Origin of the sequence: Actinoplanes siamensis (assembly GCF_016862395.1) — a bacterium.
Taxonomy (GTDB): domain Bacteria; phylum Actinomycetota; class Actinomycetes; order Mycobacteriales; family Micromonosporaceae; genus Actinoplanes; species Actinoplanes siamensis.
This window is the reverse complement of the sequence record NZ_BOMW01000029.1, coordinates 1-57,671: the sequence shown is the minus strand read 5'-3', so window position 1 is coordinate 57,671 and position 57,671 is coordinate 1. Positions and strand designations below refer to the sequence as shown.

45 protein-coding genes, 1 pseudogene and 1 riboswitch (1 of these 47 running past the window's edge) are annotated in these 57,671 nt (G+C 73.1%); of the genes and pseudogenes, 18 read left to right on the top strand and 28 right to left on the bottom strand.

Features of this window, described 5'->3' with window-relative positions; genetic code table 11:
* The 12 genes from murC to Asi03nite_RS16275 form a co-directional block, all read right to left on the bottom strand.
* Positions 1-1,240, bottom strand: the 5' portion of a protein-coding gene (gene murC, locus Asi03nite_RS16330; RefSeq protein WP_203680763.1) for a UDP-N-acetylmuramate--L-alanine ligase. It extends 164 nt beyond the left edge of the window; the window shows 1,240 of its 1,404 coding nt (coding positions 1-1,240); the start codon lies at positions 1,238-1,240; its stop codon lies beyond the left edge, outside the window.
* Positions 1,241-1,313: 73 nt separating this feature from the next.
* Positions 1,314-2,420 (bottom strand): undecaprenyldiphospho-muramoylpentapeptide beta-N-acetylglucosaminyltransferase, encoded by a 1,107-nt coding sequence (murG, locus tag Asi03nite_RS16325; RefSeq protein ID WP_203680668.1) that lies wholly within the window; start codon positions 2,418-2,420, stop codon positions 1,314-1,316.
* Positions 2,421-2,443: 23 nt separating this feature from the next.
* Complete coding sequence (locus tag Asi03nite_RS16320) at positions 2,444-3,850, bottom strand: FtsW/RodA/SpoVE family cell cycle protein (RefSeq protein WP_203680667.1); 1,407 nt, start codon at positions 3,848-3,850, stop codon at positions 2,444-2,446.
* 105 nt (positions 3,851-3,955) lie between these two features.
* Positions 3,956-4,633 (bottom strand): collagen-like protein, encoded by a 678-nt coding sequence (locus Asi03nite_RS38530; RefSeq protein WP_203680666.1) that lies wholly within the window; start codon positions 4,631-4,633, stop codon positions 3,956-3,958.
* 205 nt (positions 4,634-4,838) lie between these two features.
* A complete protein-coding gene (gene mraY / locus Asi03nite_RS16310) occupies positions 4,839-5,954 on the bottom strand; it encodes a phospho-N-acetylmuramoyl-pentapeptide-transferase (RefSeq protein WP_203680664.1) in 1,116 nt (371 codons plus the stop codon).
* Positions 5,951-7,342 carry a UDP-N-acetylmuramoyl-tripeptide--D-alanyl-D-alanine ligase gene (locus tag Asi03nite_RS16305; protein WP_203680662.1) on the bottom strand — a complete coding sequence of 464 codons (1,392 nt, stop codon included), beginning with the start codon at positions 7,340-7,342 and terminating at the stop codon, positions 5,951-5,953. Before Asi03nite_RS16305 ends, mraY begins: the two co-directional genes overlap by 4 nt.
* Positions 7,339-8,844: a UDP-N-acetylmuramoyl-L-alanyl-D-glutamate--2,6-diaminopimelate ligase gene (locus tag Asi03nite_RS16300; RefSeq protein ID WP_203680660.1), complete on the bottom strand. Its 1,506-nt coding sequence runs from the start codon at positions 8,842-8,844 to the stop codon at positions 7,339-7,341. The genes Asi03nite_RS16305 and Asi03nite_RS16300 overlap by 4 nt, the downstream gene beginning before the upstream one ends.
* Before the next feature lie 57 nt (positions 8,845-8,901).
* The gene (locus tag Asi03nite_RS16295) at positions 8,902-11,388 is read right to left on the bottom strand and encodes a peptidoglycan D,D-transpeptidase FtsI family protein (protein ID WP_203680658.1); all 2,487 of its coding nucleotides are present in this window, start codon (positions 11,386-11,388) and stop codon (positions 8,902-8,904) included.
* Positions 11,389-11,391: 3 nt separating this feature from the next.
* The gene (ftsL, locus tag Asi03nite_RS16290) at positions 11,392-11,934 is read right to left on the bottom strand and encodes a cell division protein FtsL (protein WP_203680656.1); all 543 of its coding nucleotides are present in this window, start codon (positions 11,932-11,934) and stop codon (positions 11,392-11,394) included.
* 224 nt (positions 11,935-12,158) lie between these two features.
* Positions 12,159-13,244, bottom strand: coding sequence for a 16S rRNA (cytosine(1402)-N(4))-methyltransferase RsmH (gene rsmH, locus Asi03nite_RS16285; protein WP_203680654.1), 1,086 nt, complete (start codon positions 13,242-13,244; stop codon positions 12,159-12,161).
* Positions 13,245-13,484: 240 nt separating this feature from the next.
* The gene (gene mraZ, locus Asi03nite_RS16280; protein WP_043523825.1) at positions 13,485-13,916 is read right to left on the bottom strand and encodes a division/cell wall cluster transcriptional repressor MraZ; all 432 of its coding nucleotides are present in this window, start codon (positions 13,914-13,916) and stop codon (positions 13,485-13,487) included.
* 593 nt (positions 13,917-14,509) lie between these two features.
* The gene (locus Asi03nite_RS16275; RefSeq protein ID WP_239102724.1) at positions 14,510-15,373 is read right to left on the bottom strand and encodes a C40 family peptidase; all 864 of its coding nucleotides are present in this window, start codon (positions 15,371-15,373) and stop codon (positions 14,510-14,512) included.
* A 6-nt stretch (positions 15,374-15,379) separates the two neighbouring features.
* Positions 15,380-15,508, bottom strand: a riboswitch (cyclic di-AMP (ydaO/yuaA leader).
* A 468-nt stretch (positions 15,509-15,976) separates the two neighbouring features.
* Here Asi03nite_RS16275 and Asi03nite_RS16270 point away from each other — a divergent pair.
* From Asi03nite_RS16270 to Asi03nite_RS16260, 3 genes are all read left to right on the top strand, one after another.
* Positions 15,977-17,197 carry a Mur ligase family protein gene (locus Asi03nite_RS16270; RefSeq protein WP_203680760.1) on the top strand — a complete coding sequence of 407 codons (1,221 nt, stop codon included), beginning with the start codon at positions 15,977-15,979 and terminating at the stop codon, positions 17,195-17,197.
* Between the two features lie 34 nt (positions 17,198-17,231).
* Complete coding sequence (locus tag Asi03nite_RS16265) at positions 17,232-17,945, top strand: type 1 glutamine amidotransferase (protein ID WP_203680653.1); 714 nt, start codon at positions 17,232-17,234, stop codon at positions 17,943-17,945.
* Between the two features lie 82 nt (positions 17,946-18,027).
* A complete protein-coding gene (locus Asi03nite_RS16260) occupies positions 18,028-18,774 on the top strand; it encodes a TVP38/TMEM64 family protein (protein ID WP_203680652.1) in 747 nt (248 codons plus the stop codon).
* A gap of 286 nt (positions 18,775-19,060) precedes the next feature.
* Here Asi03nite_RS16260 and Asi03nite_RS38525 read toward each other — a convergent pair whose 3' ends face one another.
* On the bottom strand, positions 19,061-19,186 hold the full coding sequence (locus Asi03nite_RS38525) for a hypothetical protein (RefSeq protein WP_275409417.1): 126 nt from the start codon (positions 19,184-19,186) through the stop codon (positions 19,061-19,063).
* A gap of 131 nt (positions 19,187-19,317) precedes the next feature.
* Positions 19,318-22,116, bottom strand: coding sequence for a leucine--tRNA ligase (gene leuS / locus Asi03nite_RS16255; RefSeq protein WP_203680651.1), 2,799 nt, complete (start codon positions 22,114-22,116; stop codon positions 19,318-19,320).
* A gap of 414 nt (positions 22,117-22,530) precedes the next feature.
* On the opposite strand from leuS, the gene Asi03nite_RS16250 reads away from it, so the two are divergent.
* From Asi03nite_RS16250 to Asi03nite_RS16240, 3 genes are read left to right on the top strand one after another with little or no spacing between them, the layout of a single operon-like run.
* The gene (locus Asi03nite_RS16250; protein ID WP_203680650.1) at positions 22,531-23,568 is read left to right on the top strand and encodes an AAA family ATPase; all 1,038 of its coding nucleotides are present in this window, start codon (positions 22,531-22,533) and stop codon (positions 23,566-23,568) included.
* A 2-nt stretch (positions 23,569-23,570) separates the two neighbouring features.
* Positions 23,571-24,869, top strand: coding sequence for a DUF58 domain-containing protein (locus Asi03nite_RS16245; protein WP_203680759.1), 1,299 nt, complete (start codon positions 23,571-23,573; stop codon positions 24,867-24,869).
* Complete coding sequence (locus Asi03nite_RS16240) at positions 24,866-27,316, top strand: transglutaminase TgpA family protein (RefSeq protein ID WP_203680649.1); 2,451 nt, start codon at positions 24,866-24,868, stop codon at positions 27,314-27,316. Before Asi03nite_RS16245 ends, Asi03nite_RS16240 begins: the two co-directional genes overlap by 4 nt.
* A gap of 405 nt (positions 27,317-27,721) precedes the next feature.
* Here Asi03nite_RS16240 and Asi03nite_RS16235 read toward each other — a convergent pair whose 3' ends face one another.
* The 8 genes and pseudogenes from Asi03nite_RS16235 to Asi03nite_RS16200 form a co-directional block, all read right to left on the bottom strand.
* Complete coding sequence (locus Asi03nite_RS16235) at positions 27,722-28,114, bottom strand: SCO2097 family morphological protein (protein WP_203680647.1); 393 nt, start codon at positions 28,112-28,114, stop codon at positions 27,722-27,724.
* 373 nt (positions 28,115-28,487) lie between these two features.
* Positions 28,488-29,669, bottom strand: coding sequence for an alkaline phosphatase family protein (locus tag Asi03nite_RS16230; protein ID WP_203680645.1), 1,182 nt, complete (start codon positions 29,667-29,669; stop codon positions 28,488-28,490).
* Positions 29,666-30,412 carry a class I SAM-dependent methyltransferase gene (locus Asi03nite_RS16225; RefSeq protein ID WP_203680643.1) on the bottom strand — a complete coding sequence of 249 codons (747 nt, stop codon included), beginning with the start codon at positions 30,410-30,412 and terminating at the stop codon, positions 29,666-29,668. Before Asi03nite_RS16225 ends, Asi03nite_RS16230 begins: the two co-directional genes overlap by 4 nt.
* 135 nt (positions 30,413-30,547) lie before the next feature.
* Positions 30,548-33,871: an error-prone DNA polymerase gene (locus Asi03nite_RS16220; protein WP_203680641.1), complete on the bottom strand. Its 3,324-nt coding sequence runs from the start codon at positions 33,869-33,871 to the stop codon at positions 30,548-30,550.
* 12 nt (positions 33,872-33,883) lie between these two features.
* On the bottom strand, positions 33,884-35,758 hold the full coding sequence (locus Asi03nite_RS16215; RefSeq protein WP_203680638.1) for a Y-family DNA polymerase: 1,875 nt from the start codon (positions 35,756-35,758) through the stop codon (positions 33,884-33,886).
* Between the two features lie 288 nt (positions 35,759-36,046).
* Positions 36,047-36,625 (bottom strand): annotated as a pseudogene (imuA', locus tag Asi03nite_RS38920) (DnaE2-dependent mutagenesis accessory factor ImuA'); the annotation flags it as partial.
* 518 nt (positions 36,626-37,143) lie between these two features.
* Positions 37,144-37,545 (bottom strand): SAV_6107 family HEPN domain-containing protein, encoded by a 402-nt coding sequence (locus Asi03nite_RS16205; protein WP_203680758.1) that lies wholly within the window; start codon positions 37,543-37,545, stop codon positions 37,144-37,146.
* Positions 37,546-38,160: 615 nt separating this feature from the next.
* Positions 38,161-39,126, bottom strand: a complete 966-nt coding sequence (locus Asi03nite_RS16200; protein ID WP_203680636.1) for a helix-turn-helix transcriptional regulator — start codon at positions 39,124-39,126, stop codon at positions 38,161-38,163.
* A 70-nt stretch (positions 39,127-39,196) separates the two neighbouring features.
* Between Asi03nite_RS16200 and Asi03nite_RS16195 the strand changes: the two genes are divergently transcribed.
* The 7 genes from Asi03nite_RS16195 (at position 39,197) to Asi03nite_RS16165 (ending at position 46,027) form a co-directional block, all read left to right on the top strand.
* Complete coding sequence (locus Asi03nite_RS16195) at positions 39,197-40,402, top strand: MFS transporter (RefSeq protein ID WP_203680634.1); 1,206 nt, start codon at positions 39,197-39,199, stop codon at positions 40,400-40,402.
* Between the two features lie 63 nt (positions 40,403-40,465).
* Positions 40,466-41,278 carry an SDR family NAD(P)-dependent oxidoreductase gene (locus Asi03nite_RS16190; RefSeq protein WP_203680632.1) on the top strand — a complete coding sequence of 271 codons (813 nt, stop codon included), beginning with the start codon at positions 40,466-40,468 and terminating at the stop codon, positions 41,276-41,278.
* 5 nt (positions 41,279-41,283) lie between these two features.
* Positions 41,284-41,952: a monooxygenase gene (locus Asi03nite_RS16185; RefSeq protein WP_203680630.1), complete on the top strand. Its 669-nt coding sequence runs from the start codon at positions 41,284-41,286 to the stop codon at positions 41,950-41,952.
* A 3-nt stretch (positions 41,953-41,955) separates the two neighbouring features.
* Positions 41,956-42,534, top strand: a complete 579-nt coding sequence (locus Asi03nite_RS16180; RefSeq protein WP_203680628.1) for a GNAT family N-acetyltransferase — start codon at positions 41,956-41,958, stop codon at positions 42,532-42,534.
* 2 nt (positions 42,535-42,536) lie between these two features.
* Entirely contained in the window at positions 42,537-43,292 is a 756-nt protein-coding gene (locus Asi03nite_RS16175; protein WP_203680626.1) for a carotenoid biosynthesis protein, read from the top strand.
* A complete protein-coding gene (locus tag Asi03nite_RS16170) occupies positions 43,289-44,362 on the top strand; it encodes a glycosyltransferase family 2 protein (protein ID WP_203680624.1) in 1,074 nt (357 codons plus the stop codon). The genes Asi03nite_RS16175 and Asi03nite_RS16170 overlap by 4 nt, the downstream gene beginning before the upstream one ends.
* Positions 44,363-44,569: 207 nt before the next feature.
* Positions 44,570-46,027 carry a phytoene desaturase family protein gene (locus tag Asi03nite_RS16165; protein ID WP_203680622.1) on the top strand — a complete coding sequence of 486 codons (1,458 nt, stop codon included), beginning with the start codon at positions 44,570-44,572 and terminating at the stop codon, positions 46,025-46,027.
* Between the two features lie 19 nt (positions 46,028-46,046).
* Here Asi03nite_RS16165 and Asi03nite_RS16160 read toward each other — a convergent pair whose 3' ends face one another.
* From Asi03nite_RS16160 to Asi03nite_RS16150, 3 genes are all read right to left on the bottom strand, one after another.
* Positions 46,047-47,774 (bottom strand): substrate-binding domain-containing protein, encoded by a 1,728-nt coding sequence (locus Asi03nite_RS16160; RefSeq protein ID WP_203680620.1) that lies wholly within the window; start codon positions 47,772-47,774, stop codon positions 46,047-46,049.
* A gap of 181 nt (positions 47,775-47,955) precedes the next feature.
* On the bottom strand, positions 47,956-48,714 hold the full coding sequence (locus tag Asi03nite_RS16155; protein ID WP_239102723.1) for a class I SAM-dependent methyltransferase: 759 nt from the start codon (positions 48,712-48,714) through the stop codon (positions 47,956-47,958).
* A gap of 54 nt (positions 48,715-48,768) precedes the next feature.
* On the bottom strand, positions 48,769-49,692 hold the full coding sequence (locus Asi03nite_RS16150) for a LysR family transcriptional regulator (RefSeq protein WP_203680756.1): 924 nt from the start codon (positions 49,690-49,692) through the stop codon (positions 48,769-48,771).
* A 143-nt stretch (positions 49,693-49,835) separates the two neighbouring features.
* Between Asi03nite_RS16150 and Asi03nite_RS16145 the strand changes: the two genes are divergently transcribed.
* The 4 genes from Asi03nite_RS16145 to Asi03nite_RS16130 are packed head-to-tail and all read left to right on the top strand — an operon-like array spanning position 49,836 to position 53,605.
* Entirely contained in the window at positions 49,836-50,504 is a 669-nt protein-coding gene (locus Asi03nite_RS16145; protein ID WP_275409424.1) for a succinate dehydrogenase cytochrome b subunit, read from the top strand.
* Position 50,505: 1 nt separating this feature from the next.
* On the top strand, positions 50,506-52,452 hold the full coding sequence (locus Asi03nite_RS16140) for a fumarate reductase/succinate dehydrogenase flavoprotein subunit (RefSeq protein WP_203680615.1): 1,947 nt from the start codon (positions 50,506-50,508) through the stop codon (positions 52,450-52,452).
* Positions 52,452-53,195: a succinate dehydrogenase/fumarate reductase iron-sulfur subunit gene (locus tag Asi03nite_RS16135; protein WP_203680613.1), complete on the top strand. Its 744-nt coding sequence runs from the start codon at positions 52,452-52,454 to the stop codon at positions 53,193-53,195. Before Asi03nite_RS16140 ends, Asi03nite_RS16135 begins: the two co-directional genes overlap by 1 nt.
* A 14-nt stretch (positions 53,196-53,209) precedes the next feature.
* The gene (locus Asi03nite_RS16130) at positions 53,210-53,605 is read left to right on the top strand and encodes an aromatic-ring hydroxylase C-terminal domain-containing protein (RefSeq protein WP_203680611.1); all 396 of its coding nucleotides are present in this window, start codon (positions 53,210-53,212) and stop codon (positions 53,603-53,605) included.
* Between the two features lie 162 nt (positions 53,606-53,767).
* Here the strand turns inward: Asi03nite_RS16130 and Asi03nite_RS16125 are convergent, their stop codons facing one another.
* The 3 genes from Asi03nite_RS16125 to Asi03nite_RS16115 all read right to left on the bottom strand — a co-directional run bounded on the left by Asi03nite_RS16125 (position 53,768) and on the right by Asi03nite_RS16115 (position 56,662).
* A complete protein-coding gene (locus tag Asi03nite_RS16125) occupies positions 53,768-55,165 on the bottom strand; it encodes an MFS transporter (protein WP_203680609.1) in 1,398 nt (465 codons plus the stop codon).
* Between the two features lie 60 nt (positions 55,166-55,225).
* Positions 55,226-55,804, bottom strand: a complete 579-nt coding sequence (locus Asi03nite_RS16120; protein WP_203680607.1) for a hypothetical protein — start codon at positions 55,802-55,804, stop codon at positions 55,226-55,228.
* 144 nt (positions 55,805-55,948) lie between these two features.
* Entirely contained in the window at positions 55,949-56,662 is a 714-nt protein-coding gene (locus tag Asi03nite_RS16115) for a TetR/AcrR family transcriptional regulator (protein WP_203680605.1), read from the bottom strand.
* A gap of 81 nt (positions 56,663-56,743) precedes the next feature.
* Here Asi03nite_RS16115 and Asi03nite_RS16110 point away from each other — a divergent pair, with 81 nt between their 5' ends.
* On the top strand, positions 56,744-57,460 hold the full coding sequence (locus Asi03nite_RS16110) for a DUF2306 domain-containing protein (RefSeq protein WP_203680603.1): 717 nt from the start codon (positions 56,744-56,746) through the stop codon (positions 57,458-57,460).
* Positions 57,461-57,671 lie beyond the last annotated feature (211 nt).

Sequence of the window (57,671 nt, the reverse complement as noted above, 5' to 3'; positions counted from 1 at the left end):
TGTGCTCGGCCGGCAGGTCGACCGCGGCGGTCAGGGCGAGCCCGCCCTCGCCCGGCCCGCGGGTCTCCCCCGGGCCGAACACCTCCATGATGATCGCCTCGTCGGCCAGCGCCAGCCCCTCGGCCAGCTCGGACTGCAGGTCGCGGGTGCGGTACACCCGGTACGGCTGGAAGACCACCAGCAACCGCCCGTCACCGGCCACCTCGCGCAGCGTGCGCAGCGCGGCCAGCACCGAGGTCGGGTGGTACGCGTACTCGTCGTAGACGCGGACGCCGGCCGCGATGCCCTTGCGCTCGAAGCGGCGGCGGACTCCGGGGAACGACTCCAGCGCCTCGACGATCTTGTCCAGCGACAGGCCCAGCTTGAGCGCGGTGAGCACTGTCGCGGCGCTGTTCAGGCCCATGTGCTTGCCGGGCAGCGCGAGCTTGAGCTCACCGAGCGGCTCGCCGTGCAGCGTGGCCTGGTAACGCACCCCGCTCACGGTCGACACCACGTCGGTGATCCGCAGGTCGGCGTCCTCGGCCTCGCCGTACGTGTAGACGGTCCGGCCCTTGGCCCGCAGCCCGGCGATCAGCTCACCGGTGCCCGGCCCGTCCGCGCAGGTCACCACGAAGCCGTCGGCCAGCTCGCCGAACTGAAGGAAGCCCGCCTTGAGGGTCTCCAGATCACCCCAGTTGTTGAGGTGGTCGCCCTCGATGTTCGTGATGATCGCCACGTGCGGGCGGTAGATCAGGAACGAGCGGTCGTGCTCGTCCGCCTCGGCCACGAAGTGCGGCCCGCTGCCGTGGTGACCGTTGGAGCCGGCCGCGGAGAGCTCGCCACCGATCACGAAGGACGGGTCCTGCCCGGCGTGCTGCAGGATCACCGTCATGATCGAGGTGGTGGTGGTCTTGCCGTGGGTGCCGGCCACCGCGATGGTCTGCCGGCCGGTCATCGCCGCGGCGAGCGCCTCGGACCGGTGCAGCACCCGCAGCCCGCGCCGACGCGCCTCGACCATCTCCACGTGATCCTCGGGGATCGCTGTGGAGTAGACCACCGTGTCCACCCCATCGAGGTTGGCGGCCTCGTGGGCCATGTGCACCGTCCCGCCGAGTGCGCGCAGCGCCGCCAGGGCCGGCCACTCGCGCAGCTCGCTGCCGGAGACCGGAACACCCCGCGTGAGCAGGAGCCGGGCCAGGCCGGCCATGCCGACCCCGCCGATCCCGATCAGATGCACGCTGCCCAGATCCTCGGCGGTCATCTCACCGGCCGGCGTCAACTCCGCCGTGTTCACCACAGAACTCCCTCAAGCTCGATCACCGTACGGCGGACCATCACCGGCCCACCGCCTCCAGAACGAAGCGCAGCAGCTGCTCGTCACCGTCGCGCCGCCCGTACCCCGCCGCGGCCTGTCCCATCGCGGCCAGCCGCTGCCGGTCGCGGGCCAGCGGAATGATGTTCCGCTCGATCCACTCCGGAGTCAGCTCGCTGTTGTCCACCAGCATGCCGCCGCCCGCCTCGACCACCGGGATCGCGTTGCGCCGCTGCTCCTGGTTGCTGAACGGGTACGGCACGTAGACGGCCGGCATGCCGAGCGCTGTCGTCTCGGCCACCGTGATCGCCCCGCCGCGGCACAGCATCAGGTCCGCGGCAGCGTATCCGAGCTGCATGTCGGAGAGGTAGGGCACGACGACATACGGCACGGGCAGGTCGTTCGGCACGTCGAACGGGTCGTTGCGCCCGCCCTGAACGTGCAGCACCTGAATGCCGGCATGCGCCAGCCGCTTGGCCGCCGCGGCCACCGCCAGGTTGATCGTCCGCGCGCCGGACGAGCCGCCGGAGACGAACAGCACCGGCAGGTCCGGGCGCAGCCCGAAGTGGTAGAGCGCCTGCGGGCGCAGCGTCGGCCGGTCCAGGTGCGTGATCCCGGTCCGTAGCGGGACGCCGACCAGGCGCGCGTTGCGCAGCGACTCGGCCTGCTCCAGCTGGTGCGGGAAGCCCACGGCGATCCGCCGGGTGAACTTCATGCCCATCCGGTTGGCCACCCCGGGCGGCACGTTCACCTCGTGGATCACGATCGGCAGCTCGCGCCGCCAGGCGGCCAGGTAGGCCGGGACCGAGACGTAGCCGCCGAAGCCGACCACGACCTCGGCCTGCACCTCGTCGATGATCTCGCCGGCCGCGGCGGCGGACCGGTACATCCGGTCCGGGGTGCGCAGCAGGTCCAGATTGAGCGAGCGGGGCAGCTGGAACGCCGGGATCACCCGCAGGTCGTAGCCGGCCGCCGGGATGAGCTGGTTCTCCATGCCCTTGGGGCTGCCCAGGGTGGTGATCCGGACCTGCGGGAAGTGGCGGCGCAACACGTCGGCGAAAGCCAGCAGCGGATAGATGTGTCCACCGGTGCCTCCTCCGGCGAGCACCACCGACCGCAGCGGAACCATCACCGTCTCCCTTCCCAGCCCAACTACGAGCGTCCCCCGGTGCCGGCGGGCGTCCGGCCGCCCGGACCCGGTTTCTGGGCAGGCGGACGCGTTTGTCCCGACCGCCGCGGCGCGGGGAGCGGCGGCAGCGGGGCCCACACTAGTCGTACCCACCGAGGGGTCGGACGGGCGTTCAGGGCCCGCGCGGCATCCGGTTCCGCCCGCGCGAAGGAGGCCAGCATGCCGATCGCCGCCATGGCCACGATGAGGGCACTGCCACCTGCGGAGATGAACGGTAGCGGAAGACCGGTGATGGGCAGCAGGCCGACCACCCCGCCCATGTTGATCACGGCCTGGGCGACCAGCCAGGTGGTGATGGCGGCGGCCGCGAGCCCGCGGAACGGGTCCGCCGAGCGGCGGGCGATCCGGAACCCGGTGAAGGCGAGCACCGAGAAGAGCGCCAGCACCACGGCGCAACCGACCACGCCGAGCTCCTCGGCGACGATGGCGTAGATGAAGTCGTTCTCGGCCTCCGGCACCCAGCCCCACTTCAGCGCGCCCTTACCCAGGCCCACGCCGAACCAGCCGCCCTCGAAGATCGCCGAGCGACCCTGGATCAGCTGATAGCAGGCGTCGCTCAGGTCGCACTTGTCGAGCGGGGTGAGGAAGGCGGTGAGCCGCTGCACTCGGTAGTTCGTCGCGGCCTCGGCCGAACCGGAGCCGGCGCCCCGGGACGCCGCGGCGATCAGCAGGCCGATGCCGGTCAGGCCGAGCACGCCCAGCGCGGTGAAGACCCGCATCCGGACGCCGGCGGCCCAGAGCAGGCCGACGGTCAGCGCCAGGAGCACCAGCATGGTGCCGACGTCGTTGTAGCCGACCAGGACGAAGAGCAGGCCGATCACCGGGAACAACGGCATCGCCAGCTCCCGCCAGTGGCCCAGGGCCGGGCCCTTGCGGGCGATCACGTCGGCGCCCCACAGCACCAGGCCCAGCTTGGCGATCTCGGAGGGCTGGATGCTGACGCCACCGGTGGCCAGCGAGAGCAGGCTGACCGAGATCGGGCCGACCTGTTCGCTCTCCTGCGCCCCGATGTCCTTGACCAGGACGACCAGGTTCTGGAAGGCGAGCAGCACGACCGCCACGCCCAGCACGTACTTGCCCAGGGCGCGCAGGCTGATCGCGGGCAGCCGCTGGCAGATCCAGAAGGCGATCAGGCCCAGCAGCGCGTACACCGCCTGGCTGGAGATCGCGGAGAAGGCGTTGCCGTTCGCCGCGTACGCCTTCACGCTGGTCGCCGAGAAGACCATGGTCAGCCCGATCAGCAGGAGCAGGCCGGCGCTGGCGATCAGCAGGTAGTACGACGAGAGGGGGCGGGCCAGCAGCCCGTGCACGGCGGGCAGGAACTGCCGGCTCAGTGACGGGCGGGCCTGTTCGGTACGGTCGTCCGCCATCCCCCCATCATCGTCGTGCCGTCACACCAGGACGTACACCGTCGATGGCGTGTCGCCGGAGGGTTTGTCGCGTGCGCCACGCGGGCGTGGCGCACGCGGGAGCACCTAGGGCAGGAGGAAGGGCGACGGGACGAGACAGACGACCGTCCCCTGACCGTCCGCGGTCAGGGTCTGGTTGAACCTCAACGTCCAGTTGCTGGGAGCCGGGCCGGGCCCCTGTCCGACCACATAGGCCCCGCCGGTCACGTCCGCCGGTGCCAGGCTGTAGCCCGCGCCGATGGGCGTGGCCCACGGGGCACAGGTGAGTGAGTATTCGGCGCTTCCGGCGGTCATGGTGCCGGCGCCCCACAGCACGCTCGCCGTCGGCCCAGGCGAGCCGTTGGCTCCGGGGGCACCGGACGGCCCCGGGGAGCCGGCCGGGCCGACGGCGCCCGGCAGGCCCTGCGGACCTGGCGAGCCGGCCGGGCCGGGCGACCCCTGCGGACCTGGCGAACCGGCCGGGCCCTTCGCTCCGGTGGCGCCCTTCGGCCCCGGGTCGCCCTTCGGCCCGGCCTGGTTCAGGGAGAACAGGGTCTCCCCGGAGCGGCACTTCGACGCGCCGCCGACCAGCCAGCGGACCGCGCCGGTCTTCTTGTTGACGCACACCTTGTAGGCGGCCGGCGCCGCGGGCGCCGCGACGCCGGCGCGCGCGGGTTCGGACCGGCCGGCGCCGAGGGCCAGCGAGGCGCTGGTCAGGACCAGCCCCAGGGCGCCGATCGAGGTGTACAGGACACGTGTCCTCATGACGATTCCATCCTCTGCGGATTCCGAGTCTTGGGCCCGTGGTCGCCGTCGTCGGGGCAGGACAGCCACGTCGACGCGGCGTGATCGGGTCGTCACCAGCCTAGGGAGGGAGCCTTCGTGTTCAGGGGGATATCGAGGCATTGCCCAGAGCCGAAAAGGGGGTCGCGGCCGGTCGGCCGCAACCCCCTTCCCCGGTACTGCGCGGTCAGCCCATGACCGCCAGATGGTCGGAGTAGAACAGGCCCAGGCCGATCGCCGCGCAGATGCCCGCGATGATCCAGAACCGGACCACGATGTTGACCTCGCTCCAGCCGGCCAGTTCGAAGTGGTGGTGCAGCGGCGACATCCGGAAGACCCGCTTGCCGGTGGTCCGGAACGAGATGACCTGGATCACCAGGGACATCGTGATGATGACGAACAGGCCGCCGATGATCACCGAGAGCAGCGTGGTCCGGGTGGCCACCGCCAGGCCGCCGATCAGGCCGCCCAGGCCGAGCGCGCCGGCGTCGCCCATGAAGATCCGGGCCGGGCTGGTGTTCCACCACAGGAAGCCGACCAGGGCGGCGGCCGCGGCCGCCGCGATCAGCGCGATCTCCAAGGGGTCCCGGACCTGGTAGCAGTGCGCCTCGGTGAGCTGGTTGGTGAGCCGGTAGTCGTCGTCACCGCACCAGTGCCGGTACTGCCAGAAGCCGATCAGCGAGTACGCCCCGAGGACCAGGATGGACGCACCGGTGGCCAGGCCGTCCAGGCCGTCGGTGAGGTTCACGCCGTTCGACATCGCCATGATCACGAAGACGAACACCATCACCGCGCCGACCTTGCCGACGTCCAGCCAGCTCACGTCCCGGATGAACGAGATGTGCTCGCTGGCCACGGTCTGGCCGTTGGTGCTCGGCACGTAGAGCGCGGCGATACCGAAGGCGGTGCCCACGATCAGCTGGCCGAGCAGCTTGCCCTTGGCGCTGAGACCGTCCGAGTTGCGCTTGCGGACCTTCAGGAAGTCGTCCAGGAAGCCGACCGCGCCGCAGAACACCAGCAGACCGAGCAGGACCAGCGCGGTCATGGTCGGCCGTTCCTGGGCGATCTGCCGGTCCGGGAGCGTGGTCAGGGCCAGGTGCCCGGCGACATACGCGAAGACCGTGGCGAGGATGAACGCCACGCCGCCCATCGTCGGGGTGCCCCGCTTGCCCAGGTGGGTCTGCGGGCCGATGGTCCGGATCGGCTGCCCGGCCTTGAGCGCCGAGAAGACCCTGATGGCGATGGGGGTGCCGAAGAGCGAGATGAGAAAGGCGACCGCGGCCGCGACGATGACTGCCCTCACGTGGGCTGAACCTCCTCGGAACGCCGCAGCCAGTCGGCGACGTCCCATGTGCGGTACCGGGAACCCTTGACCAGCACGACGTCGTCGGCGCGCAGGTCCTGTTGCAGAATCTCGATCGCGGCGGCCTGGTCGGCCGCGAAGTGGGCGGCGCCCCGCCAGCCGTCCACCTGCGCCGATCCGGAGAGGATCGGCCGGGCGTTCTCGTCCACCGCGATCAACCGGTCCACGCCCAGCTCGGCGGCCAGCCGGCCGACCTCGGCGTGCCCGGGCACCTCGTGCTCCCCCAGCTCGGCCATGTAACCGAGCACGGCGGTGGTCCGCTTGCCGGCGCCCATCGCGGCGAGCGCGTGCAGCGCCGCCGCGGTGGAGGACGGATTGGCGTTGTACGAGTCGTCGATGACGGTCACGCCGTCCGCACGCGCGAACACGTCCATCCGCCGCCCGGAGACGATCCCCACCTCCCCGAGCGCGGTGACCAGCTCCTCGAACGCCATGCCCGCGGTCAGGGCGACCGCGGCGGCGCTCAGCGAGTTGGCCACCTGATGCCGCCCGGCCACCCCTAGCCGGACGTTCCCCTGGTCGGACCCATGGGTGAGCACGTACGAGGCCCGCCCCGCCGCGTCCAGCACGATCCCGGACGCCCGCAGGTCCGCCCCCTCGGCCTCACCCACCAGCAGCACCCGCGCCGTGGTCCGCGAGGCCATCGCGGACACCAGCGCGTCGTCCGCGTTGAGCACCGCGACGCCGCTCTCCGGCAGCGCCTCGACCAGTTCGCCCTTGGCCAGCGCGGTGCCCTCGACCGACCCGAACTCGCCGAGGTGCGCCGCCCCCACGTTCAGGACCACGCCGATCGACGGCCGCGCGATGCCTGTCAGGTACCGGATGTGGCCCACCCCGCGGGCGCCCATCTCCAGCACCAGGAACCGGGTCTTCTCGTCGGCCTGCAGCACCGTGTACGGAAAACCCAGCTCGTTGTTGAGCGACCCGGCCGGCGCCACGGTCGGCCCCAGCCGGGACAGCAGCTGCCCGAGGTAGTCCTTGGTGGTGGTCTTGCCGGACGAGCCGGTCAGCCCCACCACGGTCAGCTCCGGCAGCCGGCCCAGCACCTCGTGCGCCAGCTTGGCCAGCGCCGCCAGCTGGTCCTCGACCACCACGCCGGGCACACCGGCGTCGCGGGTGCCGAGCACCCCGGCCGCGCCGCCGGCGACCACCGCGGCCGCGTAGTCGTGCCCGTCCGCCTTCTCGCCGGCGAACGCCACGAACAGCCCGCCCGGGCCGACCTTGCGGGAGTCGTACTCGACCCCGCCGGTGACGGTCGGCGAGCCGTCGCTGTTGACCAGCCGGCCCCCGGTGATCCCGGCGATCTCGCCGAGCGTCAGGGCGATCATGCGCGGCCCCCCAGCGCTGCGGCCAGCTCGATCCGGTCGTCGAACGGCAGCACCTGGCCGTTCACCTCCTGACCCTGTTCGTTCCCCTTGCCCAGGACGGCGATCACGTCGCCCGCGCCGGCCAGGCGCACCGCCTCGTCGATCGCCGCGCGGCGACCGGCCACCTCGACGACCTTGGCGCCGCCGGCCGCCTCCTCGGCGCCCCGGCGCACCCCCTCCCGTACGAAAGCGGGGTCCTCGGTCCTGGGGTTGTCATCCGTGATGATCACCAGGTCGGCGCCCTGCGCCGCGGCCTCGCCCATCAGCGGCCGCTTGCCCTTGTCCCGGTCGCCGCCGGCGCCGAGCACGCAGATCAGCCGGCCGCCGCGGGCGGTCGCCAGCTCGCGCAGCGCGGCCAGGGCGGCCACGATCGCGTTCGGCTTGTGCGCGTAGTCGACCACGCCGAGCACGTCGCCCTCGGCCGGCACCTGCTCCAGCCGTCCGGGCACGCCACGGCACTGAAGGATCCCGCGGCCGGCCACCTCGGGGTCGATCCCGACCGCGACCAGCAGCGCGAGCGCGAGCAGCGCGTTCGCCACGTTGTGCAGGCCGGGCAGCGCGACGCCGGTCGCCACTGTCGCGCCGCCGGGGCCGTGCGCGGTGAACAGCTGGCCGAACGCGGACGGGCGGATGTCCGAGGCCCACCAGGTGGCGGCGGAGTCGCCGGAAGCCGAATAGGTGAGCATCCCGGGGCGCAGGAGCGACATGACCGCCGGATCGTCGTGGTTGAGCACGCCGATCTCGCTGCGCCCGTCGAACAGCCGCGCCTTCGCCGCGAAGTACTCCTCCGACGTCGGGTGGAAGTCCAGGTGGTCCTGGCCGAAGTTGGTGTAGCCGGAGGCGGCGAAGCGGATCCCGTCCGCCCGGCCCATCACCAGGGCGTGGCTGGAGACCTCCATGACCACAGCGGTCACCCCGCGCTCCACCCCGGAGGCCAGGATCGCCTGCAGGTCGGGGGCCTCGGGCGTGGTGCGCACGCTCTTGACCACGAGGTCGCCGAGCCTGGTCTCCACCGTGCCGACCAGGCCGGTCACCCGGCCGGCCGCCCGCAGGCCGGCCTCCACCAGGTACGACGTCGAGGTCTTCCCGGCTGTCCCGGTGATGCCGATCATGGTGAGCCGCCGGGACGGCTCGCCGTAGATCGCCGCGGCGGCCGCGCCGAGCACCGCTCTCGGATCGCCGGCGACCAGCGCCGGCAATCCGGCGGCGCGGGCGGCCGCCAGCCCCGCCGGATCGGTCAGCACCGCCACCGCGCCGGAGCGGGCGGCATCGGCGATGAACTCGGCGCCGTGCCGCTTCGAGCCGGGCAGCGCCGCGTATAGGTCTCCTGGGCGCACTGCGCCACTACTGTGCGTGACCCCGGTGACATCGATGTCACCACCGTGCGGCGTTGCCGGAAGCAGCTCAGCGAGCCGCGTCAACGGCAACGGCACAACAGTCTCGGGTCGGGGAATGCCGGACACGGCGTCAGACCCTACCCGGTAGGCCACACGTTCTCGTCAACGCCATGCGCCCCGGCTTCATCCATGGATCTTGAAAGTCGGCGGTTTGGTGGTGGACGGTGGCACAAAGTAATGAAGCAGGGTGAACGACATCATCTTCGCGAAGGCCGGCGCGGCCACCTCGCCACCGGTGCCCCTGGCCACGTCCATGGCCACCGCGATCACGTACCGCGGGTTGTCGGCCGGTGCCATGCCCACGAACGAGCTGGCGTTGTGGCTGGTGTACTGCCCGTCCACGACCATCGCGCCGGTGCCGGTCTTGCCGGCCACCCGGTAACTCGGGACCTGCGCCTTGGTGCCGGTGCCCTCGTTGTCCTCGACCACCGCCTCCATCAGCGTACGCAGCTGCCCGGCGACCTTGGCGTCCAGCACCCGGTGGGTCCGCGGGGCGGGGGCCGGGGTCTCCTTGCCGTCGGTCCCGGAGATCGTCGACTTGATCAGATGCGGCTGGACGTAGACGCCGTCGTTGGCGATCGCGCCGTAGCCGGCGGCCATCTGCACCAGGGTCGCCGAGACGCTGTGGCCGATCGGGACCGAGCCGTACGCCGACCCGCTCCACTCGTCCGGCTCGAGCAGCAGACCGGGCGCCTCGCCGGGCATGCCCTCGCCGGTCGCCCGGCCCAGCCCGAACTTCTGCTGGTACTCGTAGATCTTGTCCTTGCCCAGTTGGTCGCCGATCCGGATGGTGCCCACGTTCGACGAGTAGGCAAGCACCCCGGCGACGGTCAGCTTGCTGCCCTTGGGTTGCGGGTGGCCGTCCTTGAACGGCGTGCCGCCCTTGTCGATCGCCGGCGCCACCTCGACCGTCGAGTCCGGGGTGATCAGGCCCTCCTGCAGGGCCGCGCCGATCACGAACGCCTTGTGGCTGGAGCCCGGGTCGGTGACCACCGCGGTCGGCACGTCCATCCGGTCCGCCGGCTCCGAGTCCTCCGGCTTCGCCGCGTTGTAGGACGGGTAGCTGGCCTGGGCGATCACCTCGCCGGTCCGGACGTCCAGGATCACCGCGCCGGCCACCGTGGCCTTGTTCCGCTTCGCCTCGGCGTCCAGCACCCGCTGCGCCTCGAACTGCACCCAGCGGTCGATGGTCAGCTTCAGCGAGCTGCCCGGCTTGGCCGCGGTCTCCTGCTCATAGCCACCGGTGATCGGCACGTTCAGGGTGCCCGCGCCGGTCTCGAAGACCCGCTTGCCGTCGGTGCCGTGCAGCAGGTCGTCGTAGCGCGCCTCCAGGCCCACCAGGCCGTGCTGGTCGTCGCCGGTGAAGCCGATCAGGTTCGAGGCCAGGTCCTTGCCGGGCACGTCGCGCCGCTCGTCGATGTGCGTGTAGATGCCGGGCAGGTCGAGGTCCTCGATCTGCCCGGCCACCGAGATGTCCACGCCGCGGGCCAGGTAACGGAACTTCAGCCAGGTGCCCAGCGGCAGCTGCTTGCGCTGCATGTTGGCGGCGAGCCCGGAGGCCGGGATGCCGAGCAGCCGGGACAGCTTCGCGGCGGTGCCCGGGATGTCCTTCTGGAGCTTCTTGTTCTCCGGGTCGGCGTAGACGTACCGTGCCTCGACACTGTTCGCCAGGATCTTGCCGTCGCGGTCCATGATGCTGCCCCGCGGCGCCGGCAGCTCGACCGTGCTGAGCCGCTTCTCGCGCAACTTGACCAGGCTCTGCACCTCGGTCGGCGAGGTGGCCACCTGCAGCACCACCAGCCGGATGCCGATCATGACGAAGAGCGAGAGCGCCAGGACCGTGCCGAGGCGCAGGCGGCGGGTGCTGTTCGCGAGCTTCGGCGGTTCGGCGGGCACCGGCCGCGGCCGCCGGGCCGGCTCCCGGCCGGGGGCGCGGCGGGCGCGATCCGTCCCGGTCCGCCGTGGTCCGGCTTCCGGCCTGCTGGTACGCCGTGCGGTCGCGGTCCGCTGCGGTTCGGCAGCCGATGTGGTGGTACGCCGTACCGTCGCGCCGCGCGGCCGTTCGGCTGGCGATCCGGTGGTACGCCGGGCCGGCGCGCGCGCCGGTTCGGCTTGCGATCCTGGGGCACGGCGGGCCGGCGCGCCGCGCGGCGGCTCGGGTTCCTGCCGAGTGGTGCCGCGTGTGGTCGGGGCCCGGTCGCGGGGGGCCGCGGGGCGGTCGGCCGCACGCCGTGCCCGGGAATCGCGGTCCGTCGCCGCCTTCTCGGACTTATCCGGATTTTTCGTGTTCCGCTGGCTTTTTTCCGGGCGCTCGGTCGGCTGGTCCGTGCGGGCGCCGCGCTGCCGCGCCCGCGGAGCGCCCTCGCCGCCGTCGACGACCTGCAACGCCGGGCGGAACGGATCGGTGGTGCGCCCGGTCCGCGGCGTGCGTCCCCGTTCGGCCACCGTGCGGCCGCGCGGGGTGTACGCCCGCGCCTCCCCGATGCTGGAGAAACCGCGCCGCTCGGGGCGCTCCGGCTCGTCTTGTCCCTCGGCGGGGACGGCACGTGACGAACCGCGCCGGGGCGGAGTGCCCCGGCGCGGTGTCTCGTCGTCGGCTCGCGGCGACACGGCTTACTGCCCCGTTCCCACAGCGTTCTGGTCGGCGCCGTCCTGGCCCGCGGGCGCGGTCGCGTCGCCGGCGGTCAGCGGGTCCTGAGCGGTCACCGAGGTCTGGCCCTTGCCCGGCGTCGGCGTTCGGATGATCTTGCCATCCGGCAGCCGGATCATCGCCGGGTTCTCGGCCGGCACCAGGCCCAGCCGGCGCGCGGCCGCGGCCAGGCTGCCCGGACTGGACACCTCGTTGAGCTGCTGCTGCAGCTCCTGCTGCTGCTCGTCCAGGGTGGCCTGGTTCTCCCGCAGCGCGTCGAGGCGGAACGACTGCTCCATGGTCTTGGTGTTGATCAGCAGGATGCCGACCACCCCGACCAGCACCAGCCCGATCACCCCGGCGGCGAACGTCGGCCGCGGCGCCCGCAACGGCAGCGGCGGCGCCACCCGCAGGCGCGGCAGAACCGGCCCGGACGCCTCCGCGGTGTCCAGCCGCCTCGCCGCGGTGCCCTCGATCTCGATCACCGGCTCGGCGGCCGCGCCGGTCGCGCCCGCGGAACCCGCCACCCGGCCGGCCCCGCGCCCGGTCCCCCGGCCGACGTCGGCACGGCGTCCCTCCTCGCTCCCGATCCCGGACCGGCGCGTGTCGGCGCGCCCGGTGGTCCGGCGCTCCCCCCGGGCACCGGTCCCCCCGGTGCCGGCATCGCGGCTCGCCCCGCGTCCACGCTCACCGGCAGTGGACCGCGGTTGCACCGGACGGCCCCCCGACCGCGGCGCGTCGGTTCGCTCGCTCATGCTTCCCCCTCCCCCTCCTGGTTCGGCCCCGGGCGTCGTCGCCCTCGTCCCCCGCCGTTCGCCGCCATCCGGGGCCGTTCGCGGCCGGCCCGCAGCGGCTGGTTACCCCTGCTTTCCCACTCGTCGATCCGTTCCACCGCGCGCAGCTTCACCGAAGCCGCGCGCGGGTTCTCCGCCACCTCCGCGTCGCTGGGCGGTTCCGACCCCCGGGTCAGCAGCCGCAGCGTCGGACCGGTCCCGGGCAGCTCGACCGGCAGGTCGATCGGCCCGGTGCTGCGCGCCCTCGCGGTGAGCGCGCGCTTGACGATCCTGTCCTCCAAAGATTGATAACTCATCACCACAAGTCGCCCGCCGGGCGACAACGCGTCCAAAGCCGCCGGAATCGCGGACTCGAGCACGTCCAGCTCGCCGTTGACCTCAATGCGTAGCGCCTGGAACGACCTTTTCGCGGGATTTCCACCCGTTCGTCGCGCGGCGGCCGGGATGGCGTCCTTGATGAGCTCCGCCAGCCGCGCGGTGGACACGATGCGCGTCTTCGCCCGCTCCCGCACGATCGACGAGACGATCCGCGGGGCGAACTTCTCCTCGCCGTACTGCCGGAGGATGCGCACCAGCTCACCGGGCTCGTACGAGTTGACGACCTCCTCCGCGGTGATCCCGCGGGACTGGTCCATCCGCATGTCGAGCGGGGCGTCCTGCGCATAGGCGAAACCACGGTCGGCCTCGTCCAGCTGCAGCGACGACACCCCGAGGTCGAACAGCCCGCTGTGGATCGCCGGGACGTCCAGATCGGACAGGACCCGGGGCAGCTCGTGATAGACCGCGTGCACCAGGTGCACCCGGTCGGCGAAGCGGGCCAGCCGGTGCCGCGAGTGGGCGAGCGCCTCGGTGTCCCGGTCCAGCCCGATCAGCATCACTCCCGGGAACCGCTCCAGCACCGCCTCGGCGTGACCGCCCAGGCCCAGCGTGAAGTCGACGTGCACCGCGCCGGGCCGGTCCAGAGCCGGGCCGAGCAGCTCGAGGCAGCGCTCCAGCAGCACCGGGACGTGCGTGCCGCGCGGCTCCCCCATGTCGACCCCCATTGACCCCACCCGCTCGCGTTCCACTCGGTTGTTCCTAGGTGAAGCTGTCTGTTCCGGCCCGGACGCCCCATCCGTACCGCCAGATCCCCATCCGCTCTGTCCCGTGCCGGTGAAGCCCGGCCCCGGACACGCGCCTGGCGCCGGGGAAGAGGCGCCAGGAGCGGGAGCGGCTGGAGATCTCGCAGTACGGCAGCAGTGGCGTCCGGACCGCACTCCCAGCGGCCCACCGAGTGCCACGCCCTACAGTCCGCCGGGCAGCACCCCCTCCTCGATGTCGGCGAACTCTTCCTCGCTCGCCGAGAGGTAGTCGTCCCAGGACTGCTTGTCCCAGATCTCGACCCGCGTGCTGGCCCCGATCACCACGAGATCCCGGCCGAGACTCGCGTACTCCCGCAGGTGTGCGGGGATGGTGACCCGGCCCTGTTTGTCGGGGACCTCGTCGTGCGCGCTGGCGAAGAACACCCGGCTGTAAGCCCGGGCGGCCTTGTTGGTCACCGGCGCCTCGCGCAACTGACCGGCGATCCGCTGGAACTCCGGCATCGGGAACACGTAAAGACAGCGCTCCTGCCCCTTCGTGATCACGACACCTCCCGCCAGCTCGTCGCGGAACTTCGCCGGGAGGATCAGCCGGCCCTTCTCGTCCAGCCGGGGGGTGTGCGTGCCGAGAAACATCGGCCCCCACCCCCTTGCCGGGACGGCTGCTCCTTCGTGGAGAGAGCGGGCCGCCTGTCTCGGGCCGGCAGGCTCCGGTTGGGTTCCTCGGTCCTGCCACTGGGCCCCACTCTACTCCACTTCCCTCCACCTGCAACCCGAAAGCGAGCCTTCGCGAGCTGTTTTCGCGGACGTAATCCCAGTTCACAGGGGGTGCCTCGAAGTGGAGGGGCCGAGCATGATCCACCAGGTCCGGTTTCCGACATCGGACGTACGGGCGTCGATAAGTCGGGGTGAAACCGACATTCAACCCCTCGGGTGGAGGGTGGTGGCGCGCCCGGTGGAGCAAAGTGGAGGCCCGCCGGGAGGACTGTGGAGAGCATCACCCGTGTCCCGCGCCGCACCCCGCCCGGCACCGGTCTCCCACCGGCGCCGGACCCGGCACCACACGCCGCCCAGGACCGCAGGCATCCCACTCGGCACCGCGGCACGCGCAGCACGACAGATGCCGGAACGCCAGTGGGGCGCGACCCGGATCGGGTCGCGCCCTACTGGCGGTGCTTCCTTACTCACTGGCCGCTGTCCTCGAGGGAGCGGCCCAGGCGCCACTGCCGTCAGGCGACCAGGCGCCGCACGACGTAGTTGCTGCCGTACATCTTGTGCTTGCCCACCCGGGCCCCGGTGTGCGGCGAGTCGTACATGTAGCCGCCGCCCGCGTAGATGCCCACGTGGTAGCCGTACGACCCGGACCGGTAGATGATCAGGTCGCCGGCCTTGACCTTGGACTTGCTGACAGAGGTGCCGTAGCGCTGCTGCCCGTCCGCCTTGTGCGGCAGGCTCTTGCCGGCGGCGGTCTTGTAGACGTACATCGTGAAGCCGGAGCAGTCGAAGCGCTTGGGCCCCGCGGCGGCGAACTTGTACAGCGCGCCCTTGTGCTTGACCGCCTCGGCCAGAACCTTGGCGCCACTGGCCTTCACCGCGATCCGGATCCGGTTGGTGGTGGTCTGCTTGTAGCCGCTGCCGGTGAATAGGGTCCGGACGTAGGTGGTGCCCTTGGGCGCGGACTGGAGGGTGACCGATCCGTTGCGGACGGTCTCGGTGTCCCAGGTCTGCCACTTGCCGCCACGCAGCCCCTGCAGGCGGATGGTGCCCTTGGCGACCTTGCCGGTGCGCGGGTCGATGACCTTGGCGGTGACCTTGAGGGTGGAGCCCCAGGGCAGGTTCTTGGTGTTGGCCTTGGTGATGATCCGGGGGCTCTTCGGCGCCGCGCTGGCCTTCGGCGCGGCGGCGGCCTTCGCCTCGACAGGGGCCTTCGCCGTGGCGGCGGAGGCGGGCGACGCGCCCAGGAGCTGGCCGGCGCCGAGCGCGAGGCCCAGGGACAGCGCGGCGGTGCCGCCGGCGACGCGACGGGCCTGGATCGAACGGTGACGGCCCTGGATCGAACGGTGACGGCCGCGGTTAGAGCTGTGCTGCTGCACGGTAAGGAGATCCCTCCGGCACGCCTGCGAGGTTAGCTGTCGGGTTCGGGCGGGAAGGCTGCCCGGCCACCGGAGTGGCTTCACCCCTAGGTCCGACCGCTGGCGCCGTCGGTGGTCGCACGGCGCGGTTCGGACCGGGAATTGGGTTCCCCGTCCCTGCCCCCTGGTGCCTTGTCAGCTGTGCTGGTGCTTCACGTGGTCGCGTCGTCCGGTCCGGGGCAGGGCTCGGCGTGAACCGGTTCGTCGCGACCGGCGAGCGGTTGCCGCCGGCGAATCTTTGGTACCTGACTTTCCTGATGATCGTCAGACGTGGACTGATCACCGTGAGTAGTTGGCACATGAGGTACTGTCCAGTTTGTTACCGCCGGAAGACAAATGCCCTCACGCTGCGCGCACGGCCAACCACGCAGCGTCGATCACACCGCGTGAACCAGAACACAGAAAATCTGCGGCGGTAACCCGTCCGAGTTCCGGGAACGTCGGTCAGCGGCACAAACGCGGTAATCCGTTCGGACGACCCACCGTGGCCCGGTGATCCGGGCCTTCCGGCAACTCGACGTAATCCCCGGGTCCGGTACCCTCGCTGGCGTGACGGACGGGAAGATGCCCTTGCGGGCCATAGTCGCGACCACCGCGTCGAAAACCGCGGCGGCGCTCTCCAGGGCCGCGGGACGCGGCGACGGCTCGGTGATCGGCGGCTGGATCGGCCTCAAGATCGATCCGGACCTCCTGGCCCACCTCTCGTCCGGCCGCGCCGTGGCGCTGGTCTCGGGCACGAACGGCAAGACCACGACCACGCGGCTCACCGCGGCCGCGGTCGGGGTGCTGGGCCGGGTCGCCACCAACTCGTACGGCGCGAACATGCCCACCGGGCACACCTCGGCGCTGGCCAAGGAGGGGCACACCCCGTTCGCCGTGCTGGAGGTGGACGAGCACTACCTGGCCCAGGTGATCAACTCCACCCGTCCCAAGGTGGTGGCGCTGCTCAACCTCTCCCGTGACCAGCTCGACCGGGCGAAGGAGGTGGCGATGATGGCGCAGCTGTGGAGGACCGCGCTGGCCGGCCATCCGGAGATCCGGGTGGTCGCCAACGCGGACGACCCGATGGTGGTGTGGGCGGCCGGCGCCAGCCCGCAGACCACCTGGTTCAGCGCGGGGCAGCGCTGGCACGACGACTCGTTCGTCTGCCCGGAGAGCGGCCACCCGATCGAACGGGCCAACGGCGACTGGTGGTGCACCGGCTGCCCGCTGCGCCGTCCTGCCCCGCAGTGGGTGGTCGAGGAGGACGGCGTCATCGACCCGCGCGGCGACTGGCACCTGGTCAAGCTGCAGCTCCCCGGCAAGGTCAACCTGGGTAACGCGGCCACCGCGCTGGCGGTCGCCGGCGAGTTCGGGGTTCGTCCGATCGAGGCGCTGCCCCGGCTCTCCCGGGTGACCTCCATCGCCGGGCGGTACGCGCAGGTCGACCGGGACGGGCGCAACATCCGGCTGCTGCTCGCCAAGAACCCGGCGAGCTGGCTGGAGGCGTTCGACATGGCCGATCAGGCGCCCACGCTGCTCTCCATCAACGCCCGCGACCCCGACGGCCTGGACACCTCCTGGCTCTGGGACGTCGACTTCTCCCCGCTGCGCGGCCGGCCGGTGCTGATCACCGGCGACCGGGCGTACGACCTGGCCGTTCGTCTCCAGGTGAACCAGGTGCCGTTCCAGCACGTACAAACCTTCGACGACGCGCTGGCGCAGGTGCCGCCGGGCCGTCTCGAGGTGATCGCCAACTACACGGCTTTCCAGGACATCCGCGCGGAACTGGACCGCGTCAACTGACTCGTTCCGCGACGGAAAACGGAGTTCTTCGATCATGAACGACAGCACGCTGCGGATCGTGTGGATCTACCCCGATCTGCTGTCCACCTACGGTGACCGGGGCAACATGCTGATCCTGGCGCACCGGGCGGCCGCGCGTGGCATCCCGGTGGAGACCTACGAGGTCCGCTCGGACATGCAGATGCCCACCACCGCCGACATCTACCTGATCGGCGGCGGCGAGGACGGCCCGCAGGCGCTGGCCGCCCAGCGGCTGATCAACGACGGCGGGGTGCACCGGGCGGTCGCCCAGGGCGCCTCGGTCCTGGCCATCTGCGCGGGTTACCAGCTGTTCGGTCATTCGTTCTTCGCCAAGGGGACCAAATGCGCCGGGCTCGGCCTGCTCGACATCACCTCGGACCGGGGTGAGACCCGGGCGGTCGGCGAGCTCCGCGGGGACATCGACCCGCGGCTCGGACTGCCCCCGCTGACCGGTTTCGAGAACCACGGCGGCCGCACCCACCTGGGCGCACACGCCGCGCCGCTGGCCCGGGTGACCGGTGGCATCGGCAACGACGGCCAGACCGAGGGAGCCTGGTACGGGAAGATCATCGGGACGTATTCACACGGTCCGGCGTTGTCCCGCAACCCAGAGCTAGCCGATCTGCTACTCCGGTGGTCCACCGGCGCGGATAGGCTTGCGCCCCTCGACGACACCTGGGCCGACCGGCTCCGGGGCGAGCGGCTGGCCGCCGGGCTCCCCGCCTGAGGGGTCGGCGACCGACGAGACACGCGGGACAGCGCCGAACGACCTTGTCCCGGACCGACGAGAGTTGGGGCGGTACGCCTGCATGACCGACAATCCTGAACACTCCACGGGCATCCTCGCCGGGGACTCTCAGGCTGCGCCGATCAGCCGGCCCGCCGCCGCGGCCGACACGCCGATGACCAGGAAGCGGCGGTTCCTCCGGTTCGGCTCGCTGACGCTGGTCATCGGCGGCCTGGCCGCGGCAGCCGCGCTCCTGCCGCTGCGTGAGATCGGCGACGCGGTCGTCGCGCTGGGTCCGGGCGCCGCCGTCGCGGTCGCCGTCCTCGGCGGCCTGCTGCTCTCGGTCCTGGTCCCCCGCACCGCCGTGACCGTCGCCTGCGGCGCTCTGCTCGGCGCCGCCACCGGCGCGATCGCCGCCCTGGGCGCGGCTCTGATCGCCGCCACCGCGACGTACTATCTGGGCCGCTGGGCCGGCCGGGGTGCCCTGCAGGCGAAGGCCGGCGGCCGGCTGGCCCGCCTGGACGGCTGGCTCAACCGCCGAGGCCTGGCCGCGGTGCTGCTGGTCCGCTTCCTCCCGCTGGCACCGTTCGGCCTGGTCGGCTACGCCTACGGCACCACCAGCGTGTGCCGTAAGCGCTACCTGCTGGGCACCGCGATCGCCGCCGTCCCGTCCACGGTCACCTACGCCGTCATCGGCGCCGCGGTGGTCGCCCCGGGCAGCATGAGCCCGATCACCGTCGCGCCCGCGATCATCAGCTTCATCCTCTCCACCGCGATCGTGCTCCGCTGGCGGCACACGTCCCGGCGCCCCGTCGCCGCCACCGCCTGACCGCCGAGCGCCCGCGCCTGGCGATCCTCCGGCAAACCGCGCCCCGCCACGCCCGCGTCCCTGACCGTCGCACCCGGCCGCGCCCGCCTCCCCGCCCACCCGCACCCCACAGCTCCGCGTGGCGGCCGGCGCCGGGAACGCGGCCCGGTGATCGCCACCCGGCCGCCTGGCCGACCGCGCGGAACCCCCCCGTCCCGACCGCCGCGGAGCTGCCGCTGGACGAGATCGTCCGGGCCCACGAGCTGGTCGGGGACCCGGCGAGCAACCCGCGCCGCGGCGGGTGGGGTCAGGCCGCGATCACCTCCTCGGCGCTGACCAGTTCGCCGATCGGGGCGAAGAACGCGGCGATGTCGGGCAGGTGGGCGCCCTTGGCCCGGGACGCGGCGAAGTCCCACGGCGTCTCCCGGAGCACGATGTCGAGCCATTCGCCGCCGGGCCGCCGCGACGGACCCGCTCCGCGAGCGCGCCCGGGGCAGCCGGTCGACGGTGGCACGCCGCCCCGCGCGCCCGGAACGCCCGACGCGCGAGGCGGGTGCGTGGCCGTCAGACGACGACGCTGACCAGCCGGCCCTTGACCACGATGACCTTCTTCGGCTCGCGCCCGGCCAGCGCCTCGGCGACCGCGGCCAGGGCCTGCGCCCGTACGTCGGCCTCGGGGGTGTCCGGAGCGACCTCGACCCGGCCGCGGACCTTGCCGTTCACCTGCACCGGGTAGGTGATCGAGTCGGCCACCAGCTGCGCCGGGTCGGCCTTGGGGAAGTCCGCGTAGGCCAGCGTGCCCTCGTGGCCCAGCCTGCTCCACAGCTCCTCGGCCAGGTGCGGCGCGAACGGCGACAGCATCAGCACCAGCGGCTCGATCGCCTCACGGGAGACCGAGGGCAGCGGGGTCAGCGTGTTGGTCAGCTCGATCAGCTTGGCGATCGCGGTGTTGAACCGCAGCTCGTCCATGTCCTCGCGGACGCCCGCGATGACCCTGTGCAGCACCTTGCGGGTCTTCGGGTCCAGCTCGCCGTCCATCGGCCGGACCGCGCCGGTCTCCTCGTCCACCACCAGGCGCCAGACGCGCTGCAGGAAGCGCTGCGAGCCGACCACGGCACGGGTCTCCCAGGGCCGGGAGACGTCCAACGGGCCCATCGCCATCTCGTACACCCGGAACGTGTCGGCGCCGTACTGCTCGCACATCTCGTCCGGGGTGACCACGTTCTTCAGCGACTTGCCCATCTTGCCGTACTCCCGGGTGACCTGCTGGTCGCCGTAGTACCACTTGCCGTCCCGCTCGACGACCTCCTCGGCCGGGACGATCACGCCGCGGGCGTCGCGGAACGCGTACGCCTGGATGTAGCCCTGGTTGAACAGCTTGCGGAACGGCTCGAAGGACGAGACGTGGCCCAGGTCAAACAGCACCTTGTGCCAGAAGCGGGCGTACAGCAGGTGCAGCACGGCGTGCTCGACGCCGCCGACGTACAGGTCGACGCCACCGGGGTCGCGCTCCGAGCGCGGGCCCATCCAGTACGCCTCGTTGGCCGGGTCGACCAGCGCCTTGTCGTTGTGCGGGTCCAGGTAGCGCAGCTCGTACCAGCAGGAGCCGGCCCACTGCGGCATGGTGTTGGTCTCCCGGGTGTACGTCTTCGGGCCGTCACCCAGATCCAGCTCGACCTGCACCCAGTCCTTCTTGCGGGACAGCGGGGTCTCCGGCTCGGAGTCCGCGTCGTCCGGGTCGAAGGTGCGCGGCGAGAAATCGTCCACATCCGGCAGTTCGACCGGCAGCATCGACTCGGGCAGCGCGACCGGCAGGCCGGTCTCGTCGTAGACGATCGGGAACGGCTCGCCCCAGTAGCGCTGCCGGCTGAACAGCCAGTCGCGCAGCCGGTAGGTGGTGGCCCCGGCACCCTTGCCGTGCTCCTCCAGCCAGGCGATCATCGCGGCCTTGGCCTCGTCCTTGGCCAGCCCGTTCAGGAAACCCGAGTTGATCGCCCTGCCGTCGCCCACCCAGGCGCCCTCGAAGCCTTCGGGCGCTTCGACGGTACGGATCACCGGCAGCTCGAAGACCGTGGCGAACGCGAAGTCGCGCTCGTCGTGCGCGGGCACCGCCATGATGGCGCCGGTGCCGTAGCCGGCCAGCACGTAGTCGGCGACGAAGACCGGGACCTCCGCGCCGTTCACCGGGTTGACCGCGTACGCCCCGGTGAAGACGCCGGTCTTCACCTTGCCGTCGGCGGTGCGCTCCTCCTCGGTCTTGGCGGCCGCGGCCGCCCGGTAGGCGGCGACCGCCTCGGCCGGGGTCGCGGCGCCACCTGTCCACTTCTCGTGGGTGCCGGCCGGCCAGGCGCCGGGCACGATCCGGGCGACCAGCTCGTGCTCCGGCGCCAGCACCATGTAGGTGGCGCCGAACAGGGTGTCCGGGCGGGTGGTGAAGACCCGGATGTGCTCGTCCCCGATCGGGAAGTCGACGTGCGCGCCCCGCGAGCGGCCGATCCAGTTGCGCTGCATCAGCTTGACCGGCTCCGGCCAGTCCAGCGAGTCCAGGTCGTCGACCAGGCGGTCACCGTACGCGGTGATCCGCATCATCCACTGCTTCAGGCTGCGCTGGAAGACCGGGAAGTTGCCCCGCTCGGAGCGGCCGTCCGGAGTGACCTCCTCGTTGGCCAGCACGGTGCCCAGGCCGGGGCACCAGTTGACCGGCGCCTCGCTGACGTAGGCCAGGCGGTGGTCGTCGATCACCTTGCGCCGCTGCGCCGGGGACATCGAGGCCCACTCCGGGCCGCGCGCGCCGGACTCGTACTCCGCGATCAGCTCGTCGATCGGCCGGGCCTTGCCGGCCTCCGGGTCGAACCAGGAGTTGAAGACCTGCAGGAAGATCCACTGGGTCCAGCGGTAGTACTCCGGGTCGGTGGTGGAGAACGAACGGCGCTCGTCGTACGCCAGGCCCAGCCGGCGCAGCTGCTGCCGGTACCGCTCGACGTTGGCCGCGGTGGTCACCGCCGGGTGCGTGCCGGTCTGCACCGCGTACTGCTCGGCCGGCAGGCCGAACGCGTCGAAGCCCATCGGGTGCAGCACGTTGAAGCCGGCCATCCGCTGGTAGCGGGTGTAGCTGTCGGTCCCGATGTAGCCCAGCGGGTGCCCGACGTGCAGGCCCGCGCCGGACGGGTACGGGAACATGTCCTGCACGTGCAGCTTCGGGGCGCCGGCCCGGGGGTGGGTGGGGTCGGCCAGCTCGCCGACCGGGTTGGGCGCGTGGAACGTCCCGTTCTCCGCCCAGTACCGCTGCCAGCGCAGCTCGATCTCGCCGGCCAGCGCGGCGGTGTAGCGGAACGGGTTCTCGGTCTCGCTCATCTTCACCATCTCGTCTACGTCAAAAGGGCTGGGGTTCGCGCGCTCCGGGCACAAAAAAGCCCCTCACGCAGGAGGGGGCGCCGCACTGTACCGAAGTGTCGGTTCAGCGCGGCCGGCCAAGGAGCAGAACAGACCGAGCCATGCGCGCCATGGTACCCGTCCGCCGTCACGCTCGGCGACCGGTATGCCGTCCAGCGCGGAACCGGACGGAGACCGATCACCGTCGGTAGATGACCCATGTTCGTCGCGTTTTCCGGAAAGCCTCTGCCGTTCCGGCCTTTCGGAGCGGTGTGCGGACGGGGATAACCTGTCAGGACGGGCGGCGAGCGCCGGAGGCCCACGGACCGCTGGGCGCCCGCAACCTTGGGGTGCCCTGACAGCGGGTGACCTGCTGGAGGGTACGTATCACTTGGAGGAAAGCCCGTGACTACGCCGACCTGGGGCGAGCCGACAGGACCGCTGACCAGTGCCGAGTTCCGCGCCGCCGCACAAGCCATCATGGCCAACATCGAGCAGGTCATCGAGGGCAAGAGCGCGACGGTGCGACTGGCCCTCGCGGTGCTGCTGGCCGAGGGGCACCTGCTCATCGAGGACGTGCCGGGCGTCGGCAAGACCAAACTCGCCAAGGCGCTGGCCCGCTCGATCGACTGCTCGGTGCGCCGCATCCAGTTCACCCCCGACCTGCTCCCCAGTGACGTCACCGGAGTCAGCGTCTACAACCAGGAGACCCGGGACTTCGAGTTCAAGCCGGGCGCCGTCTTCGCCAACCTGGTGGTCGGCGACGAGATCAACCGCGCCTCGCCGAAGACCCAGTCGGCCCTTCTGGAGTGTATGGAGGAGCGGCAGGTCACCGTCGACGGCACGACCTACGAGCTGCAGGCCCCGTTCATGGTGGTGGCCACGCAGAACCCGATCGAGATGGAGGGGACCTACCCGCTGCCGGAGGCGCAGCGGGACCGGTTCACCGCCCGGATCGCGATGGGCTACCCGGACCCGCGGGCCGAGCTGGCCATGCTGAGCGGCCACGGCGACCACGACCCGCTCAACGACCTGCACGCGGTGGCCGACGCCGCGCTGGTCCGCCGGCTGATCGAGACGGCCCGCGCGGTGCACGCCGCCGACGCCGTCCAGCAGTACGCGATCGCCCTGGTCACCGCGACCCGGGAGGCGCCGGAGATCCGTCTCGGCGCGTCCCCGCGGTCCACCCTGCAGCTGCTGCGCACCGCCAAGGCGGTGGCCGCGCTGGAGGGCCGCGACTACGTGCTCCCGGACGACCTGCAGGCGCTGGCCGTGCCGGTGCTCGCGCACCGCCTCATCCCGACGCCGGACGCGCAGCTCAACCGGCGTACCACGGACACCATCGTCTCGGAGATCGTGCACCGGCTGCCGATCCCGCACGCGACCCGCAACCCCTACGACACCCGGGACGGCCGCGCGCCGTACGAGTCCCGGGGGCGATGACCATGCGGGAGGCGCTGCGGGGTCTCACCACGCGCGGCCGCTCGTTCCTGGCCGCCGCTATCGCCGCCGGCATCTCGGCGCTCGTCCTCGGTGAGCGCGACCTGCTGCGGGTGGCGGTGCTGCTGGCCGCGCTGCCACTGCTGGCCGCGGCCTACGTCGGGCGCAGCCGCTACAAGCTGGCCTGCACCCGTTCGCTGGAACCGGGCCGGGCGCCGGTCGGCTCCAGCGCGCGGGTGATCCTGCGCCTGCAGAACCTGTCCCGCCTGCCCACCGGCACCATGCTGCTGGAGGACCGCCTGCCGTACGCGCTGGGCAGCCGCCCCCGGGTCGTCCTGGAGCGGCTCGGCGCGCAGCAGGCCAGCTCGGTGGCGTACACGGTGCGCGCCGACGTGCGCGGGCGGTACCCGATCGGCCCGCTGGTGATCCGGCTGACCGACCCGTTCGGGCTGTGCGAGCTGACCCGCTCGTTCCCCAGCGTCGACCAGCTCATCGTGATCCCACAGGTCACCCCGCTCCCCCAGGTGCGGCTGGCCGGGGAGTACGCGGGGTCCGGGGACAGCCGGGCCCGCTCGGTGGCGGTGCACGGCGAGGACGACGCGGCCACCCGGGAGTACCGCCGGGGCGACGACTTGCGCCGGGTGCACTGGCGGTCGACGGCCCGCACCGGCGAGCTGATGGTCCGCCGCGAGGAACAGCCCTGGGAGAGCCGGGCCACGGTGGTCCTGGACACGCGGGCCCAGGCGCACCGCGGCGAGGGCCCGACGGCCAGCTTCGAGTGGGCGGTGGCGGCGACCGCCAGCATCGCGGTGCACCTGCGCGAGGCCGGTTACAAGGTGCGCCTGGTGACCGGCACCGGGGTGGACATCGACGGGTCGGAGAGCGGCGGCGAGGGCCTGATCCTGGACGCGCTGGCCGACGTGAGGCCGGCCTCCGGCTCCGACGTGGCCGGCCTGGTCGAGCTGGTCCGCCGGCGTTCCGACGGCGGCCTGGTGATCGGCCTGTTCGGCACCCTCACCACGGCCGAGGCCCAGCTGCTCGGCCAGCTCCGCGGCAACGGCGCGACCTGCGTCGGGTTCGCCGTGGACAGCTCCACCTGGGTCTCGATGACCGACGGCGACCGGCAGGAGTCGGACCGCGAGCACGCCGCCGCGTCGCTGGCGCTGGTGCGCAGCGGCTGGCGGTCGGTGCGGGTGCCGCACGGCGAGACGCTGCCGGCGCTCTGGCCCACGATGGGCCGCGGGTCGCAGGGCTTCGCCTACCGCGCGGCGATGGCCGAGACGGTCAGCGGGGTGAACCGATGACCGGCCGCCGTCGTCTCGGACTGGTCGCGGCCGCCGCCACGCTGCTCGCGTCCGCGCCGCTGGCCACCATCTTCGACAGCTGGACCTGGCTGCTGCAGGTGCTGCTCACCGTGGTGATGATCGCGGGCGCCGCGGTGCTCACCCGGACGCTGCGGTTCCCCAGCTGGGCGCAGGCGCTGGGCATGGTGGCGGCCCTGGTCGTGACGCTCACCTGGATCTTCCCGAGCGGGCACGAGCTGCTGGTGCCGACCCCGGCCACGCTGGCCCACTTCGGCGAGCTGATCCAGCAGGCCGGCAACGACACCCGGTCGTACGCGGTGCCCGTCCCGGACCGCGACGGCCTGCTCTTCATCGCGGTCCTCGGCATCGGCGTGGTCGCGATCGTGGTCGACCTGCTGACCGCTGTGTTCCGCCGGCCGGCCCTGTCCGGCCTGCCCATGCTGGCCATCTACTCCATCCCGGTCGCGATCTACCTGGACAGCGTGCCGGTGACCCCGTTCGTCGTCGGCGCCTGCGGCTACCTGTGGCTGCTGGTCGCCGACAACGTGGACCGGGTGCGCCGGTTCGGCCGCCGGTTCACCGGCGACGGGCGCGACGTCGACGTCTGGGAGCCGTCCCCGCTGGCCGCGGCCGGCCGCCGGCTCGGTGTGGCAGGCGTGCTGGTGGCGGTGCTGCTGCCGCTGGTCGTGCCGACCGTCACCGGCGGCCTGCTGTCCCAGCTGACCCAGAGCGGCAGCGGCGTCGGCAGCGGGCTGGGCAAGGGCGGCAACGGGAAGATCAACCTGTTCGCGTCGCTCAGCGGCCAGCTCGCCCAGAACACCACCGTCAACCTGCTGAAGGTGACGACGACCGAGAAGGACCCGTTCTACCTGCGGTTCGGCGTCGCCGATCAGCTCACCGCCGAGGGCTTCGGGAACCAGCCGCCGGCCGGGAACACGCTCGACGCGGGCAGTCTGCCGGACCCGCGCCGGGAGAGCTCGACCGCCGGGAGCACGTTCCAGCAGTATCACGCGGAGATCGAGGTCACCGACGCGCTGCGGCAGAGCCTGGCCCCGCTGTACGCGAACCCGGTAGGCATCCGGGATCTGACCGGCAACTGGGCGTACGACCCGAACCAGCAGGTGCTCTACTCCAACCGGACGACCACCAGCAAGCAGAAGTACTCGGTGGACTACCTGCGCCCCCAGTACACGCCGGCCGAGCTGCGGACCGCGCCGGAACTGGACCGGGACGACCCGATCCGCCGGGCCTTCACCGTCGTTCCGGACAACGACTACGTCGATCGGCAGGTCGCCCGGATCACCCAGGGGGTGGCCACCGATTACGACAAGGTCCGGGCGATCTACGACTCGTTCTCCCGCAAGTACGGGTTCTCGTACAGCCAGCAGACCCAGTCGACCGGGAACTTCTCCGAGATCGAGGCGTTCCTGAAGAACAAGGTCGGCTACTGCCAGCAGTACGCGGCGGCGATGGCCTGGATGGTACGGGCGGCCGGGATCCCGGCCCGGGTGGCGTTCGGCTTCACCCGGGGCACCATGGAGGACGGCTCCACGTATGTGATCACCAACCGCAACGCGCACGCCTGGACCGAGGTCTACCTGAAGGGCTTCGGCTGGGTTCCGTTCGACGCGACGCCGTCCGCCGGGGTGGCCGGCGCGGCCCGCTCGGACTGGGCGCCGGACGTCGACCGGACCGCGGAGCCGAGCGCCGCGCCCACGACCGCCCCGCTGCCCGGCTCCAGCGCCTCGGCGGCCGCCGGCCAGAACCAGCGGCCCGACCGGGCGAACGACGGCGGCGCCGCGGCCACCACCGTCGGCGCCGGCACCGACCAGGACAACTGGACCGGACTGCTGATCTTCGGGGTGATCGCGACGCTGATCGCTCTGCTGCTGGTCCCGGCGCTGCGCCGGGTCCTGCTGCGGCGTCAGCGGCACACCGCGACGGCCGGGGTGGCGGAGCCGTCCGAGCCCGGCCCGGCCGGCGCGGTCACCGGCCTCATGGTGACCGGTGAGACCGCCCGGGCCCGCGAGGACGCCCACGCGGCCTGGGACGAGCTGATCGACACGATGGTCGACTACCAGATCACTGTCGACCCGACCGAGACGCCGCGGCTCACCGCCCAGCGCCTGATCCGGGAGACGGTCCTGTCCGCCGAGCCGGCCGCGGCGGTGGAGCTGCTGGGCACCGCCGAGGAGCGGGCGCGGTACGCCCGGGAGCCGATGCGGGGCGTGGAGCTGACGTCGGCGTTGCGGCAGGTCCGCGGCGGGCTGTCCCACTCGGCGACGGTGCGGGCCCGGGTGCGGGCGGTCCTGTTCCCGCCGTCGATCCTGCTGGGGTGGCGGCTGGCGCTGTCCGAGGCCGGCACCCGCACGATGGAGGCGGCGGGCCGGTTGCGGGAGAACCTGGCCCGCTTCAACCCGCGCCGTCTCCTGACCCGGACCCGCTGACCGCGACGGGCGGGGGCACCGTCCACGGACGGCGCCCCCGCCCCCAGCTCACCGTCACCGGCATGTCGCAGGAAACGCCACGACGAGGAAGACCGGCGGGGCGCGAAGCCCGCGGTCCGGAACTCACGGCAGCCGCGGTGGAACCCTCGGCAGGGACGCTCGCGGCGCAACACTCGCAACGCCGGAACTCACGACAAGAAGCTCGCCGCCCGAGACTCGCGGCGCGACACTCGCAACGCCGGAACTCACGACAAGAAGCTCGCCGCCCGAGGCTCGCGGCGCGACACTCGCAACCCCGGAACTCGCGGCGGGAGGATTGCGGCCCGAGGATTGCGGTGGAGAGTCCGCTGCGGAAATGACGACGGCGGCCCTATGGCCGCCGTTCGTCGGTGTCGGCTGAGGCCGTCAGCGATGCCCCTCCGGCCGCTGCCTCCAGCGGTCCTCCAACCGGTCCAGCAGGCCGCCGTTGCCCTTGCGACCCTGGCGGGTACGCCGTGAGGCGGTCCCGCCGACGGACTTCAGGTCGGGGGCCTGGCCACGCTTGCGTGACTGCATCGCGAAGGCGGCCGAGCCCAGCATCACGACGAAGCCGGCGACGCCGAGCAGTGTGTTCCTGGCGACCGTCCCGTACACGACGAGAGCCAGGCCAAGCACGATCACGAACGCGGCGATGATGAGCCGGCGCCGTGCGTGGAAACGCGGGTCGCTGGCCCGCACAGCCGAGGCGAATTTGGGGTCCTCGGCAAGCGACCGCTCGATCTGATCGAACAGCCGCTGCTCGTGCTCCGAGAGCGGCACGGCTTTCCTCCCCGGGCGCATGTCCGGCCCGCGTGGGGCCGGGGCAACCGTCGGCTGCCTTATCACGCAAGTCTACGAGGGGGTGGGCGGGTCGGAAAGCGGGACGACGGCCGAGTGCGGGTGATTTTCCCTGCCCGTAAGATCGATTCGCCCGAAAAGCCCGGCTTACCAGGACCGTTACGCCACGTGAAACACCGGCGACATCGAGTGAAATGGATGACGGGCGATCAGCGAGCACGCGGCGGGCGGATCACCGGGTGATCGGCGAGCGGCGAGCGGCGAGCGGCGAGCGGATCATCAGGTGATCGGCGGGCGAGCGGCGGGCGGGTCATCAGGTGATCGGCGGGCGAGCGGCGAGCGGATCATCCGGCGATCACCTGGCGATCAGCAACGGCACGGTCATCTCGGCCGCCGTCGCCGAGCCGTGGTACGCCACCAACTGCCCCGCCTTCGCCGGCTCCCACCCGGACGCCACCGCCACCGCCCGGCCCCAGCAGAGCACCACGACGTCCCCGATCCGGTCGGCGTGCCCGGCCGGCACCGGCCCGAACCACCCCTGATCGATCGCCTCCTCGCGGGTCAGCACTGTCGCCTCGGCGCCGAACACCCCGCGCCAGTTGGCCACCACGTCGTCGCGCGCGCCGTCCTCGGCGTACAGATACCGGACCCGCGGCTCGCCGGTCACCCCGGTCAGGCCGTCGCGCAGCTCCGGGATCGCGGCGATGTCCCGCCGGCCCTCGATCGGCACGTTGAGCTGGCCGTGGTCGGCGACCACGAGCAGCGCGGACCGCGGCGGCAGCCCGTGCAGCACCCGGTCGAGCAGCTTGTCCACCTCGCGGGCGGCCTGACGCCAGGTCGGCGAGCCGATCCCGTCCTCGTGGCCGAAGTGGTCGAGGTCGGGATGGTATCCGTAGACCAGCGCCGGCCCGTCCGCCTCGCGCAGCGCGGCCAGCACCCCGTCGGCGACCGCCGTGCCGTCGGCGGCGCCCCGGTAGACGCCGCCCCGGTTCGCGGCCAGCGAGAGGCCACTGCCCTCGAACTGCGGCCGGCTGACCACGGTGACCCGCACCCCGGCCGCGGCGGCGAGCTCCATCCGGGTCGGCACCGGCTGCCACGCGCGGGGGTCGGGGTCGTCGCCCCAGAAAATGTGGGTGAGCGGCCGGCCGTCCGGGCGGCGGACGGTGAAGCCGAGCACGCCGTGCGCGCCGGGCGGCACCCCCGCGCCGAGGGTGACCAGGCTGACCGGCGTGGTGGACGGAAACCCGGAGGTCAGCGTGCCGGCGTGGCCACGACCGCCGGCGGCCAGGTCGGCCAGGACCGGGGCGTGCCTCGCGGCCAGCGGCATCTGGTACGCCCCGAGCCCGTCCACCAGCAGCACGGCGACCTTGTCCACCCCGTCCAGCCGGTCCCGCAGTCCGAGTACGTCGGCGGCGCCGGGCACCCCGAGCACGGCGCTCACGCTGGGCAGCAGGTCGGCCAGGCTGCCGGTGCCGTACGCCGGGCGGACCGGCCGCAGCGCGTCCGGGTGCAGCCCGTCCTCGGCCGGGGCGGTCATGAGCGGCGGGCGAACAGGTGCAGCTGGGAGGCGATGTCCCGGAACGGTGGCTGCGCGCTCAGGGCCAGCTCCAGGTCCAGCGCCGCCTGCGGGTCCTGCTCGATCACGGTGGCCGGCAGGAGATCGGCGACCACCCGTACGCCATGGGTCTCCTCGACCTGGAGCCCCGCGGCCCGCAGCAGCGCCGCGGCCGTCTCCGCGTCGTATCGCCGGCGCAGCGTGTCCCGCGGCCCGGACCGGCCCTCCGGGTCGGTGACCAGCGCGGTCGCCGCCCGCAGATGCCCGTTGACGGCCCGGCCGAGGATCGCGGCGGCACGCCCGGCGACCAGCAGGCTGACCGCGCCGCCGGGCCGCAGCGCCGCGGCGATCGCGGCGACCACCTCCGACGGGTCGTCCACCACCTCGAGGACGGCGTGGCACAGCACCAGGTCGGCGCTGCCCGGCTCGACCAGCCCGGCGAGCGCGTCGCCGTCGCCCTGCACGGCGCGCACCCGGCCGGCGACCCCGGCGTCCGCGGCGCGGCGGGTCAGGGCGGCGAGCGCGTCGGGGCTGGCGTCGATCACGGTGACGGTGTGGCCGGCCTCGGCCAGGGGCACGGCGAAGCCGCCGGTGCCGCCGCCGACGTCGAGGACGGTCAGCTCACGGCCGGCGTGCCGGTCCAGCTCACGGCGCAGGACGGCCCAGACCGCCGCGGTGCGGGCGGTGACGAGCGGCCGGCCGGTACGTGCGATTGCGGTGTCCACCCGCGCAGCCTATCGGCCCGGCCGAGCCCTTTCCCGCCACCACCGCGCGATCGTGGCGAACGGCGGAGGCGAGGCCGCGAGAGCCGGCGCGCGGCGGCGGCCGGGGTCCGGGGCGGGCAGCGCGAGGACGAGCCGTCAGCGAAAGTCCCGCGAAGCCGGGGAGACCGGGGGGCGCAACTCCTCCAGCCGATCCGCCACCAGGTTCACCACCCCCTCCACCTTCTCCAGCTTCCCCCGCACCAGCAGCGCCGCGCTGCTCCGCGCCACCCGCCGGTACCGCAGCCACAACCCCGGCGAGCAGGTCACGTTCAGCATCCCGGTCTCGTCCTCCAGGTTCACGAACGTCACCCCACCGGCGGTGGCCGGCCGCTGCCGGTGCGTGACGATCCCGCCCACCCGCACCCGGGTCCCCGCCTCCACCTGCCCGAGCGCCGAGATCGGCACCGCCCCGGCGGCCTCCAGCCCGGCGCGCAGGAACCGGGCCGGATGCGTCTCCGGCGACAACCCGGTCGCCCAGACGTCCGCGATCAGCACGTCCACGTCGCTCATCCCGGGCAGCATCGGCGCCTCGGTGCCGGTCACCGTCCCGGGCAGACGGTCCGGTTTGTCCTGCGCGGCCGCTCCCGCGGCCCACAGCGCCTCGCGCCGGGAGAGGCCGAACCCCGCGAAGGCGTCCGCGGTGGCCAGGGCCTCCAGGTGGGCGGTCGAGCATCCGGTCCGCCGTGCGAGATCGGTCATCGACCGGTACGGCCCGTGCTCCCGCCGTTCCTTCTCGATCAGCTCGGCGAGCGCGGTCCCGATCGTCCGGACCGTGCCCAGCCCCTGCCGGACCGCAGGTCCGCCCAGCCCCCACGCGTGCGGCGGCTCGCCGGGCAGCGCGGCGCGCCGGGACTCCGGCACGGTCTCCAGCGTCGCCATCGCGTCGCTGAGGTTGATGTCCGGGCGCCGCACCTCGACCCCGTGCCGGCGCGCGTCGTCGACCAGGCTCTGCGGCGAGTAGAAGCCCATGGGCTGCGCGTTCAGCAGCGCCGCGCAGAACGCCGCCGGGTGGTACCGCTTGAGCCAGGCGCTCGCGTAGACCAGGTACGCGAAGCTCATCGCGTGGCTCTCCGGGAAGCCGTAACTGGCGAACGCGGAGAGCTTGTGGAACAGGTCGTCGGCGAGCTCGCCGGTGATTCCGTTCGCGGCCATCCCGGCGTACAGCCGGATCTTGATCCTCTGCATCTTCTCGACGGACCGCTTGGAACCCATCGCGCGTCGCAACTGATCGGCCTCCGACGGATCAAAACCGGCCACGTCGATGGCGAGTTGCATGAGCTGCTCCTGGAAGAGCGGTACGCCGAGTGTCTTGTTCAGCGCGTTCTCCATCAGCGGGTGCGGCACGCGCGGCTCCTCCAGGCCGTTCTTCCGGCGGATGTACGGGTGCACGGATCCGCCCTGGATCGGTCCCGGCCGGATCAGCGCCACCTCGATCACCAGGTCGTAGAACTCCCGGGGCTTGAGCCGTGGCAGCGTCGCCATCTGGGCCCGGCTCTCCACCTGGAACACCCCGACCGAGTCGGCCCGGCAGAGCATCTCGTAGACCTCGGGGTCGTCGAGCGGCATCGTGCCGATGTCCAGCTCGTCCTCGATCATGTCGTACGCGTAGTGCAGCGCCGACAGCATGCCGAGCCCGAGCAGGTCGAACTTGACCAGGTCGACGGCGGCGCAGTCGTCCTTGTCCCACTGCAGCACGGTGCGGCCCGGCATCCGGCCCCACTCGACCGGGCAGACCTCGATGATCGGGCGGTCGCAGATCACCATGCCTCCGGAGTGGATGCCCAGGTGGCGAGGGAAGTTCTGGACCGCGTTGGCGAATTCCACGACCTGCTCGGGCAGATCGGCGTCCGCTGCCGCGACGTCGCCCCAGCGGTCGATCCGCTTGCTCCACGCGTCCTGCTGGCCGGCCGAGAAGCCGAACGCCCGGGCCATGTCGCGGACCGCCGACCGGGGGCGGTAGGAGATCACGTTGGCCACCTGCGCGGTGTGCTCCCGCCCGTACTTGGCGTAGACGTGCTGGATGACCTCCTCGCGCCGGTCCGACTCGATGTCCACGTCGATGTCCGGCGGGCCGTCGCGCTCCGGGGCGAGGAACCGCTCGAAGAGCAGGTTGTACCGGACCGAGTCGACGTTGGTGATCCACAGGGCGTAGCAGACCGCGGAGTTCGCCGCCGAACCCCGCCCCTGGCAGTAGATCCGGTTCTGCCGGCAGAAGTCCACGATGTCGTAGACGACCAGGAAGTAGCCGGGGAAACCGAGCTCCTCGATCATCCGCAGCTCGTACTCCAGCTGCCGGTAGGCCTTCAGGTGGTGCTCCCCGTAGCGCGCCCGGGCGCCGCGCATGGTCAGCTCGCGCAGCCAGCTCATCTCGGTGTGCCCCGGCGGCACCGGGTAGTCCGGCAGGCGCGGGGCGACCAGGTCCAGGTCGAAGGCGAGACCGTCGCCGTACATCGCGGCATTCTCCACAGCGCCCGGATATCCGCCGAACCGGCGCGCCATCTCGGCGCCGCTGCGCAGGTGGGCGGTGCCGGCCGCGGGCAGCCAGCCGTCCATCTCGTCCAGGCCGCGCCGGGCCCGGACCGCGGCCAGCGCGGTGGCCAGGCGCCGGCGGGACGGGGTGGCGTAGTGAACGTTTCCGGTCGCCACCACCTCCAGCCGGCGGCTGCGAGCCAGCGCGAAGAGCGCGTCGTTGCGATCGACGTCGTACGGGTCGCCGTGATCGGTCAGCTCGACCGCCACGTTCGGCGCGCCGAACAGGTCCACCAGGCGGTCCAGTTCCCCGGCGGCGGCGTCGATCCCGCCGGTGGCCAGGGCGAGCGGGACCGGGCCCTTGCGGCACCCGGTCAACACCAGCACGTGATCACGCAGCGTCTCGGCGATCCGTTCCAGACTTCCGTACTCGGGCCGGCCTTTCTCCCCACCGGCCAGCTGAGCCTCCGAGATCACCCGGGCCAGCCGGGCGTACCCCTCGTGGCCGTGCGCCAGCGCGAGCAGGTGGGTGCCCTCCGGATCCGGCTCACCGTTCTGCGGCCGGGTCAGGCCCAGCGACAACTCGGCGCCGAAGATCGTCGGCAGCCGCAGCTCGCGGGCCGCCTGGGAGAAGCGGACCACGCCGTAGAAGCCGTCGTGATCGGTCACGGCCAGGCCGGTGAGTCCCAGCCGGGCCGCCTCCTCGGCGAGTTCCTCGGGGTGGCTGGCGCCGTCCAGGAAGCTGAAGTTGGTGTGACAGTGCAACTCGGCGTAGTCGATCGCCGGCTCGGCGCGGACCAGGCCGGGGGCCGCGCGGTACGGCTCCCGCCTGCGACTCCAGGCCGGGGAGTCGCCGCCGTCGCCGTCCACCGCGACCGGATCGACGACCGGCCGCCCGGACAGCGTCCGTTCCAGCTCGGCCCACGGCACGTCGGGGTTGTGGAAACTCATCGGCCCACCCGCTCAGTCATAGATCGCCTCCACCGTCCACTGGCCGGCGGCCAGCGAGATCAGCACCGCCCGGCCGTCCGACAAAGCCATCTGGAACCGCGCCCGCCGCCGCGCCTCCTCCGGCGCCCACCAGCGCTCCTCGATCGGCCACGGCCCGGCCCACCCGGTGATCTCCAGCGGCGCGGACCGCCCGGCGCTCAGCGTCGCGGGCCGGCCGGTGAGCTCGAGGCGCGCGGAAACTCCGACCGGGAGGCCGAGCTCGTCGTGCACCACCACCGGGATCGGCTCGGGAAGGACCAGGGCGGGCGACGGCCGGGGCAGGCGGCCGGGCCAGGGTGGCAGCCGGGGAGGCCGGGCCTGGCGGCCCGTGTGCTTCGGCGGTACGGCCGGAGCGGCGCCCGCCCGGCCGTCAGCGGCCGCCGAGCCGCGGCCCCGCGGTCCCGTCGCCCGCTCCCCTCCGTCGGCTTCCGCCCCGCGCCCAGCGCTCTCCGGGTTCCCCGCCCTTTCCGGGTTCTCCGCTCCTTCCGCTCTCTCGGCTCTCTCCGGGATCGGGATCGGGAACCCGCGTGGGCCCGGCCCGGCCGGGCGGCCGGGCAGCTCCGGGGCGATCGCGTGATCCAGCAACGGCACGGTGACCAGCCCTGGGACCGGTTCCTGATGCGGCGCGGCCGGCCGGCTCGGCGACCGCTCGTCGCCCCACGGCACCAAGCGCACCTGGTCGTCCCCGGAACGCCCACCACCGATCACCGGCGTCACCACCGCCTCCGGCCCGAGCAGGCCCTGGACCCGGCTGAACGCCCGGTGCGCGCGGTCCCGTCCGGCGCCGGCGTCGCCCCACAGACCGGGTTGCAGGCCGGCGTGCGCCAGGATGCCGTCCGGGATCAGGCTCAGCCGGACCAGCCCGGCGGTCGGCCGGGGCGGCCCGTTCCGGCGCCCGCCGGTCAGCCAGCCGTCGAGCTGCCAGCGCACCCGCTCGGCGATGGCGGCCGAGGTGAGCAGGCCGTCGTGCCGCCACACCCGGTGCAGTTCCTGGCCGTCCGCGGTGACCGCCTCGACGCCGAGCCGGGTGCAGGCCAGCCCGTGCCCGGCCAGCCGCTCGTGCAGGCGCTCGGCGAGCGCCCGGCCGGCGAAGGCGGCGGTGTCCACCCGGTCCAGCGGCTCGTCGTACGTCCCGGAGACCGCCAGATCCGGCGGCGGCTGCCGGACCGCGAGCGGCCGGTGATCGGCGCCGCAGGCCAGCCGGTGCGCCAGCGCCCCGTCGAACCCGAACCGGGTCAGCACGTCACCGGCCGGCAGCGCGGCGAACTCCCCCAGCGTCCGCGCCCCGAGCCGGCGCAGCAGATCGGTGAGCTCGGGCCGGTCCAGCGCCTCGACCGGCATCCCGGCCAGGAACCGCGGCGTCCCTCCGTGCTCGACGATCTGCCCGGTCCGGGCCGCGATCCCGGCCGCGAACACCCCGTCCGCGATCCCCACCTGGCTCTCCACCGCACACGCCTGCGCGATGTGCTCCACGATCCGCTCCGCGGCGGCCTCCTCCCCGCCGTAGTACCGCGACGGTCCCCGGGCCGCGAGCGCGCAGGCTCCCGGTCGTACCACCTCGACTCCGGCCGCGACCTCCTCGACCGCCGCGACCACCGCCTCGAACGTCCGGGCGTCCCGCCCCGGATCGTGCTCCACCACGATCAGTTGCGGACACCGCCCCTGCGCGTCCCGCCGTCGCAGCCCCCGCCGCACGGTCTCCCGCCGGGCCGCCTCGGAACAGGCCAGCACCCGGTTCCCGGCGAACACCGCCACCGGCGCCGCCGCCGGCACGCCCAACTCGATCTCCGCTGCCACCACCGGCCAGTCCGGACACCAGACCAGCAACGTCCGCGATCCCGCGTCCACGTCAGTCCCCCACCCCGGCCCCCGCCGCCACCGCGACCCCGGCCGCCGCGGACCCCGGCGCGAGCCCCGGCGCCGCGGACCCCGGCGCCGCCTGGAACCGCGTCCGCGGACCGTCCGAACCGGTCCGCACGGCAGCCCTCCGCTCCTGGCGGCCACCGTGCGGATCAGCCGCGCCGGCCGGCGGGGAGGGAACGGCGTGCAGGGGACGGTTGTCCGGCACCGCCGAGGGCCCCGGACGTTCCCGGGGCGCGGTGGACCGGGTTTCCGGACGGCCGGGCCGGGTCGTCACACCGGGCATCCAGAGAGTCAGCTCCCGGGGCCGGGCCGCGGCCCCGCGTCCGTTGGCGAGCACTGTCACCTCACGTCGCCGCAGGCGCCCCCAGCCGTCCCCGAGCCCCTCCCACCGGCCGCTGCTGACCTGCAGGGTCACGTCCGCCCCGGCCCAGTCCCCGAACGGCACCAGCACACATCCCCGCTGCCGCGCCCGGGCCGCCAGCCGGCTCACGACGGTCCCGGACACCGCCCCGGGCACGGCCGTGACCACCACGTCCACCCCGTCGATCAGCGCCGCCACCACTGTCGGCCAGTCCGACCCGGGCTCCGGCACGAGGGCGAGCCGCTCCAGCGCGATCCCGCTCTCGGCCGCCGCCAGCGCCCCGAGGGCCGGCAGCCCCACCACCGCACACCACGACCCGGCCCGGGAAGCCGCCGCGAGCAGGGCCAGCATCAGCGAGGTCCCACCCCCGGCCGGGGCCGTCCCGCCGGCACGCACAGCTCCACCACCGGCAGAAGCGTTCCCCCGTCCGCTCCGCCCACCGGCAGGCGCAACCCACCCGCCGGCCGGCGCGATCCGGCCGGCGCGCGCATTCCGATCGGCTGGCACGCTCCGATCAGCCGGGACGCCGCGGCCGGCCGCCACCGTCACCGTGCTCCCCCGCCGCAGCCCACCCCCGGGCAGCAGACTGCCCAGCTCAGCCGCAACCGGCAGCATCCGGTGCGCACCCGGCTCATCCGCCTCGCTCGCCGTACGCACCAGTCCCGCGAGGGCAGCCGTCCCGCTGATCATGCGCCCTGCCATCGTGCCCCGCTCTGTTCCCCGTGTGTTCCTCGAACCGCGGCGACACCCCTGGCGCCCCAGCCGCGCACACCCCCGGGCGCGCCCCGGGCCGAAGCCGAACCCAGCCCCCTCCCGGCAGAAGCCGGTCATCTGATCAACCCGACGTTCCGACAGACAAGAACAGACGCCCCCGCCACCGGCGGCGGCCCGAGTCAGTCATGTCGACGACCCCCGCCACCGGCGTCGGATCACCCCGGGCCGACTCCCCACGGCGGCCGGAGCATCGCCGGCGACGGACGAGACCGATCAGGCCCCGGCCGCGGCCGGCTCAGGCGGCCAGGGGCGGCTGGCAGGAGAACCCGAGCGAGGACTCCGCCACCGTCACGAACTGCTCCGCGGCCCGCAGCAGGTCGTCCGCCTCCCGGGCGCTCACCACATGCGGGATGCCGGCCTCGGCCGCCGCCCGCTTGCCGGCGCCGAGGGCGAAGTAACCGGCCCACTCACCGAACTCCGGCGCGACCATCACCAGCAGCGACCAGACGCTGGTCGCCCTGGTCCGCCGCCCGGACGCGGCCGGGCGGGCGCGGGCGGCGAGCAGAGCCGCGGCCGCGCGCAGAGCGGCCAGATGAGCCGCCGCGTATCGCAGGCCGTCGGGAGTGGTGTGCGCCGCCTCGGACAGACTCTGCCGGGCGATCGCCAGAAGTTGAGCTGGGCTGCGGTGCGGCAGCATGTGCGCCGGGACCGTGGGCGCATCGGCCCGGGCGGTCGCACCGGTCGCGCTCGCCGAACCGGGGACCGGCATCAGGCCGGGGGCCGCGGGGCTCGCCATGGTCGTTTCTCCTCGCCTGTTCCGCATCCGACGTGCCGGCCGAACCGGACCGCTGCGGAGGAAGACGCAACGGGCCTGGCCTGGACCGCCCCCGCGGGGGAGCGGCCGTGAGGCCGGGTGCCGGGGCCCCACGGGCAGTAGGAGCCCCGGCTGCAGACCGGCCGGATGTGAAGCTTCCCCACACCACACCCGGCCGGACACTGCCGGCGGGTCCGCCGCCCACCACCGGGGGTCGAGGGTGGCGAGCGGCGGCCTGCCTCTGTCACGAGGCCCGAACCCGCGAATGCCCGGACCACGCACACGGCACTTCGCGCGTGCCGCGCCCGGAAGACACGCCGCGAAACATGCTCCCGAGGCCAGAACGGACGGCTCGCGAACCGAGTCCGCCAGAACGAGGGCCGCCCGAACGAGCAACTCTCGAACATCCGTTCTAACTACAGCGAAGACTAGCACCCCCCTACGACAAAACCGCGCCACACCGACCACTTTTTCGAACAGGTGATCGACACCGAAAGATCAGCCGGCGACCCGGACGACCGCGTCCCCCGCCGCCGTGCGCATGTAGAGCACGCTGCGCCCAGCGCGCCGCCGGGTCACCAGCCCGGCCTCCAGCAGCACCCGCAGGTGCCCGCCCACCGACCCCAGACCCAGCCCGCTGACCACCACCAACTGGCTGACGCTCCGGGGCTGCTCCAGTCCCGCCAGCACCCGCGCCCGGCCCGCTCCCAGCAGCCTCCCCAGCGCCCCGGGCGCCGTGCCCCCGGGATCCGCCAGCACCCCCGAGGCCCGGTACATCAGCGCGTACCGCGACGAGTCCGGCTCCTGCCAGGCGACCCATCCCCCACCCAGGGTGTTCGGCACGAACAGCAACTGGGCGCCGGAGATGTCCCGGGGCGGATGGTCGTACGCGTTGATCTGCAGCCGGCCCCCGCCCAGCCACCGCGTCCCGCCGCGCATCCGGTCCAGCGCCGCCTGCCACCCGCCCACGCTCAGCTGGCGGGTCCGGGCCAGCACGTCGGCCTCCAGCAGCCGCCGGCGCCGGGGCCAGTCCGGCTCGATCGCGGTGTGCCAGATCCAGGTCAGCAGGTCCGCCATCCGCTCGCCGAGATCGTCACGCGCCAGCGACGCCGGCAGCCGCCCGCCCAGGCTCGCCGTGATGTCGCGCCGGGCGTCCGCAGGCGGGGTCCCCCGGACCACCGCCACCTCCTCGCCGAACGGCCGCTCCGCCACCCACGGCGGCGGCGCCACGAAGTCGGCGATCCAGCCCGGCCGCAGCGCCGCGTCGACCAGCTCCGCGGTCACCGGGTCGGCGGCGAGCCGGGCCAGGTACGCCGGCCGGTGCGCCCGCAGCCACTCCCGGTCCGGCGGGAGCTCCGCGCTGTCCCACCGCAGCCGGATCAGCCCCGCTGTCGTCTCGGCCAGCGACGAGAGCACGAACCGGCTGGCGACCAGCGTGTCCGCGTCGATCTGCCACCAGCCCACGGGACACCACCTTTCGCCGCCACGCGAAACATTAACCACCCGTCCCGGCCCCGGCGAAGACTCACCAGCCATGCATACCTATCGCCAGCTGTTCCGTACGCCGGAATTCACCCCGATCTTCGGCGCCACCTGCCTGCAGAGCGCCGCCGGCACGGTCGTCGGCCTGGCCCTGGCCACCGACGTCTACGCCCGCACCGGATCGCCGTTCCTCGCCGCCGTGAGCATGTTCGGCCCGGCCCTGGCGCAGATGGCCGGCGCCACCCTGCTGCTCTCCGCGGCCGACCGCTGGCCGCCGCGCGCCGCCGCCAGCGGTCTCGCCCTGCTCACCGCCGCGCTGACCGCCCTGCTGGCGCTGCCCGGCCTGCCCCTCGCCGGGGTGTTCGCGGTGCTGCTGGCGATGGGCCTGGCCGCGTCGGTGAGCGGCGGGGTCCGCGCCGGGCTGCTCACCGACGTGGTCGCGGACGCCTATCTGCTGGGCCGGTCCGCGCTGAACATCTCCAACGGCGCCATGCAGATCGCCGGGTTCGCGGCCGGCAGCGCGCTGGTGACAGTGCTGTCGCCGGCCGGGACGCTGCTGACCGGCGCCGGATTCCACCTGGCCGCGGCCCTGGTGATCCGGCTGGGCCTGACCCGGCGCGCCGCGCGGGCCTCGGGCCGACCCTCGGTGGCGGCGACCTGGCGGGTCAACGCGCGGTTGTGGGCGATTCCCCGGGTACGACCGGTGTACGCCGGACTCTGGCTGCCCAACGGCCTGATCGTCGGCTGCGAGGCGCTGTTCGTGCCGTTCAACCCCGCCGGCGCCGGCCTGCTGCTGGCCGGTTCCGCGCTGGGCATGCTCGCCGGCGACGTGCTGGCCGGCCGGTTCCTGCCCCCGCTCTGGCGCCGGCGACTGGCCCCGTCCCTGCGGTTGCTGCTGGCCGTACCCTATCTGCCGTTCGCTCTGCGCCCGTCACCGGCGATCGCGGTGTCCCTGGCGGTGATCGCGGCCGTCGGGTACTGCTCCACGCTGCTGCTCCAGGAACGCCTCGTCGAGCTGACCCCGGACGAGAACCGCGGCCAGGCGCTCGGCCTGCACAGCTCCGGCATGCTGACCATGCAGGCGGTGTGCGCCGCGCTGGCCGGTTCGCTGGCCGAGCTGACCTCACCGGCCACCGCGATCACCCTGCTCGCGGCCGCCTCGGTGACGGTGACCCTGTTGCTCGCGCCCGCGCTGCGCGAGCCCACGGCCCGGCCGGCCGGCGTGCGTCCCGGGGCCCGCGGCCGGGTGAGCGGGTGATCCACGACCCGCGGATGTCAGGATGCACGGGAGGTACGACACGTTCGCGGGCCAGGAGGCGTCATGTCGCAGACCATCGTGATCACCGGCAGCAGTTCCGGCGTCGGCCTGGCCGCCGCCAAGCAGTTGGCGGCGCGCGGCGACGAGGTGGTGCTCGTCGGCCGTGACGCGGGCCGCCTCGCGGCGGCGGTGCGGGAGGTCGGGGAGGCCGGTCAGGGCCGGTCCCCGCGGCACTACCGGGCCGACTTCGAGAACCTCGCGGAGGTCCGGTCCCTGGCCGCCCACCTGCTCGACGACGTCCCGGAGATCGACGTCCTGGCCAACAACGCCGGCGGCATCATCGCCCGCCCCCGCGAGACCGCGGACGGATTCGAGGCCACCCTGCAGGCCAACCACCTGGGCCCGTTCCTGCTCACCCACCTGCTGCGCGACCGGCTGGCCGGCGGCCGGATCGTGAACACCTCGTCCCGCGCGCACCTGCAGGGGAAGCCGGGCACCAACTTCACCGACGACTACCGGTCGTACCAGGCGTTCCGGTCCTACGGGGCGAGCAAGTCGGCGAACATCCTGTTCACCGCCGAGGCCGCCCGGCGCTGGCCGGACGTGCTCAGCGTCTGCTTCCACCCGGGGGTGGTGCGCACCAACTTCGGCGACGGCCGGATCATGCGGCTCTTCTACCGGTACGCGCCCGGCCTGGTCACCCCGGAAGCGGCAGGTGAGCTGCTCACCTGGCTCTGCACCGCCCCCGCCGGGCAGCTGGAGAACGGCGCGTACTACGTCGGCCGCACCGTGACCCGGCCGGCCGCGCACGCCCGTGACCCGGAGCTGGCCGCGGGCCTGTGGGAGGCGAGCCGGGCGGCGACCGGACTAGCCTGATCGGAATGCAGGCCGACGTCACCCTCCACGTCTGGCGGGTGCCGCGGCACGCCGTCGCCTCGGCCATGCTGCGCATGGCCGTCACCCGCCGCCGCCCGCCCGGCGTGCGGTTCGGCAAGTTCCTGGGCACCGGGACCGGGACCACCTTCGGTCCCGGCGACGCCGATCTGACCAGGTGGGCGGCGCTCACCGTGGGCGATCCGGAGGTACGGTTCCCGGCCTGGGACCGGATCGCCACCGGTCACGCGCGGGTCGCCCTGGAGCCGCTGATCAGCCGGGGCACCTGGTCCGGCCACACCCCGTTCGAGCCCACCGGCCGCCGCCCGGACGGCATGGTGCTGGCGCTGACCCGCGCCCGGCTGCGCCCCACCCGGGCGCTGAGGTTCTGGCGGGCGGTCCCGGCGGTGGCCCGGGAGGTGACCGAGGCGCCCGGCCTGCTGGCCCGGTTCGGGGTGGGCGAGGCGCCGATCGGCTGGCAGGGAACGATCAGCGTGTGGCGCGACGCGGCGGATCTCACCGCGTTCGCGTACCGTCAGCCGGAGCACCGCGCGGCGATCGCCCGCACCCCGGCCGACCGCTGGTACGCCGAGGAACTGTTCGCCCGGTTCGCGGTGCACGGGATCAGCGGTGACCGGTCCGTGCTGGGCTGGGCCGAGCGACAGGAGCGTAGCTAAGCGATGAGGCTCGTAGCGTGGCAGCCGGACGACCTGCTGCGGCGGCTCGACGACGTGGTCGCGGTCTACGGCGAGGCGATGGGCTACCGCCAGGAGCTGCTGCAGACCCGCCGGGGTTACATCGGCTCGCACGTGCGCCGGCCCGGCTTCCGGGCGGTGGCCACGCTTACCACCGAGGGCCGGCTGATGGGCTTCGGGTACGGCTACACCTCCGCCCCCGGCCAGTGGTGGCACGACCAGGTCCGGTCCGCTCTCGGCGAGCCGGCCCGCCGGCAGTGGCTGGCCGGCTGCTTCGAGGTGGTCGAGCTGCACGTGCGCCCGGCCGCCCAGGGGCACGGGGTGGGCGCCCGCCAGCTGCGCGCGCTGCTCGCCATGGCGCTGGGCCGCACCGTCCTGCTCTCCACTCCGGAGGCCGACGAGCAGGCGTCCCGCGCCTGGCGGCTGTACCGGCGCCACGGCTTCGTGGACGTCCTGCGGCACTTCTACTTCCCCGGCGACGAGCGCGCGTTCGCGGTGCTGGGCCGCGAGCTCCCGCTGGCCGAGCAGCCGGTCGAGGACGCGCCCGGCGTCGCCGGCGCCTGACCGTGCCGATCCGCCGCCTGCCCTGGGTCCTGCTCGGGGCGCTCGTCCTCGCCCAGATCTGCTATCCGCTCACCACTGGTGACACCCGGGCCCACCTGACCGTGGTCACGGTGCTGCTCGGCGTCGCCTTCTCGCTGGCCCACGCGTTGCTCACCCGGGGCCCGCGCGCCGCCGGCGCGCTGCTGCTGACCGCGACCCTGGGTGGTTTCGCGGTCGAGGCGGTCGGCGTCGCCACGGGCTTCCCGTTCGGCGACTACGAGTACTCCGGCCGCCTCGGCCCACGGCTCCTCGGCGTGCCGCTGATCATCCCGCTGGCCTGGACCTGGATGGCCTGGCCGGCCTGGCTGGCCGCGCTGCGCGTCGCCCGGCGCCGGATCCCGCGGATCGCGGTGGCCGCGGCCGGTCTGGCCGCCTGGGACCTCTTCCTCGACCCGCAGATGGTCGCCGAGGACTACTGGCGGTGGCGGGATCCGGTGCCCGCGCTGCCCGGCGTCCCGGGCGTGCCGATCGGCAACTACCTGGGCTGGCTGGGCTTCGCGCTGCTGCTGATGGCGGCGCTGGCGGCCGCCGCCGGGCGGTCCGCGGACCTGCCCCGGCCCACCGACGCGCCGGCTCTCGCGCTCTGGCTCTGGACGTACGCGTCGTCGGCGCTCGCCCACGCCGTCTTCCTGCACCTGCCGGCCTCCGCGGGGTGGGGCGCCGTCCTGATGGGCGCCGCGGTCCTGCCCCTGCTCCCGCGCCTGCGCACCGGCACATGACAGTCGCCTGGCTCGCGATCCTGGCGCTGCTCGCCGCGCACACCGTGGGCAACGCGCTGCTGCTGCGCCGTCCGCGCCGGGACGCGGCCACCACCGAGCGGGTCGCCGTGCTGCTGCCGCTGCGCGACGAGGCCGCCCGGGTCGCGCCGTGCCTGCGCTCGCTGCTCGCCCAGCGCGGCCTCGCGGACCTGACCGTCCACGTGCTCGACGACGGGTCCACCGACGGCACCGCCGACCTGGTCCGGGAGATCGCCGGCGACCGGGTGCGGCTGCACACCGGCGCCCCGCCGCCGGCCGGCTGGCTCGGCAAGCCGCACGCCTGCCACCGCCTCGGCGAGCTGGCCGGGGACGTGGACGTGCTGGTGTTCGTGGACGCGGACGTGGTGCTCGAGCCGGACGCGGTGGCCGGGGCCGTGGACCTGTTGCGGGGCAGCGGGGCCGGGCTGCTCAGCCCGTACCCCCGGATCGTCGGCGCCGGACGGCTGGTGCAGCCCCTGTTGCAGTGGTCCTGGCTCACCTTCCTGCCGCTGCGCGGCATGGAGTCCTCGCCGCGGCCGTCGCTGGCCGCCGCCGGCGGCCAGTGGCTGGTCCTGGACCGGGCCGCCTACCTGCGCGCCGGCGGCCACGCCGCGGTCCGCGGCGAGATCCTGGAGGACATCGCGCTGGCCCGCGCGGTGAAGCGGTCCGGCGGCCGGATCGCGCTCGCCGACGGCTCGCGGCTGGCCACCTGCCGGATGTACGACTCCTGGCGCGAGCTGGCCGACGGCTACGCCAAATCGCTGTGGGCGTCGTTCGGGTCCGCCGCCGGCGCGGCCTGCGTCGTGGTCCCGCTCCTGCTGCTGTACGCGCTGCCACCCCTGCTCGCCCCGTTCGCGTCGCTGCCCGCCCTGATCGCGTACCTGCTGGGCGTCACCGGCCGGGTGGCCGCCGCCCGCGCCACCGGCGGCCGGGCGTTCCCGGACGCGCTGGCCCACCCGCTCTCGATCGCCCTGTTCGCCTGGCTGATCGCCCGCTCGTTCCAGCTGCGCCGCCGCAACCGCCTCTCCTGGCGCGGCCGCCCGGTCGCCTGACCGAACGTCCCTGGGCCGGTCAGTCGGCTGCGGACGCCTCCGCACCGAAGGCCGGGCAAGCCGAACTGAAGGCCGGCATCGAGGCCGGTTTCGCGCGGATCGTCACGATGCCGCAGGTGTGGGCGGTAACTCCGGCACGGGGAACTCCTGACGAACAGGCGGCCGGCCCCGCGCGACAGACGGCCCGGCATCACGGATCATCCTGGCATGAGTGAGATCGTGGTGATCGGGGCCGGGGTCGGCGGGCTGGCCGCCGCCGTGCGGCTGGCCGAGGCCGGGCACCGGGTCAGCGTGTACGAGCAGTCCGGTGAGGTCGGCGGCAAACTCGCCGGCTACGAGCGGGACGGTTTCCGCTTCGACACCGGCCCGAGCCTGCTCACCCTCCCGGACGTCTTCGACGGGCTCGGCCTGGACCTGCGTCCCGAGCCGCTGGACCCGGTGGTCCGGCACTTCTTCCCGGACGGCACGGTCCTCGACTCCTCCTCCGACCACCAGGTCTTCCTGGACCGGATCGCCGCCGCGCTGGGCGACGACGCGGCCCGGGACTGGGCCCGCTTCTGGGCGCGCGCCGAGCGCATCTGGCACGCCTCCTGGGACTCCGTCCTGCGCCGCCCGGTCACCGCCGCGACCCTGGCCCGGCTCTCCTGGCGGGTCCGTGACCTGGCCGCGATCGCGCCCGGCCGGTCCCTGCGCTCGCTGGGCCGGCAGTACCTGGGCGACCGGCGGCTGCGGATGCTGCTGGACCGCTACGCGACCTACGCCGGCGCCGACCCGCGCCGCGCGCCCGCTGCACTGGCCGCGATCCCGTACGCGGAGCTCGCCTTCGGCGGCTGGTACCTGCCCGGCGGACTGGTCACCATCGCCGCGGCGCTGCGCGACAGGTGCGCCGCTCTGGGCGTACGACTCCATCTCGGCTCCGCGGTCCGCGGCATCGACGCGGATCGCCGGGTCCGCGGCATCCGGCTGGCCGACGGCACCTTCGTCCCGGCCGACACGGTCGTCTCGAATGTGGACGCCGTCACGCTCTACCGCGATCTGCTGCCCAGCCCCGGACCGCTGGCCGGGCTCGCCGACCGCAGCCTGGCCGGGTTCGTGCTGCTGCTCGGCGTGCGCGGGGAGACCCCGGAACTGGCCCACCACAACGTGTTCTTCCCGCGGAACTACGACGCCGAGTTCGACGCCGTGTTCGGCGGTCCCGGGCGGCGGGCGCGGCCGGCCGGCGACCCGGCGGTGTTCGTCACCCGGGCTCCGGACAGCAGCGTCCGTCCGGACCGGCACGAGGCCTGGTTCGTGCTGGTCAACGCGGCCCCGCAGGGCACCGGCTGGGGGCAGGTGGACTGGCGGCGGCCGGGGCTGGCGCAGGCGTACCGGGACCGGATCCTCGCTCTGCTGGCCGAGCGCGGCCCGGACGTACGGGATCGCCTGCTCTTCGCGGAGATCCGCACGCCGGCCGACCTGGCCGAGGCGACCGGCGCGCCCGGCGGTGCGATCTACGGCACCGCCGGCAGCCTGATCCGCCCGGCGAACCGCGCCCCGGTGGAGGGGTTGTTCCTGGTCGGCGGCTCGGCGCATCCGGGCGGCGGACTCCCGATGGTCACCCTCTCCGCTCAGATAGTCGCTCGGCTCATCGGCGCCGCCTCCGGCTCGCGGGCATCGCGCCCGTGACGGCCGGGGTCGGCACACGTCATTTCCCGGCGTGCGCGGCGAGGAAGGCCTGGGCTATGCCGGAGGCCAGGTCGGCGGGGTTCCTGGCGGCGATCGCGTGGCCGCCGGTCGCCTTCGCCATGGTCTGCAGCGCCGGCATGTTCGCGTCCGGCCCGTAACCGACAGCTATCACCGGCACCGGCTTCGCCGGATCCGCCCCGGCCGTCAGCTTCTTCAGGAAGTCCGCGTGGGACATCTGGAACCGGGTGCCGCCGTCCGAGCCGTCGGTGAGAACCACCACCACCGTCACGGTGTTCGGCTTGACCCGGCCGCGCATCTCGGCGACCCCGTCCAGCACGGTCCGGTAGAGCGGCGTCCCCGCGTTCGAAACCGGCCGGTACGCCCCGATCCTCGCGGCCAGCTCGTCACGCCGCGACTTCCCGGCCGCGCCGGCGACTATCGGCCCGAACGGGACCTCCTCGGTGTGCGCCGGGCTGTTCGCCCCCGGCGTGCCGAAGAACCACATGCCCAGGCTGGTGTCGTCGCCGAACAGCTGCGCCGCGCTGGCGCCGGACTCGCGCAGCAGCGAGGCCTTGGTGACGGTACGCCCGGACCGGTCGGTGACCTTCTCGTTCATCGAGCCGGACGCGTCGATCAGCAACAGCACCTGGAACGCCACCGACTGGTATCCGGACCACTGCCGGGCCGCGCCGAGCAGCGCCTCCGGGTCGGCCGGCACCCTCAGGGCGCCCTTGGTGGCCGCGGCGCGGAACCCGGCCGCGCTCAGCGAGTCCCCGGTGATCGCCGCGCGCAGGCGCTTGACCAGGTCGGCCGGTGCGCCCTTGCGGGTGGCGAACGGGTAGTCGGCGTCCACCTGCCCGTCGGCCGGCGCCGCACCGGCCAGCCGGACGTCGTGCTTCGCCCGCTGGTACGTCAGGAGCTGCTGCTCGGTGACCGGGAAGACGCCCACCTCGTACGTCGCGGCGGTGGAGTCGGTCTCGCCGGCCATCTGGCCGAGCAGCTCGACCGGGTCGGCCGCCGCGTTCTCCAGCCGGCTGCGCAGCGTGAGCGCCTGCAGCTGGGCGAGGCCGGCGTCCGGGTTCGCCCGGGCCGTGGCCTGGTGGATGGCGAAGACGCTGAGCAGGCCGATGCTGGTGAGCATCGGGTCGGGCATGCGGACCGCGGGCAGCCGCTTCTGGATCGCTCCCTGCACCACGCCGGTCCAGGAGGTGGCGCCGTTCGGGGCGAACAGGCTCTCCATCGCCTCCGGCCCGGCGATCACCAGCGGTGACCAGGCGAGCGGGTCGCCGGTGACCGACCAGGCGTGGCCCCGCGACTTCGCGACGGTCAGCCAGGTGCTGCTGGACGGCACCCAGACGTCCGGCTGCGGCTTGGCGGCGAGCACCGCGCCGGGCTCGGCGGCCTGCACCACGACCTCCGAGCAGCGCTGCCCGGGTTCGCCGAGGCCGGCCGCCGCCTGCTGGATCACCGGGGCGATCTCCGGCGCCGCGGCGACCCGCAGCTTCGGGTCCGGGCAGGGCGGCGCGGTCGCCGGGACCGTGGTCGGTGCTGCGCTGGGCTGGGCGACCGGCGTGGCGCCGCGGTTGCTCATCAGGCGCCAGGCGATCCCACCCGCGGCCAGCACGATGAGGACCACCACCGCGGCGGCCAGGAAGGTGCGGCCCCGCCCCGGGGGCGGGTCGTGGTGCGGCTGGCTCCACTCGACCGGCTCGGGCAGTCGTGGATCGGACCACTCGTTCTCGGGCATGCCACCTCGACATCGCGTGAAGATCGACAGCTATCTAAAGGTCGAGACCGATGGTTGCGGATAGTAGTCCGGGATTCAGGTCCCGCAATGCCTCCTTAAGACTCCGCACAGGAACTGGGCACATTCCGGCGTGCCCCCGGGCGACGCGAGGCTGCGGCGGCCCCGGAACCGGATCCGACCGTCAGGATGTCGTCGGCCGGGGAACGGCGGTGGCGACCACGATGAACTCCCCGTCGCCGCTGAGCCCGACCGGCTCACGCCCCCATCCACCGTAGATCCGGTCCACCCGGAAGCCCGCCTCACGCAGCGAGTCACGCAACTGCGGCTCGGTACGGAACCGCAGCGTCGCGGAGTTCGCCAGCTCCCGCCCGTCGGCGAACCGGTAGCGCCCGGTGACGCGCACGGCGCCCGCCCCGATCTCGGAGGCCTCGCTCCACGCCTGCACCACCTCGCCGTCGCCGAGCACCACGGTCCGCCACGAGTCCTCCGGATTCCACTGCTCCCACGGCGCGAACGCCGGGTCCCGGCTGTCGAAGACGAGCCGCCCCTCCGGCGCCAGCGCCCGCCGGAGCCCGCGCAGCGCCGCGTCCCACTCCTCGTCGTCCACGAAGGACTGAGCCACGTGGCCGGTCATGAACGCGGCGTCGAACGAGCGGCCGGGCAGCTGCCCGGCCGTGCCCCGCAGCCACCGCACCTTCTCCCCGCCGGGCTTGCGCCGGGCCGCGGCCAGCGCGGCCGGCGCCGGGTCGACAGCGGTGACCTGGTGACCGGCCCGCGCCATGGCGATGGCCAGCCGGCCGGTGCCGCAGCCCAGGTCGGCCACCCGGGGCGCGGAGCGCTCGGCGAGCACCGCCATGAAGAAGTCGTCGTCCCAGCCCCAGGGACACTCGGCGTCGTAGACCTCGGCCAGCCGCGGGTCGTGGAACTCGCCCAGCCACACACCCAGGACTCTAAACGCGAGGTGGGCAGTTGACTACCCTAAGTGGACATCCGGTCAGAGGGCGCGCACCCCGAACGGCAGCCGGCCGGAGGTGATGTGTTCCAGCACCACCTCGCGGAGCGCGGCCGCGGCGTGCGGCAGGACCGCGGCCCGGCGCTGGGCCAGCGCGATCGTCCGGCGCATCCCGGGCGGCGCCAGCGGCGTGGCCCGCAGCAGCGGCCGGTTGGCCAGCACCATGCTGGGCACCAGCGCGACTCCCAGCCCGGCCTCGACGAAGGCCAGCACGGCGTCCATCTCGCCGCCCTCGACCGCCAGCTTCGGGGTGAAGCCGGCCCGCTCGCAGGCTTGCAGAGTGACCTCGCGGATGTCGTACCCCTCGCGGAACATCACCATCGGGGTGTGCCGCAGCTCGCTGAGCTCCAGCTGCCGCGCCACGGTGAGCGGCGGCCCCTCCGCGACCGACGCCACCACCAGGCTCTCCCGGAGCAGTTCGGTGGTGGTCAGCGCGGGGTCCACGCCGTGCTCGGGCTGCACGATCAGGGCCAGGTCGAGGCTGTGCGCGAGCAGCCCGGCGATCAGGTCCTGCGAGCTGCCCTCGCTGATGCGCAGCTTGACCCCGGCGTGATCGGCGCGGAACGTGCGCAGCACGGTCGGCACCAGTGAGGAGCAGAGGCTGGGGGTGGCGCCCAGGCGCACCTCGCCGCGGCGCAGGCCGACGATGTCCTGCACGGCGTCGCGGGCGGCGTCCGCGTCGGCGACGATCCGCCGGGCCATCGGGAGCAGCGTCTGACCGGCCACGGTGAGGGTCACCGCGCCCCGCATGCGCTCGAAGAGGGGGGCGCCCAGCGACGCCTCGAGGGTGTGAATCTGCTTACTCAACGTAGGCTGCGAGACGCCCAGAATGTCCGCTGCTTGAGTGAAATGCCTGGTCTCGACCACTGCTAGGAAGTACCTGAGTTGTTGCAGCTGCACCGTAATAGCCTACAGCTATGGCCACAGGTCCTATCATGCATTAGACGAATGGATCGGGACTTTCTACCGTTCAGGTTGTGGCGGTAGACACTCCTATTCCCAAGACCAAGAACGCGGCGGGGGCGACGGCAACGCCCACCCCGCGCACGGTGGTCCGGCCCTCGTCGGTCACCTTGAAGATCATCATGGCCGTGAGCGGCATCGTGCTGGTCCTCTTCCTGTTCGTGCACATGGTCGGCAACCTCAAGATCTTCTTGGGCGCCACCGACTTCAACCACTACGCGCACTGGCTGCGGTCCCTCGGCACGCCGCTGTTGCCGGAGACCTGGTATCTCTGGATCCAGCGCGCCGGCCTGACGATCGCCCTGATCGCGCACGTCTACGCGGCGGCCGTGCTGACCCGCCGGGCCCGCGCGGCCCGCCCGGTGAAGTACGCGCACCGCCCCAAGATCCAGTCCAGTTACAGCGCCCGGACGATGCGCTGGGGCGGCGTGATCGTCCTGCTGTTCGCCATCTACCACATCCTGGACCTGACGACCGGGCACCTGAACCCGAACGGCGACCGCGAGCACCCGTACACCAACGTGGTCCAGGACTTCGCGCCCGACCGCTGGTACGTGACGCTCTTCTACACGCTCGCCATCGTGGCCGTCGGTCTCCACCTGGCGCACGGCATCTTCAGCGCGGCCCGGACGCTGGGCCAGCAGACCATGAAGGGCCAGCGACGCGCGAAGCACATCGCGATCGCGCTGTCCCTCGTGCTGGTCGTCGGGTACCTCTCGGTGCCGTTCGCGGTGCTGACCGGATTGGTGGACTGAAATGGCTGAGAACGAGTTCTGGACCGAGGGCGACCCGATCGCCGACACCGCCGCCCCGGACGGGCCGGTCGAGACCCGCTGGGAGCGCCGCCGGTTCAGCGCCAAGCTGGTCAACCCGGCGAACCGCCGGAAGTTGACCGTGATCATCGTGGGCACCGGCCTGGCCGGCGGCTCGGCCGCGGCCACGCTCGCCGAGGCCGGCTACCACGTCAAGTCGTACTGCTTCCAGGACAGCCCCCGCCGGGCGCACTCGATCGCCGCGCAGGGTGGCATCAACGCCGCGAAGAACTACCGCAACGACGGCGACTCGATCTACCGGCTCTTCTACGACACGGTCAAGGGCGGCGACTTCCGCGCCCGCGAGTCCAACGTGTACCGGCTCGCCCAGGTCTCGGTGAACATCATCGACCAGTGCGTGGCCCAGGGCGTCCCGTTCGCCCGTGAGTACGGCGGCCTGCTCGACAACCGCTCGTTCGGCGGCACCCAGGTGTCCCGCACCTTCTACGCCCGGGGGCAAACCGGTCAGCAGCTGCTGCTCGGCGCCTACCAGGCGATGGAGCGGCAGATCGGCCTCGGCAACATCGAGATGCACACCCGGCACGAGATGCTCGAGCTGATCATCGTCGACGGCAAGGCCCGCGGCATCGTGGTCCGCGACCTGGTCAGCGGCGAGATCACCACGGAGATCGCGGACGCCGTGGTGCTCGCCTCGGGCGGCTACGGCAACGTGTTCTTCCTGTCCACCAACGCCAAGGGCAGCAACGTCACGGCGACCTGGCGGGCGCACCGCAAGGGCGCGCTGTTCGCGAACCCCTGCTACACGCAGATCCACCCGACCTGCATCCCGGAGTCCGGCTCGCACCAGTCGAAGCTGACCCTGATGTCGGAGTCGCTGCGCAACGACGGCCGGGTGTGGGTGCCGAAGGCGCAGAACGACAAGCGGGCCCCGGGCGACATCCCGGAGGAGGAGCGCGACTACTACCTGGAGCGCATCTACCCGTCGTTCGGCAACCTGGTCCCCCGCGACATCGCGTCGCGCGCCGCCAAGAACGTCTGCGACGAGGGCCGCGGCGTCGGCCCCGGCGGCCTCGGCGTCTACCTGGACTTCGCGGACGCGATCAAGCGGCTGGGCCGCAAGGCGGTCGAGGCGAAGTACGGCAACCTCTTCGAGATGTACCAGCGGATCACCGGCGAGGACCCGTACGAGGTCCCGATGCGCATCTACCCCGCGGTGCACTACACGATGGGCGGCCTCTGGGTCGACTACGACCTGCAGTCCACCATCCCGGGCCTGTTCGTGATCGGCGAGGCGAACTTCTCCGACCACGGCGCCAACCGGCTCGGCGCGTCCGCCCTGATGCAGGGACTGGCCGACGGCTACTTCGTGCTGCCGAACACGATCAACAACTACCTGGCGGCCGGCCCGTTCCCGAAGATCGACCACACCCACGAGGCGGTCGTCACGGCGCGCAAGCAGGTCGAGGACCGGCTCGAGAAGTTCCTCACGATCGACGGCGACCGGACCGTGGACTCCTTCCACCGCGAGCTCGGCCACATCATGTGGGAGTACTGCGGCATGGAGCGCACCGAGGAGGGCCTGACCAAGGCGATCGGCCTGATCCGGGCACTCAAGGAGGAGTTCTGGACCCGGGTGAAGGTGCCCGGCACGGGCGCGGAGCTCAACCAGAACCTGGAGCGGGCCGGCCGGGTCGCCGACTTCTTCGAGCTGGGCGAGCTGATGTGCATCGACGCGCTGCACCGGCGGGAGTCCTGCGGCGGTCACTTCCGGGCCGAGAGTCAGGCCCCGGACGGCGAGGCGCTGCGCCACGACGACGAGTTCAGCTACGCCGCGGCGTGGGAGTACTTCGGCGCCGACGGCAAGCCGGTCCTGCACAAGGAAGCACTCGAATTCGAGTACGTCCACCCGAGCACGCGGAGCTACAAGTAATGGACATCAAGGTACGGGTGTGGCGTCAGTCCGGTCCCGGCGACCGGGGCCGCATGGTCACCTACGACGTCAAGGACGTCTCCCCGGACGCGTCGTTCCTCGAGATGATCGACGTCCTGAACGAGAGGCTGATCCTCGACGGCGACGACCCGATCGCCTTCGACCACGACTGCCGTGAGGGTATCTGCGGCATGTGCAGCATGGTCATCAACGGCGTGGCGCACGGCCCGGAGAAGGCCACCACGACGTGCCAGCTGCACATGCGGCACTTCTCCGACGGCGACGTGATCGACGTCGAGCCGTGGCGCGCCAAGGCGTTCCCGGTCATCAAGGACCTGGTCGTCGACCGCTCCGCCTTCGACAAGATCATTCAGGCCGGCGGTTACATCAGCGCCCCCACCGGCACCGCGCCGGACGCCCACGCCACGCCGGTCCCGAAGAAGGACGCCGACGCCGCGTTCGAGGCGGCCACCTGCATCGCCTGCGGCGCCTGCGTGGCGGCCTGCCCGAACGGCTCGTCGATGCTGTTCACCGCCGCGAAGATCACCCACCTCGGCCTGATGCCGCAGGGCCAGCCGGAACGCGACAGCCGGGTGATCGACATGCTGCAGGCCCAGGACGACGCGGGCTTCGGGGGCTGCACCAACATGGGCGAGTGCGCGGAGGTCTGCCCGAAGGGCATCCCGCTGAGCCTGATCGGCCGCCTGAACAGCGACTACCGCAAGGCCGTCACGAAGGGCTGACCCTTTCCGCCCCGGTGGCGGGACACCGTGCGGTGTTCCGCCGCCGGGTCACACACTCCAGATGCCCGGCACAACGGCGTGCCGGGCATCCGGTTCCGGCCCGCGCGTTTTCACAAACAGATTCCTTCCCGCCCCGCCGCCCGCCCCCGGACGCCCCGCTCACCGACGGCACCCGCGTCTTCGACCTCCTCCGCGGCCCCCACGCCACGCTCCTCGCCGTCGACTGGCAGGCCAAGCTCCCCGCCCTGCCCGCGTCGGTACACATCCACCGAGTCGCGTCCCCCGCGGCACGGAGCGCCTACGACGCGCACACCCCCATCCTGTTCCTGATCCGCCCCGACAACTACGTCGGCTGCGCCACCCACAGCCCCGGCGACATCACCGACTACCCGAAGCTCATCGCCCAGTAGGTGCGCCCACCCGCGACCAGTCCGCGCAGTCACCAGCCGGCCGCATCCGCAGAACCGGAGCAACCAGCCACCTCCCGGCGTTGCCCCACCTCATCCGACGCGCCGAGACCGACCGCTTCCCGGCGCCGCGAACCTCACTGGCCGCCCTCCAGCGGGTGACCGCTACTTCACGGCGTCGTCCGGTACGGCGCTGCGCACCGGGTCGAGCTTCGCATCGGCATCCGTACCGGCCACCCGGGCCGGCCACCGCCTGGCCATCGCGAGAGCCGCCCGCGCCGGCCGGCGGCCGACGGTCACGAGAGCCGCCGCGACCGCCACCACCACCGCCCCGAGCACCAGAGGAGGCCGAGGCCCGAATCGAACTAGCACCGCCCCGAGGGGAATGGCCACCGTGATCGGCCCGAACATGACCATGTTCCCGGTGGCCGCGACCCGCCCCAGAAGCCGCTCGGCGGTCCCGGTCTGGATCGCCGTGACCCCGGCGATCAGAGTCCACGGCAGCCCCACCCCGGCCAGCACACTCGCAGCGATCATCGCGCCCCACCAGGGCAGAGCCCAGCCCACGCAGGCGGCGGCGAAGATCACCGCCCCGAGAGCTGCGACCCTGGCGGCCGGGAGCCGGGCGAGCAGACGACCGACCAGCAGTCCCCCGACGATCGACCCGGCGCCTTGACAACTGGAGAGAATGCCCAGCTCAGTGGCGGGCCGCCCCAGCCCGTCGACGAGCTGCAGCAGAACAGCGGCGTTGGTCAGCCCGGACACGAAGATCGCCACTGCCGCGACCGCCACGGGGGTACGCAGCGGCTCCCGCCACAGAGTCGTGATCCCGTCGCGGACGCTCCCCCACCCCATCGTCACAGCCCCGGCATCGCCGTCCGCCCGCGGCTTCTCCCCCACGCCGTCCCGATCCCGCAGGCTGGGCTCGGCCGGCAAGCCAGGCTCGGCCGGTGACCCGGGCCCAGGCGCCGCAGCATCCTCGGCGCCCGCACCGCGAACGCCGGGCGCTCCCCACGGATCAGGTGAGTGGAGGCGGACCACGGCGTACAAGCCGGCGGTCAGCAGCGGGAGCAGAGCGCAGAGCAGAACCACCGCGTGGGGACCCCGCCAGGCGTACAGCGCGGCCCCGGCCAGCGGGGCCAGCAGCTTCGTGCCCTCCTGCGCGCTGGACCGCCACCCGTTGACATCGCCCAGCAGCCGTGGCGGCAGCGCCGCCGGGAGAAGGGCGCTCTCCCCGGCGTCGAGAAGGACGTAGCTGAGGCCGCGGATCAGCAGCACCGGATAGATCCAGGCGGCCGACGGCGCCACCAGCAAGGTCAGGATCGCGACGCTGACCAGAACGTCGATCGCGATCAGCAACGGACGCCGCGGGAACCGGTCGACCAGGGCGCCCAGCCACGGGGCGGCCAGGACCGGCGCGTAGGTCCCGAGCCCGGCCAGTGCCGCCAGGCCCGCGGAACCGGTCAGGTCGAGAATCCAGAGGCCGGCGGCCAGGCTCATCGCGGAACTGCCGAACCCGGAACAAAGGGAGATCAACACGAAGAGCAGAGCGTTCCGGCGCATGGACCACTCCCGGGATTGAGCCGTTAAGACTCACATCCTGTGGGGTTGAGCGATTTCATGTCAACCCGGGCTTGCTCCTTCGAAGCTGACCCGCAGCCGCTCCACGGCATCCCGCAACGGTCCCGGAAGCCGCGGCGACGGGGCGCCGGCGGGCCCCGCGCGACCGGTCTCACCAGCGACGTCCGCCCGGCCGGCCGGATCACCGGGTCCCGCGTCGCCGCTGGCCGCACCGAGATCGGACAGTGCTTGCGCGACCAGGTCGAACAGGGCGCCGGGCGGCGCGTCGGGAGCGGCGGACAGGGTCTCGCGAACCAGGGCGGCGCGCGGGAAACGACTGTCCCAGCGCCGGTCGGCGCCGATGCGGCGGTGCAGGTGGAGGGCGGCTTCCCGCAGATGGACGAGGCTGTCGCCGTACCCCCGGTCGAGCTCGGCCCGCTGCGGCCGGGAGTCGCGCTCGGCGGCCTGAGCCAGGCGGTTCCGGCGTTGTTCCGCCGCCTGCCGGCTGGCCAGACCGAGCGCCTCGGCGATCTCCGGCCACGTCGCGCCGGCCCGCCGCGCCTGATCGATCAGGGACAGTTCCTCGGCGTCGAGACGAGCCCGGCGAGCCCGGATCTCCCGCAGATCGGCCAGTTTCACCATGACGCCATCCTACAGGTTGTCAACATTTCATTGACGACCTGTGCCTGTAGGAGTGCGGCGGGACCTCCCGAGATCAAGGCGCCGGCATGGCCCGGACCGTCTCGGCGGCGCCCCGCGCCCGCACGCCCCCCGACGCGCCGCCGGTCAGTTCCCGCCCGGAGTCTTCGCGTCGATCAGCAGCTCGATCCCGTCCAGCAGACGCGCCAGCCCGGCCTCGAAGGAGTTGTCCGGCTGGTCATCGCGGAAGACCCCGCCGGCGATCGCCTGGGCGAGAGCCGGGAAACAGTCCGCGGTGACGAACCGCTCCAGCGCCCCGGCGTAATCGGTCACGTCCGGCGTGCCGCTGAGCAACACCGCGCTGATCTGCGCCTCGCCACGACCGAGGTAGAGGGCGGCGAGCACCATCTGGACGCGCTCCCGGTGATCGAGCGGAGTTTCCGCGAAGGCCGACAGTCCACGGTCGAGCCAGCTGAGCTGGCCCGGCTCCAGCGGTGGCCGTCCGGCCGAGGTCTGCAGGATCCACGGGTGCGCGAAGTAGACCGCCCGCAGCGCCCGTGTCCAGGTCGCCAGGCCGGCGCGCCAGCCCGGCGGGAGTCCGGGCGGCTCGCCGGGGGCGGTGTTCTGCATGAAGACCAGCAGCTCGTCCTTGTTGGCGACGTGCCGGTAGAGCGACATCGGCGCGCAGCCGAGCCGTTCCGCGAGGCGGGCCATGGAGAGCGCGGCGAGGCCGTCGCGGTCCGCGATCTCGATGGCGGTGGCGACGATGCGGTCCAGGCTGAGGGCCGCCTGCGGGCCGCGGGTGGGGCGGTCCGCGACACCCCAGAGGACCTTCAGCGTACGGGGCAGCTCGCTCACCATCGGCACATCGTAGGGCTCGACGGATTTCCGCGTACGCCATACGCTGAATTGCGTAGGGCATACGCAGATAGGGGAACCGACATGGTCCGATGGTGGCGCCGTCCGTGGATCGTCCCGTTCGCGGCGATCGTGGTGATCTTCCTGGCGTTCTCGATCCCGCCGTACCTCAGCTTCGACCCGGCGCGGTCCCGTGTGCCGCAGCCGCCCTCGCTCGGCGTCGCGCATTTCTGGCTGCTCGTGCCGCACGTGCTGTTCGGCAGTGTGGCGCTGGGCACCGCGGTGCTCCAGATCTGGCCCCGGTTCCGCCGCCGGCACCCGGCCGCCCACCGGCGGATCGGCCGCGTCTACGTGTTCGGCGGCGTGCTGCCGGCCGGATTGTGCGCGCTGACCATCGGGGCGTACACGCCGTACGGTCCGTCCACCCGCGCCAGCGACGTGGTCCTCGCCCTGCTCTGGCTGGGCGTCACGGCGGCCGGCTGGCGGGCGGCCCGGCACTGCCGCTTCGGCGAGCACCGCCGCTGGATGATCCGCAGCTTCGCCCTGACCGCCTCGATCATCACCAACCGCATCTGGGCGGCGGTCTTCGTGATCGCCCTGTCCCCGCAGCTGGACACGACCTTCCACGGCGACGAGGGACTGCTCAGTTGGGTGGCGTCCTCGGCGGCGGCCTGGCTGGGCTGGACGCTTCCGCTGCTGGCCGCGCAGTGGTGGCTGGAGCGGGACCACCTCCGCACCCGACGCGTCCACTCCCGCCCATCCGCCAGCCCCACCCCGGAGCCGGCCCTCCCCCACCCGTGACCCCAGCCGCCGGCCCCGGCTGGAGGCGAGACGTCCCTCAACCCGCCCGGCACACCCCGCACGCCCAGCCCGCCGCGACCGGCTGCGGGACTGCTGGGCCCGGGCATCGCGGCCGGCGGCCGCGACGGTGGCAGCCCACGTGGCGGTACATGCGGTGGTCGCGGCAGAGGAGGTGGTAGCGGTGGACACGCTGGTAGCGGCGGGCGGAGTG

Coding starts and splice junctions, on each gene's coding strand:
- murG (WP_203680668.1), bottom strand. CDS start 2,420: ATGGTTCCGCTGCGGTCGGTGGTGCTCGCCGGAGGAGGCACCGGTGGA.
- Asi03nite_RS16320 (WP_203680667.1), bottom strand. CDS start 3,850: ATGGCGGACGACCGTACCGAACAGGCCCGCCCGTCACTGAGCCGGCAG.
- Asi03nite_RS38530 (WP_203680666.1), bottom strand. CDS start 4,633: ATGAGGACACGTGTCCTGTACACCTCGATCGGCGCCCTGGGGCTGGTC.
- Asi03nite_RS16305 (WP_203680662.1), bottom strand. CDS start 7,342: ATGATCGCCCTGACGCTCGGCGAGATCGCCGGGATCACCGGGGGCCGG.
- rsmH (WP_203680654.1), bottom strand. CDS start 13,244: ATGGGGGTCGACATGGGGGAGCCGCGCGGCACGCACGTCCCGGTGCTG.
- mraZ (WP_043523825.1), bottom strand. CDS start 13,916: ATGTTTCTCGGCACGCACACCCCCCGGCTGGACGAGAAGGGCCGGCTG.
- Asi03nite_RS16270 (WP_203680760.1), top strand. CDS start 15,977: ATGCCCTTGCGGGCCATAGTCGCGACCACCGCGTCGAAAACCGCGGCG.
- Asi03nite_RS16265 (WP_203680653.1), top strand. CDS start 17,232: ATGAACGACAGCACGCTGCGGATCGTGTGGATCTACCCCGATCTGCTG.
- Asi03nite_RS16260 (WP_203680652.1), top strand. CDS start 18,028: ATGACCGACAATCCTGAACACTCCACGGGCATCCTCGCCGGGGACTCT.
- leuS (WP_203680651.1), bottom strand. CDS start 22,116: ATGGTGAAGATGAGCGAGACCGAGAACCCGTTCCGCTACACCGCCGCG.
- Asi03nite_RS16245 (WP_203680759.1), top strand. CDS start 23,571: ATGCGGGAGGCGCTGCGGGGTCTCACCACGCGCGGCCGCTCGTTCCTG.
- Asi03nite_RS16240 (WP_203680649.1), top strand. CDS start 24,866: ATGACCGGCCGCCGTCGTCTCGGACTGGTCGCGGCCGCCGCCACGCTG.
- Asi03nite_RS16230 (WP_203680645.1), bottom strand. CDS start 29,669: ATGACCGCCCCGGCCGAGGACGGGCTGCACCCGGACGCGCTGCGGCCG.
- Asi03nite_RS16220 (WP_203680641.1), bottom strand. CDS start 33,871: ATGAGTTTCCACAACCCCGACGTGCCGTGGGCCGAGCTGGAACGGACG.
- Asi03nite_RS16205 (WP_203680758.1), bottom strand. CDS start 37,545: ATGCTGCCGCACCGCAGCCCAGCTCAACTTCTGGCGATCGCCCGGCAG.
- Asi03nite_RS16195 (WP_203680634.1), top strand. CDS start 39,197: ATGCATACCTATCGCCAGCTGTTCCGTACGCCGGAATTCACCCCGATC.
- Asi03nite_RS16190 (WP_203680632.1), top strand. CDS start 40,466: ATGTCGCAGACCATCGTGATCACCGGCAGCAGTTCCGGCGTCGGCCTG.
- Asi03nite_RS16185 (WP_203680630.1), top strand. CDS start 41,284: ATGCAGGCCGACGTCACCCTCCACGTCTGGCGGGTGCCGCGGCACGCC.
- Asi03nite_RS16180 (WP_203680628.1), top strand. CDS start 41,956: ATGAGGCTCGTAGCGTGGCAGCCGGACGACCTGCTGCGGCGGCTCGAC.
- Asi03nite_RS16170 (WP_203680624.1), top strand. CDS start 43,289: ATGACAGTCGCCTGGCTCGCGATCCTGGCGCTGCTCGCCGCGCACACC.
- Asi03nite_RS16165 (WP_203680622.1), top strand. CDS start 44,570: ATGAGTGAGATCGTGGTGATCGGGGCCGGGGTCGGCGGGCTGGCCGCC.
- Asi03nite_RS16160 (WP_203680620.1), bottom strand. CDS start 47,774: ATGCCCGAGAACGAGTGGTCCGATCCACGACTGCCCGAGCCGGTCGAG.
- Asi03nite_RS16140 (WP_203680615.1), top strand. CDS start 50,506: ATGGCTGAGAACGAGTTCTGGACCGAGGGCGACCCGATCGCCGACACC.
- Asi03nite_RS16135 (WP_203680613.1), top strand. CDS start 52,452: ATGGACATCAAGGTACGGGTGTGGCGTCAGTCCGGTCCCGGCGACCGG.
- Asi03nite_RS16125 (WP_203680609.1), bottom strand. CDS start 55,165: ATGCGCCGGAACGCTCTGCTCTTCGTGTTGATCTCCCTTTGTTCCGGG.
- Asi03nite_RS16120 (WP_203680607.1), bottom strand. CDS start 55,804: ATGGTGAAACTGGCCGATCTGCGGGAGATCCGGGCTCGCCGGGCTCGT.
- Asi03nite_RS16115 (WP_203680605.1), bottom strand. CDS start 56,662: ATGGTGAGCGAGCTGCCCCGTACGCTGAAGGTCCTCTGGGGTGTCGCG.
- Asi03nite_RS16110 (WP_203680603.1), top strand. CDS start 56,744: ATGGTCCGATGGTGGCGCCGTCCGTGGATCGTCCCGTTCGCGGCGATC.